The sequence below is a fragment of the Paenibacillus sp. AK002 genome (assembly GCF_053903045.1).
In genome coordinates this window covers 4,857,417-4,915,087 of sequence record NZ_CP096377.1, presented here as the reverse complement: position 1 = coordinate 4,915,087, position 57,671 = coordinate 4,857,417, and the positions used below count along the sequence as shown (strand labels likewise).

Annotated in this window: 54 protein-coding genes and 1 pseudogene (2 of these 55 cut by a window edge); 45 read left to right on the top strand and 10 right to left on the bottom strand. The window is 51.0% G+C overall.

All coding sequences use genetic code 11. The annotated features are described in order from the left end of the window. Both M1D70_RS21885 and M1D70_RS21880 read left to right on the top strand, forming a co-directional pair. On the top strand, window positions 1-1,568 hold the 3' portion of the coding sequence (locus tag M1D70_RS21885; protein WP_456287944.1) for an extracellular solute-binding protein. 49 nt of this gene lie to the left of the window's left edge; only the last 1,568 of its 1,617 coding nucleotides appear in the window; its start codon lies off the left edge, out of view; its stop codon occupies window positions 1,566-1,568. Window positions 1,569-1,631: 63 nt separating this feature from the next. After that, window positions 1,632-2,648: a glycoside hydrolase family 130 protein gene (locus M1D70_RS21880; RefSeq protein WP_456287943.1), complete on the top strand. Its 1,017-nt coding sequence runs from the start codon at window positions 1,632-1,634 to the stop codon at window positions 2,646-2,648. A gap of 55 nt (window positions 2,649-2,703) precedes the next feature. Here M1D70_RS21880 and M1D70_RS21875 read toward each other — a convergent pair whose 3' ends face one another. Next, the gene (locus M1D70_RS21875) at window positions 2,704-5,037 is read right to left on the bottom strand and encodes a helix-turn-helix domain-containing protein (protein ID WP_456287942.1); all 2,334 of its coding nucleotides are present in this window, start codon (window positions 5,035-5,037) and stop codon (window positions 2,704-2,706) included. Between the two features lie 271 nt (window positions 5,038-5,308). Here M1D70_RS21875 and M1D70_RS21870 point away from each other — a divergent pair, with 271 nt between their 5' ends. The 3 genes from M1D70_RS21870 to M1D70_RS21860 all read left to right on the top strand — a co-directional run bounded on the left by M1D70_RS21870 (window position 5,309) and on the right by M1D70_RS21860 (window position 7,220). After that, complete coding sequence (locus tag M1D70_RS21870) at window positions 5,309-6,103, top strand: hypothetical protein (protein WP_456287941.1); 795 nt, start codon at window positions 5,309-5,311, stop codon at window positions 6,101-6,103. A 64-nt stretch (window positions 6,104-6,167) separates the two neighbouring features. Beyond that, window positions 6,168-6,785 (top strand): SUKH-4 family immunity protein, encoded by a 618-nt coding sequence (locus M1D70_RS21865; RefSeq protein WP_009590018.1) that lies wholly within the window; start codon window positions 6,168-6,170, stop codon window positions 6,783-6,785. Between the two features lie 30 nt (window positions 6,786-6,815). Beyond that, window positions 6,816-7,220, top strand: coding sequence for an NUDIX hydrolase (locus M1D70_RS21860; RefSeq protein ID WP_009589775.1), 405 nt, complete (start codon window positions 6,816-6,818; stop codon window positions 7,218-7,220). 235 nt (window positions 7,221-7,455) lie between these two features. On the opposite strand, the gene M1D70_RS21855 is transcribed toward M1D70_RS21860, so the two are convergent. Beyond that, complete coding sequence (locus M1D70_RS21855; protein ID WP_009590031.1) at window positions 7,456-8,334, bottom strand: carbohydrate ABC transporter permease; 879 nt, start codon at window positions 8,332-8,334, stop codon at window positions 7,456-7,458. Between the two features lie 37 nt (window positions 8,335-8,371). Continuing rightward, a complete protein-coding gene (locus M1D70_RS21850) occupies window positions 8,372-9,298 on the bottom strand; it encodes an ABC transporter permease (RefSeq protein WP_009589944.1) in 927 nt (308 codons plus the stop codon). Between the two features lie 459 nt (window positions 9,299-9,757). On the opposite strand from M1D70_RS21850, the gene M1D70_RS21845 reads away from it, so the two are divergent. The 18 genes from M1D70_RS21845 (at window position 9,758) to M1D70_RS21760 (ending at window position 34,167) form a co-directional block, all read left to right on the top strand. Continuing rightward, window positions 9,758-12,037, top strand: a complete 2,280-nt coding sequence (locus M1D70_RS21845) for a helix-turn-helix domain-containing protein (protein WP_456287940.1) — start codon at window positions 9,758-9,760, stop codon at window positions 12,035-12,037. A gap of 125 nt (window positions 12,038-12,162) precedes the next feature. Further along, window positions 12,163-13,680: an extracellular solute-binding protein gene (locus M1D70_RS21840; RefSeq protein WP_009589842.1), complete on the top strand. Its 1,518-nt coding sequence runs from the start codon at window positions 12,163-12,165 to the stop codon at window positions 13,678-13,680. 362 nt (window positions 13,681-14,042) lie between these two features. After that, window positions 14,043-15,416, top strand: a complete 1,374-nt coding sequence (locus M1D70_RS21835) for an alpha-L-fucosidase (RefSeq protein ID WP_009589805.1) — start codon at window positions 14,043-14,045, stop codon at window positions 15,414-15,416. Window positions 15,417-15,420: 4 nt separating this feature from the next. Then, window positions 15,421-18,537, top strand: coding sequence for a glycoside hydrolase (locus M1D70_RS21830; protein WP_456287939.1), 3,117 nt, complete (start codon window positions 15,421-15,423; stop codon window positions 18,535-18,537). 213 nt (window positions 18,538-18,750) lie between these two features. Then, a complete protein-coding gene (locus M1D70_RS21825) occupies window positions 18,751-21,042 on the top strand; it encodes a glycoside hydrolase family 3 N-terminal domain-containing protein (protein WP_456287938.1) in 2,292 nt (763 codons plus the stop codon). A 110-nt stretch (window positions 21,043-21,152) separates the two neighbouring features. Further along, window positions 21,153-23,021, top strand: a complete 1,869-nt coding sequence (locus M1D70_RS21820; RefSeq protein ID WP_433940820.1) for a histidine kinase — start codon at window positions 21,153-21,155, stop codon at window positions 23,019-23,021. Beyond that, on the top strand, window positions 22,987-24,678 hold the full coding sequence (locus tag M1D70_RS21815; RefSeq protein ID WP_456287937.1) for a response regulator transcription factor: 1,692 nt from the start codon (window positions 22,987-22,989) through the stop codon (window positions 24,676-24,678). Before M1D70_RS21820 ends, M1D70_RS21815 begins: the two co-directional genes overlap by 35 nt. Window positions 24,679-24,772: 94 nt before the next feature. Continuing rightward, complete coding sequence (locus M1D70_RS21810) at window positions 24,773-26,455, top strand: extracellular solute-binding protein (RefSeq protein WP_456287935.1); 1,683 nt, start codon at window positions 24,773-24,775, stop codon at window positions 26,453-26,455. 112 nt (window positions 26,456-26,567) lie between these two features. Further along, the gene (locus M1D70_RS21805) at window positions 26,568-27,467 is read left to right on the top strand and encodes an ABC transporter permease (RefSeq protein ID WP_009589934.1); all 900 of its coding nucleotides are present in this window, start codon (window positions 26,568-26,570) and stop codon (window positions 27,465-27,467) included. A 17-nt stretch (window positions 27,468-27,484) separates the two neighbouring features. After that, complete coding sequence (locus M1D70_RS21800) at window positions 27,485-28,366, top strand: carbohydrate ABC transporter permease (RefSeq protein ID WP_009589917.1); 882 nt, start codon at window positions 27,485-27,487, stop codon at window positions 28,364-28,366. 146 nt (window positions 28,367-28,512) lie between these two features. Continuing rightward, window positions 28,513-28,989, top strand: coding sequence for a DinB family protein (locus M1D70_RS21795; RefSeq protein ID WP_456287934.1), 477 nt, complete (start codon window positions 28,513-28,515; stop codon window positions 28,987-28,989). A 340-nt stretch (window positions 28,990-29,329) separates the two neighbouring features. Then, window positions 29,330-30,253 (top strand): DUF7638 domain-containing protein, encoded by a 924-nt coding sequence (locus tag M1D70_RS21790; RefSeq protein ID WP_456287933.1) that lies wholly within the window; start codon window positions 29,330-29,332, stop codon window positions 30,251-30,253. Window positions 30,254-30,318: 65 nt separating this feature from the next. Further along, complete coding sequence (locus M1D70_RS21785) at window positions 30,319-31,086, top strand: class I SAM-dependent methyltransferase (RefSeq protein ID WP_009589977.1); 768 nt, start codon at window positions 30,319-30,321, stop codon at window positions 31,084-31,086. Window positions 31,087-31,165: 79 nt separating this feature from the next. After that, window positions 31,166-31,561: a DUF6508 domain-containing protein gene (locus M1D70_RS21780; RefSeq protein ID WP_456287932.1), complete on the top strand. Its 396-nt coding sequence runs from the start codon at window positions 31,166-31,168 to the stop codon at window positions 31,559-31,561. 244 nt (window positions 31,562-31,805) lie between these two features. Continuing rightward, window positions 31,806-32,282, top strand: a complete 477-nt coding sequence (locus M1D70_RS21775) for a GNAT family N-acetyltransferase (protein WP_456287931.1) — start codon at window positions 31,806-31,808, stop codon at window positions 32,280-32,282. 129 nt (window positions 32,283-32,411) lie between these two features. Beyond that, window positions 32,412-32,507: a competence inhibitor ComI gene (gene comI / locus M1D70_RS21770; protein ID WP_227793437.1), complete on the top strand. Its 96-nt coding sequence runs from the start codon at window positions 32,412-32,414 to the stop codon at window positions 32,505-32,507. A gap of 352 nt (window positions 32,508-32,859) precedes the next feature. Further along, window positions 32,860-33,282 carry a VOC family protein gene (locus M1D70_RS21765; RefSeq protein WP_009589923.1) on the top strand — a complete coding sequence of 141 codons (423 nt, stop codon included), beginning with the start codon at window positions 32,860-32,862 and terminating at the stop codon, window positions 33,280-33,282. Window positions 33,283-33,330: 48 nt separating this feature from the next. After that, complete coding sequence (locus M1D70_RS21760) at window positions 33,331-34,167, top strand: PIG-L deacetylase family protein (RefSeq protein WP_009589862.1); 837 nt, start codon at window positions 33,331-33,333, stop codon at window positions 34,165-34,167. A gap of 80 nt (window positions 34,168-34,247) precedes the next feature. On the opposite strand, the gene M1D70_RS21755 is transcribed toward M1D70_RS21760, so the two are convergent. After that, window positions 34,248-35,054 carry a lipase family protein gene (locus M1D70_RS21755; protein ID WP_456290479.1) on the bottom strand — a complete coding sequence of 269 codons (807 nt, stop codon included), beginning with the start codon at window positions 35,052-35,054 and terminating at the stop codon, window positions 34,248-34,250. A gap of 252 nt (window positions 35,055-35,306) precedes the next feature. Here M1D70_RS21755 and M1D70_RS21750 point away from each other — a divergent pair, with 252 nt between their 5' ends. From M1D70_RS21750 to M1D70_RS21695, 12 genes are all read left to right on the top strand, one after another. Continuing rightward, a complete protein-coding gene (locus M1D70_RS21750) occupies window positions 35,307-36,857 on the top strand; it encodes a tetratricopeptide repeat protein (protein WP_456287930.1) in 1,551 nt (516 codons plus the stop codon). A 239-nt stretch (window positions 36,858-37,096) separates the two neighbouring features. Beyond that, window positions 37,097-37,873, top strand: a complete 777-nt coding sequence (murI, locus tag M1D70_RS21745; protein WP_456287929.1) for a glutamate racemase — start codon at window positions 37,097-37,099, stop codon at window positions 37,871-37,873. Between the two features lie 454 nt (window positions 37,874-38,327). Next, on the top strand, window positions 38,328-38,483 hold the full coding sequence (locus M1D70_RS21740; RefSeq protein ID WP_433940807.1) for a hypothetical protein: 156 nt from the start codon (window positions 38,328-38,330) through the stop codon (window positions 38,481-38,483). Window positions 38,484-38,507: 24 nt separating this feature from the next. Further along, window positions 38,508-39,080: a hypothetical protein gene (locus M1D70_RS21735; RefSeq protein WP_456287928.1), complete on the top strand. Its 573-nt coding sequence runs from the start codon at window positions 38,508-38,510 to the stop codon at window positions 39,078-39,080. A gap of 76 nt (window positions 39,081-39,156) precedes the next feature. Continuing rightward, complete coding sequence (locus M1D70_RS21730) at window positions 39,157-39,639, top strand: NUDIX domain-containing protein (RefSeq protein ID WP_456287927.1); 483 nt, start codon at window positions 39,157-39,159, stop codon at window positions 39,637-39,639. A 42-nt stretch (window positions 39,640-39,681) separates the two neighbouring features. Next, the gene (locus M1D70_RS21725; RefSeq protein ID WP_456287926.1) at window positions 39,682-40,233 is read left to right on the top strand and encodes an NUDIX hydrolase; all 552 of its coding nucleotides are present in this window, start codon (window positions 39,682-39,684) and stop codon (window positions 40,231-40,233) included. Window positions 40,234-40,320: 87 nt separating this feature from the next. Next, the gene (locus M1D70_RS21720; protein ID WP_456287925.1) at window positions 40,321-40,764 is read left to right on the top strand and encodes a hypothetical protein; all 444 of its coding nucleotides are present in this window, start codon (window positions 40,321-40,323) and stop codon (window positions 40,762-40,764) included. Continuing rightward, entirely contained in the window at window positions 40,761-41,084 is a 324-nt protein-coding gene (locus M1D70_RS21715) for a hypothetical protein (RefSeq protein WP_456287924.1), read from the top strand. The genes M1D70_RS21720 and M1D70_RS21715 overlap by 4 nt, the downstream gene beginning before the upstream one ends. A gap of 47 nt (window positions 41,085-41,131) precedes the next feature. Then, window positions 41,132-41,896, top strand: a complete 765-nt coding sequence (locus M1D70_RS21710; protein WP_456287923.1) for a Nif3-like dinuclear metal center hexameric protein — start codon at window positions 41,132-41,134, stop codon at window positions 41,894-41,896. A 25-nt stretch (window positions 41,897-41,921) separates the two neighbouring features. Then, window positions 41,922-42,701 (top strand): class I SAM-dependent methyltransferase, encoded by a 780-nt coding sequence (locus tag M1D70_RS21705; protein WP_456287922.1) that lies wholly within the window; start codon window positions 41,922-41,924, stop codon window positions 42,699-42,701. A 54-nt stretch (window positions 42,702-42,755) separates the two neighbouring features. Then, the gene (locus tag M1D70_RS21700) at window positions 42,756-43,154 is read left to right on the top strand and encodes a DUF1801 domain-containing protein (RefSeq protein WP_456287921.1); all 399 of its coding nucleotides are present in this window, start codon (window positions 42,756-42,758) and stop codon (window positions 43,152-43,154) included. Between the two features lie 38 nt (window positions 43,155-43,192). Beyond that, entirely contained in the window at window positions 43,193-43,627 is a 435-nt protein-coding gene (locus tag M1D70_RS21695; RefSeq protein WP_456287920.1) for a GNAT family N-acetyltransferase, read from the top strand. Window positions 43,628-43,702: 75 nt separating this feature from the next. On the opposite strand, the gene M1D70_RS21690 is transcribed toward M1D70_RS21695, so the two are convergent. After that, window positions 43,703-44,206 carry a VOC family protein gene (locus M1D70_RS21690; RefSeq protein ID WP_009589777.1) on the bottom strand — a complete coding sequence of 168 codons (504 nt, stop codon included), beginning with the start codon at window positions 44,204-44,206 and terminating at the stop codon, window positions 43,703-43,705. Between the two features lie 303 nt (window positions 44,207-44,509). Between M1D70_RS21690 and M1D70_RS21685 the strand changes: the two genes are divergently transcribed. From M1D70_RS21685 to M1D70_RS21670, 4 genes are all read left to right on the top strand, one after another. After that, the gene (locus M1D70_RS21685; protein WP_456287919.1) at window positions 44,510-44,989 is read left to right on the top strand and encodes an NUDIX hydrolase; all 480 of its coding nucleotides are present in this window, start codon (window positions 44,510-44,512) and stop codon (window positions 44,987-44,989) included. Between the two features lie 58 nt (window positions 44,990-45,047). Next, the gene (locus M1D70_RS21680; RefSeq protein ID WP_009589887.1) at window positions 45,048-45,560 is read left to right on the top strand and encodes a DUF6886 family protein; all 513 of its coding nucleotides are present in this window, start codon (window positions 45,048-45,050) and stop codon (window positions 45,558-45,560) included. A gap of 137 nt (window positions 45,561-45,697) precedes the next feature. Beyond that, window positions 45,698-46,213 (top strand): GrpB family protein, encoded by a 516-nt coding sequence (locus tag M1D70_RS21675; RefSeq protein ID WP_456287918.1) that lies wholly within the window; start codon window positions 45,698-45,700, stop codon window positions 46,211-46,213. 29 nt (window positions 46,214-46,242) lie between these two features. After that, window positions 46,243-47,127: a class I SAM-dependent methyltransferase gene (locus M1D70_RS21670; RefSeq protein WP_456287917.1), complete on the top strand. Its 885-nt coding sequence runs from the start codon at window positions 46,243-46,245 to the stop codon at window positions 47,125-47,127. 41 nt (window positions 47,128-47,168) lie between these two features. Here the strand turns inward: M1D70_RS21670 and M1D70_RS21665 are convergent, their stop codons facing one another. The 5 genes from M1D70_RS21665 to M1D70_RS21645 are packed head-to-tail and all read right to left on the bottom strand — an operon-like array spanning window position 47,169 to window position 51,298. Next, complete coding sequence (locus M1D70_RS21665; RefSeq protein ID WP_456287916.1) at window positions 47,169-47,780, bottom strand: response regulator transcription factor; 612 nt, start codon at window positions 47,778-47,780, stop codon at window positions 47,169-47,171. Next, entirely contained in the window at window positions 47,777-48,883 is a 1,107-nt protein-coding gene (locus M1D70_RS21660) for a sensor histidine kinase (protein ID WP_009589837.1), read from the bottom strand. The genes M1D70_RS21665 and M1D70_RS21660 overlap by 4 nt, the downstream gene beginning before the upstream one ends. A 51-nt stretch (window positions 48,884-48,934) precedes the next feature. Beyond that, entirely contained in the window at window positions 48,935-49,621 is a 687-nt protein-coding gene (locus M1D70_RS21655; RefSeq protein WP_456287915.1) for an ABC transporter permease, read from the bottom strand. Continuing rightward, entirely contained in the window at window positions 49,618-50,352 is a 735-nt protein-coding gene (locus M1D70_RS21650) for an ABC transporter permease (RefSeq protein WP_009589867.1), read from the bottom strand. The genes M1D70_RS21655 and M1D70_RS21650 overlap by 4 nt, the downstream gene beginning before the upstream one ends. Before the next feature lies 1 nt (window position 50,353). Continuing rightward, window positions 50,354-51,298, bottom strand: a complete 945-nt coding sequence (locus M1D70_RS21645) for an ABC transporter ATP-binding protein (RefSeq protein ID WP_009590030.1) — start codon at window positions 51,296-51,298, stop codon at window positions 50,354-50,356. A gap of 175 nt (window positions 51,299-51,473) precedes the next feature. On the opposite strand from M1D70_RS21645, the gene M1D70_RS21640 reads away from it, so the two are divergent. The 6 genes and pseudogenes from M1D70_RS21640 to M1D70_RS21615 all read left to right on the top strand — a co-directional run. After that, the gene (locus M1D70_RS21640) at window positions 51,474-52,169 is read left to right on the top strand and encodes a response regulator transcription factor (protein ID WP_456287914.1); all 696 of its coding nucleotides are present in this window, start codon (window positions 51,474-51,476) and stop codon (window positions 52,167-52,169) included. Then, the gene (locus M1D70_RS21635; protein ID WP_456287913.1) at window positions 52,166-53,698 is read left to right on the top strand and encodes a sensor histidine kinase; all 1,533 of its coding nucleotides are present in this window, start codon (window positions 52,166-52,168) and stop codon (window positions 53,696-53,698) included. Before M1D70_RS21640 ends, M1D70_RS21635 begins: the two co-directional genes overlap by 4 nt. A gap of 175 nt (window positions 53,699-53,873) precedes the next feature. Then, the gene (locus M1D70_RS21630) at window positions 53,874-55,082 is read left to right on the top strand and encodes a WD40 repeat domain-containing protein (protein ID WP_456287912.1); all 1,209 of its coding nucleotides are present in this window, start codon (window positions 53,874-53,876) and stop codon (window positions 55,080-55,082) included. 69 nt (window positions 55,083-55,151) lie between these two features. Beyond that, window positions 55,152-55,832: a stalk domain-containing protein gene (locus M1D70_RS21625; RefSeq protein ID WP_456287911.1), complete on the top strand. Its 681-nt coding sequence runs from the start codon at window positions 55,152-55,154 to the stop codon at window positions 55,830-55,832. Window positions 55,833-56,133: 301 nt separating this feature from the next. Continuing rightward, window positions 56,134-56,565 (top strand): STAS/SEC14 domain-containing protein, encoded by a 432-nt coding sequence (locus tag M1D70_RS21620; protein ID WP_456290478.1) that lies wholly within the window; start codon window positions 56,134-56,136, stop codon window positions 56,563-56,565. A gap of 768 nt (window positions 56,566-57,333) precedes the next feature. After that, window positions 57,334-57,671 (top strand): annotated as a pseudogene (locus tag M1D70_RS21615) (GNAT family N-acetyltransferase) (its annotated part continues 112 nt past the right edge of the window); the annotation flags it as partial.

Genomic DNA, 57,671 nt, shown 5'->3' with positions numbered 1-57,671 from the left:
CCCTGTCCCTGCTCGCCGGATGCGGTTCGGCCGGCGATACGAAATCTGCCGGAACAAAGTCAACGGAAGCAGCCGCCGTGAATAAGGAAGGCTTCCCGATTATGAATGAACCGATTACGTTGACCATGATGGCACCTGATGTCGGCGTTCAGAACTGGAAGGATATGGCTGTGCTGCAGCAGATGGAGGAAAAGACGGGCATTTCATTCCGATACTTGAATGCACCGAAGGATAGCTTTGATACGAAGAAGAACCTCGTATTTGCCAGCGGCGATTACCCGGATGTTTTCTATGCTGCAGGTTTGACGGCGGCCGAACAGATGAACTATGGCGAGCAGGGTATTCTGATTCCGCTGGAGGAGCTCATCGAGGAATATGCTCCGAACTTCAAGGCGCTGATGGATGAAATTCCGGAGATCCGTAAATCCATTACGGCTCCGGATGGACATATTTACTCCTTGCCTGCGGTCGATTTAAGCCAGCACTGGTATCGGAACCCGATGTGGTACAACGGTGATTTCCTGGAGGCCCTGAATATCGACAAGCTTCCGGAGACGACCGAGGAGCTCTATACCTTCCTGAAGCGGGTAAAAGAAGAGGATCCGAACGGCAATGGAGTCGCCGATGAAATCCCGATCTCTTCCGTATCGACGGCGACGACCAATGCTCGGGATATTCGTACTTGGCTTCTTGGCGCTTTCGGCGTCTATGAAGACGAAATTTATGTAGACGATGAGGATGTTGTTCATTATACCCCGATAGAAGAGGGCTTCAGAGAGTATCTGGTCTATATGAACCGTCTATGGAAAGAGGATCTGCTCGACCACGAAAGCTATTCGCAAACCGCAGAACAGAAAAAGGCCAAGGCACAGAACAATCAGGTGGCCCTGTTCTCCGACTGGCATGCCTACATGACCAAAGGGGGAGAGCCGTCCACCAAGGATCCGATGTTCGCTCCGGTGAAAAGCGATTTGGTAGACAAGCCGGCCATCGCCAAGAACAGAGGGATTACGACAGGGGCTTTTGCCATCTCAGTGACCAATCCTGCCCCTGAAGCATCGATGCGTTGGGTGGACTACCTTTACTCTTATGAAGGGTCGCTTTTTTTCAACAAAGGACCGGAAGGCATGCTGTGGGAGTATACGGATGAAGCTAATCGCGTGAAACGCTATTTGTCTGTGCCGGACGGCATGGAAATGGAGGACTACCGTGCGACTTTGACGCCAAACTACGGCATTCCGGCTCCTACCATCAACACGGACGATATCAATAAAGGATTGAAGACCGACTTTGACCAGTGGGTTGAAAAGGAGACGAAGGAAAAGCTGCTGGATCGCGGAGCCAGACCTCCGTTCCCTGCCTTGTTCCTTACCGTTGAAGAGCAAACCGAGATTAACAGCCTGAACTCGGATTTGAGCACATATGTACAACAGATGGAGGCGAAGTTCGTGACCGGAGCAGAACCATTGTCCAATTGGGATAACTACCTGAACACGATGAAGAAAATGGGTGCCGACCGGGTCGTCGAAATCTATCAAGGCGCATATGATCGCTGGAAGTCGAGCTAAACATAAAATGATAGAGGGCCTGATAAATCTCCTGAATATCATACAAATGTGGAGGCACAGCCTATGAAAATTACGAGACATCCGAACAATCCGATCGTCGTTCCGGGAACGTACGAATGGCGTAAAGTCACCGTATTCAATCCTGCGGTTATTATAGACAACGGCAAGTTTTATATGATTGAGCGTACCGCAGGCTCGCTAACGCCCTGCAAGAATGTTTTGGGACTGCTGGAGAGTGAAGACGGGGTGAATTTTACGCACGTGAAGGACGAGCCGATCGTGACGCCTGACATGCTGGGCTTTCCATATGGAAGCGTCCAGGACCCGCGGATTGTCAAAATTGACGGCACGTACTATCTAAACTATGCCCTTAGGCCATGCGCCATGAGTTACTATCCGACAGGAGCGGGGATACCGGAGCGGTCGATTCCCAAATATCCGGACGGCTGGGGGGAGGAGGAGGGCCACTGGCTCACTCGCTCTTCGATTCTAAAGTCGGACAATCTGATCGACTGGGAATTCGTTGCCGATACGACACCGCTCGATATCAATGACCGCGACAACATTTTGTTCCCTGAGAAGATTAACGGAAAGTATGCATTGCTGCGCCGTCCGGAGGAATACGTGGGTGCAGCTTACGGAACCGACAGCGCGGCGATATGGATTACGTACTCCGAGGATCTGGTTCATTGGGAAGAGCCGAAGCTTCTGGCCAAAGCCGAGAATCCGGCATGGGAATCCAGGAAAATCGGCGGAGCCACGCCGCCTGTGCGAACCGATAAAGGCTGGCTGGTCCTTTACCACGGCGTTGATGATCAGGTCGTTTACCGTGTTGGGGCGATGCTTCTTGACCTGAACAACCCTGAGAAGGTCATAGCAAGAACGAAAAATTACATTATGGAACCGGAAGCCTATTATGAGAAATTCGGTTATCAAATTCCGAATGTGGTGTTCCCGACAGGAAACGTGGTCAAAGACGGTCTGCTCTATATCTATTATGGTGTGACCGACACTGCAATTGCACTGGCTACCGTGCCGGTCGATGAGCTGGTAGAGCATATCTTGAACGAACCGCAGTGAGTGAGGTAAAAGCATCGGGGCCCTTTCGAGACAAGTTCTCCTAAGGGCCCTTCTATTATATATCCAGCCTATTCGAGCGATGTTGTTTGCGGTACTGACCGGGCGTAAGCCCGGTTTCTTTCTTGAATTTGCGGATGAAATTGGGTGCATCCAGGTAGCCCACCTGCTCGATGATTTCCTTCAGGGGAGCGCTTGTCGTCACAAGCAGCCGAATGACTTCCTCCGTACGCCTCTTCCAGATATACTGCGAGAAACTGATCCCGGTCTTCTCTTTGAAGCTGCGGCTTAAGTAAGAGGTAGAGACGGAAAATTTAAGGGCAACATGCTCCAGGCTGAGCGTATAGTCGGCAAACTGCTGATTTACATAATGTACGATATCATCGATCAGTTTAGGTGCTGCCCGCTCATGGTTACGCTCAACCTTCTCGCAAATCTCTGTCGTGAGCGACAACAGCTTGTCCTCAAATTCCTCCAGCGTCTCAAACGACGTATAATCCGAGATGCTGCTGAATACTTCGTTCATTCCAACCTCAGAGGCGGACCGAAGCAGCGCGTTCAGCAGATCGAAGCAAATGCAGCGCAGCAGATGAATTTGCAGCGGTTCGCTCCGGATGGTCTCCATCATCTCGGCGATCATCTGCACAGCCACCGACTCGTTGCCCTGCTTTAGGCTTTGCTCCAGCTTGAGCAGCGACTTTCTTGGAAGCCATACACCTTTGGCGACAGGATGATTCTGCTCTGCCAACTGGTCGAAATAGGTGATTCGGCTGCTGCCGACCATTCGGTGCTCGAGTGCGGTTGCGGCTTCGATGAAGGATTGGTTCAGCTGCCCCAAATCCCGGTAGGGCGTACCTACGCCCATGCTCGGATCGAGCCGAGTGTTCTCGGAGATCAATCCCTGGACCGCGCGAATGATCTGCTCCATCCGGAGCTTCAGCGAATCTTGGCCAGGGTCAGGAAGCGATACGATCAGCGCATATTGATTATCGGCTGAGAATTCAACGCCATAGATATTCGCTTGAAGTCCTGAAGGTTCAACATGGCTGAGAATTTCATGCACCTGCTGACGATCCTTCTGGACGACTTCCTCGGCCGCATCGTTTTCTTCCCAGGACAGAATCACACAGAAATAAATGACTTGTTCTTGGGGAGATTCCAATCCGGCTCCGGCGATCATTCGCTCGATTTCGGGATCATCCGGCTTGCCGTGCTTCAGCAGAAGCAGCATGCATTGGTTGCGCACGAAGGGCTCCTGCATATCGATCCGGGTGCTGTAATCGTGAAGGGTCTGACGAATCCATTCCCATTCATTGCGCGTTTTGGGCTCTGGGGTATCGCTAACTCTGAGCTTGGCGAATTCCATCAAATCCTTAATCGGGTGATATTGGCGTCTAGCCAGCACAAAAGCGGCAAGCACTCCGGTTATGACGGCGATGCCAAACACCAGCAGTATGAGCGTCTGTACATGAGCGACCCGGCTGAAGAACTGGTAGCTTGGCATGATGGTCATGTAGTTCCATCCATTCTCCCCGGATTTGACGGATACGACGGAATACTTGTCATTATTCAGGGAGAGATTGTGTATGCCGGCATCGAGCGCAGCCAATGTCCCGAGATGCTCTTGAGACAGGGTTACACCGTGATTGCTCGCAGTAAGCACTTCATCATCTTGATTGAGAATGTAGCTGCTCCCGGTGAAATCGCTAAGAATGGAATCCATGACCCCGGTAAGATTGGACTCTTTTACCATATATACAACGCTCCCGTACGGATAGGGGGCATTGGGCTTGATCGGTACGATGATGGTCAGCATCGTCTCCTGCCTGGAGCTGTTGATCGTAACATTCTCGGCCGGCCGTATTACCATCTGATTCGTTTCGTTCAGCGCAAGGGTGACATCTTCCAGACTCCAGTTCTCATAACGATAGAAGGAATCGAACGCAACGTTAACATTCGTCAGGCCACGGTAAGAGTAGATAATCGGGTCGTTATGATAGTATAAGAAGATGTCTTCAATGATGCTGCTGTTTGCCTTATAGTTGGCCAAAGCTTGTATGGCTTCCACTCTGTAATAATCATCACGGACCATATAAGGGGTTAAGCGTCTGTCGTAAGCGATTCGGCCGGAAAGCTCCCGAAGCTCCGCAATACGGGAGTCGATGGTCATTTTCACCTGGTTCAATTGATTGATGTTGGATTGTTCAATCTCGGTACGAAGTCCGCTGACAGCGCTATCATAAACAAACATCGTTACTCCCGTCAGGGGAATCAGGAAGATCAGAATATAAGACAGAACGTATCTTAAGAGCAGCTTCGACTTAAAGTGATTCCAATTTGCTCGGAATGTGAAAGTGGATACGATGAATGATTTGAGGTTGTGAATGGTCATTTTGGGTGCATCCTCCATTGCATTCTTTTCATGTCATGCGAAAATCCGATTTCATCAACAAGGATAGGGTTGTTTGAAACATTATATCATTATAATGATTATTCGGAGAAATATTAAGAATAAATTCATCATCATTATTCATTACATGACATAACTCGTAGTTTTCATAGTTTCACGGCTTCAATCCAACTTAGCCAGATATCGATCGTCTTCGCTTTATAGGAAGATTTTGTTATGATAGGGACAAGAAAAAAATGGGAAGTGGGAAGCTGTGGACAAAAAGGCGAAAAAGGTTTTACTTCAAACGTTCTGGTCATCCAGCGGCTGGAAAAGCAGTCCTTTGCCTTTCGTTGGGGAGGACTTTGATTACGCGAAGAGCATGAGGCTGATGTTCGACCCCATCACCATCGGGCATGATGAGCTGATCCAGCGGCTTCATAGCTTACATAAGACGGTTACTAAAGAAAGGGTTGCTGCCGCATTTCTGCACAGTCTGTCCACGAGACAAGTGCATCTGCGAAGCGCGCTTTCCAGTTGGGCGCTTACTTCGCGCCTGCCTCTTCATCAGTACGAAGAACAACGCTCGGCCATGCCGAATTACAGCAGCTGCGGAGACTGTAACCATGCCGGGCTCCAGTCCGACCGGGATTACGTGAATGCCGACCTGAACGTGCTGAATTTCGAACGGGTCAAATGGGGAGGCATCCGCTTGAATCAGCTGCTCTACTGCTGGCTCGATCTGGAGCTGTTGAGCCATGAGGAGGACCTAACGGTGAACGAGGAGGATATCGCCATTCTGAGGAAGCTGATGACAGCCGTCGACGGATGCGGCGAAACAGATAGCCCGCGTCATCTTGAGAAGCGCTTGAAGGATGTTCTGCCTTCAAGCAAGCATGAACGAGACGTGCTGATGGAAGTTTGGGGATATGCCGGCGTGCTGGTTCCGAAGGATACGCCCCGCACGCGTCCGAGAAGGGACGACGATTTCTTCTCGATGTCGGAGTGGCAGGGAAGCGACGGATATTCCACTGAAGCGCTGCAGTTTTATTTCGGCGAGTATCTGTAGACCGCGCTGCATCATCATAGGTTACAGAATACGTACCGGTTTAGGGGTTTAAGGGAGGGTTCGGATGGAGCCGCAATATCATACGCTGTATGATCACGGAGTGCTGTCTTATATGAGGGGAAGCTTGGACGGCCTGGGAATGCCCGATAAGACGGTGGAAACGCTTGTGCATCGGGGAATGCCGGTCTTTGATCCGCTGGAGCCACCGCTGGGTCTTCTGTTTCATGAAGCGTTACCGCTACAGGATATTCACGGAGCCTATATCGCGATCGGAAGGGAGATCTGGAGCGAAGGGCTGCATGTCGCGATCCACAAGGATACAGGGGGAGTGTGGGCAGTAACGGAGGGCGGTACAAAGAAACCGACCTACATAAACGCCTCCATCGACAGCCTGCTCGCCTTTATGGACCGTGTGCTTCGATTCAAGCAGCAAACGGAGCGCTTGCAGCCCGATCCACCTCCCACGATTTTGACGGCAGAACAATTTCGCGAGAAACTTGAGAAGTTCAGAAGAGGGGAGATCAAGCCGGGAACCCGTCTGGACGCTTTACAGGCTGAGCGCGAGTGGAAGTCAGCCTTCGAACAAATGAAGCGGGAGCTGAAAGACATGGATCCTAATGCCGTTCGTTCCTCTTCATGGTGGGGAATTGTGCTGGAGGAAATGAAGGATCGTTTGAGGTAGCATTTTATTGACGGGATGGGAGGATGAACGTTGGGCTTTCATGACACGTACAGATTTGGTGTGCATGCCATCATATTGAACGCTGACGGCAAGCTGCTCTTATTAAAACGGACCTATGGGAATAAGGGATGGAGTTTGCCCGGGGGCGGGGTGGATTCCGGCGAAACGATCCATGAAGCGATTTTTCGCGAATGCCGCGAAGAACTGGGCCTTACCCTGCAAGATGCGGTCTTGACCGGATTTTATTATCACAGTCATATCAACGCGCAGGTCGGCATATTCCGCTGTTCGATCCCGCTTCACGAGGAAATTGTGCTCAGCTCCGAGCATTCGGAATATAAATGGGCCGAGTTGTCGGAGCTGAGCGAGGTTCAGCGGTTAAGGGCCCAGGATGCATTGGCTTATCAAGGAGAAGTCAAAAGCCGGGCGTTTTAGCATTCATCCTGTTCTTTTAAAAAACCGGATTACCGTTACTGACCCGATGCATAACATCAGGGTTACGCTTACGAACTCCATTGACGATGTTCCATTCGAAGCGGCAGAGGTTGCATCCATAAAGACATCCAGCATATAAAAAAGAGGCTAACCGTGAGAGCGGTTAGCCTCTTTGATTTCAGTAAAACCTGGTTACCTGCTTATGCCCTGAGATCATGGCATGTAGATAAAACCTTTACTCCTTCAAAGAGCCAATCAGCAGCCCTTTTATGAAATACCGCTGCAGGAACGGATAGAACAGCACCACCGGCCCGATCGTCAGAATGGCGGTGGCCATCTTCACCGATTCTTGTGGCAGCGTCTGGCTGCCGAGGATGGCTCCGCTGCTCTGCATCTGTTGGATCATGCTGATCTCGGAGTTCAGCTTAAACAGCAGGTATTGAAGGGGATACAACTTCTCGTTGTCCACCAGCATGATGGCATTGAACCAGTTGTTCCAGTAGGCAATGCCGTAGAACAGCGTAATCGTGGCCAGGACGGGCATGCAGAGCGGGAAGTAGATCCGGAACGCGATATAGAAGTCGCTCGCGCCGTCGATCTTGGCCGCCTCCGTCAGGGAAGGCGGAATTTGGGACATGTAGTTGCGTACAAGAAACAGGTTGAACGGGTTGAACACCAAGGACGGTATGATCAGGGCCCAGATGGTGTTGTTCATGCCGAGATTCAGGTTGATCAGATACCAAGGCACCAGGCCCGTGTTAAAAACCATCGTAATGAAAAAGAACAATCCGAGCCCGTTGCGGTAACGGATATGCTTGGCGGCCAGCGTATATCCGGCCATGGACGTGATGGTGACCGCAAGGATCGTGCCGACGACCGTCACGATGATCGAGATCATGTAACTCCGGTACAGCGGCGTGCTGCCGAACAGGAGCAGCTTGTAGGCATCCAGCGACAGCTCGCTCGGGAACAGCTGGTAGCCGAATTGCTTAATGCTGGCTTCGTCGGTAAAGGACACCATGAGCACAAGCAGCATCGGCAGGATGCAGAGAATGGAGATGATGCCGATCAGCGCGGCATTCACGGCGTCGAAAAATTTAGGTCTGGACGTCATCTAGATTTCGCTCCCTTCCGAATGATTCCGGCTTGCTTTAGAACAAGGCATGGTCCGGATTCACCTTCTTCACGATTTTGTTGCTGCCCCATACGAGAATAAAGCCGACCACGGATTGATACAGTCCGACGGCCATGGCCTGTGCCGGATTCCCGATGGTGCGGAGGGAACGGAATACATACGTATCGATGACGTCAACCGTCGGATACAGCAGCCCGTTGTCCTTGACGATGGCATAGATCATGTCGAAGCTGCCGTACATGATTTTGCCAAGAGCCAGCAGGGTTAAGATGGATATGGTCGGCAGCATGAGCGGAATGGTGATGTGGCGGATGAGCTGCCAACGGGTAGCGCCGTCGATCCGGCCGGCTTCGTAATAACTGTCGTCAATTCCCGTGATAGCCGCCAGATAGATGACGAGGTTCATCCCGAGGTCCTTCCAGACCGCCGCGGTCGTAAGAATCCACGTCCAGTATTGCGGAGAGGCGTACCAGTTGACGGGGTCGATGTGGAAGAACGCCAGGATCCGGTTCAGGATACCGTAGTCGGTCGACAGCAAGCTGTAGATGATGTAGCTCACGATTACCCAGGACAAGAAATGCGGGAACAGAATCGTGGATTGGGTCACCCTCGAGAACCAGCGGCTGCGGAGCTCGTTGAACAGTATGGCCAACGCCATGGCTGCGAGCGTGCCAACGATAATAAATAGAAAATTGAGTTTCAAGGTGTTGAAGGTGACCTCCCAAGCCCGGGGTGACGAGAAGAAGAACTTGAAATTGTCAAACCCGACCCAGGCGGAATTGAAGAGTCCCGTCTTGAAGTTGAATTTCTGAAACGCAATGAGCATGTACGGAAGCGTGAAATAACCGAAGACCAGCGTATAGATGGCAGCCGGTACGACGAGCAGGTAGGCGGATCCGTTCGAGCGGATTTCGCGCAGGAAGCCGAAGCGGCTTTTTTTCATGAGTAGGCACGTCCTTTCGTAAGTGATGGGGGCTGCAAGCGTAGCAGTTCTGTTTCGAGTGTAAAGAGAGTTGCCGCGTGCAGTAAACTATGAAAATGGAGTTTGAGCGGATTGAAAGGGGGAACGCCTGCTTTAAAAAACGGCAAAAACTTCGAATTTGAGTATTTCGCATAGTGTCGCCAGAATTGAATAATCACAGGAAAAGCTTGGTTTTATAAGGGGTTTAGCCGATGAAGTCTATGAAGGGAAGTTTGGGGAGGAAAATAAAGAATGCGTTTTCATATTGATGTATGCCCTGAGCAAATGTAAGATGAGAATAAAATATCAATCCGTTCCAAGCGATCGGATGGCAAAGCGACCCCATTAAATTGACATGTATATTACATATAATGTTAGTAATATTCATGAATGATGAGATCTCAGTTTACTATTCAGACCGAATGATAAAGGAGGGAGAATATGATCCGGCAGCGATTATTCCGTTATGCAGTGTATCGAAATATGTTTCTCAGCTTTGTTTTGCTCACGGCAGCCATGATTGCCCTCGTAACCGTCGTCCTGTACATGATGTTCTCCTGGAGCACCGCGAAGGAGGTAGGGAAAATATCCGAGTCGATGCTGAAGCAGAACAGCGCCGTATCCAGCGTCATCCGTGACCAGGTGTATAACGTGGGCAACCTTCTGCTCAGCGACAAGGAGATCGTGAACGCCCTATTGGACAAAGAGGCCGATCCGGTGAAACAGTATGGCGTGTTCGGCACCCTTAACCGGGTCCAGTCCACCTATCCGTTCATCCATTCGATCGGGATCTATAACGGTTCGAATAACACGTACCTGAATACGAAGGGGATTACCAAGGAGCAGGAGAAGGCGCTGCTGGAGGAGATCAACAGCAAGAATACATCTTATTTTCATCTGTTCCCGCGCAAGATCTCTTCCGCCACTTCGGCGAAGCGGAGCGAAGACGTCCTGACTTTCGTTCTCCTTCCGAGCTATTATTCGCCGCTAAGTTCCAAGGGCGCGATCGTAATCAACATGAGCACCGACACCATCCAGGATCTGATCGGAGGCTACCGCAACGAAGCGGTGGATTCGCTGCACATCATTGACGACAAGGGAACCATCATCACCCATTCGGATCGGTCCCGGTTTATGGAGGATATATCGCAGGAGTCCTATGTCCAGTCCATTCTGGAATCGGACGCGGAAAGCGGTTACTTCACCCGCTCCATCGACGGCCGCAAAAGCCTCGTAACCTACGTCAAATCCAAGGATATGAACTGGACGTATATCAGCGTAAGCCAGTATCAAAATCTGTTGTTCAACATGCAGGCCCTCCGAACGTCGGCGCTGGTTCTCGCATTGGCCTGCTTCGTCGTCAGCATGTTCTTGTCGATCTGGCTGACGCATCATGCGTACAACCCGATCCGCCACCTGCTGGAGAAAATGAGCGCCATACCGAAAATGAAGGAAAACCGTCGGCAAATCAACGAATTTGCCATATTGGATAACACTTACGCCGAAATGACGGAGAAAATGAAGTCGATGGAGTCCGAGGCTTCCGTCGCCCGGCAGGCGCATGTGCTGCAGCTGCTGAAAGGCGGCGACGAGACGGCATTCCGCCGTTTGGCCCGCGAAGGCAAGGGCCCCTATTTCTTGGCGGCCGTCCTTCTGCTCGACAGCTTAGACGGCTCGCCCGGGGGCGAGGACGAGGAGCTGCAGTCCTATACCTGCGCGGCGGTCGCCCAGGCGGCCCAGCAGATGCTGGAGCCGGAGGGAGCCAGCGTGGCAACGGTGGGGGACGGAACCGTTGCAATCATTCTCCCCATGAAGCAGAGTCGGCTTCCGCTCCATGTATTGGGCATGCTGGAGGAGCTGCAGGGCGAGATGCTCCGCACGCTCCGCGTGTCCGTCACCGTCGGTATCGGAACGGCCGCGCAGACGTACGAGGAGCTGCGCGAATCGTTCGATTGCGCGCAGTCCTGCTTCCAGCAGCGCTTTTTCGCGGGAAAGGGCAGGATGTTCCATGGCGATCCGGTCATGACCGCGGAGTCGGAGCATTCCGAGGCGCAGTATCCGGACAAGCGGGAGAAGCGCATCATCGAGGCCATCAAGCTGCAGCAGCGGGATAAATTGGAGAAGGAAATCGATCAGTGGATCAAGGAAATTCGCGATTACAACTACCATGAAGTCATGTTTTTCATCAACCAGTTCATCGGCGGCCTGTACAAGCAGCTCAATGTCCATACGGTGAAAAACCGGGAAAGCGCGGATCTCTTCCTCGACTTTACGCGACGGATTACCCGCTTTCAGACGCTGCAGGAAACCGCGGATGCTCTGAAGGATCTTATCCTTAGGCTCTGCAGCCTGTCCGAGGAATCGGGAGCGGTCCGGCATGCGGAGGTGGTGGATTTTATCCAGATGTACGTACGCAAGCATTATGCAAGGCCGGATATGTCGCTCGAGCAGGTCGCGGGCGAGGTGAAGCTGTCCCGCAGCTATGTCGGCAAGCTGTTCAAGGCGCATTGCGAGCTGTCGTTCAACGATTACCTGAATGCCGTTCGTCTGGAGAAGGCGCGGGAGCTTCTCGCAAGCACCGAGGAGTCGGTTCAATCGATCAGCGAGCGGGTGGGCATCCTGAATACGACCTATTTCTACACGCTGTTTAAAAAGCACTACCAGATCTCGCCGGCCCAGTTCCGCAGCCAGCATGCGATCGAGACGAAAAAGGCGCAGTGACGGGCAGATTCAGCGTTTTAAAATGGCGAAAACCATCATTTTGAAGTATACGTTTTCCCTAATGTCTCCTTAAGATAGGAATCGTACCGCATGACTAAACCAAATGAAGACAGGGGGACACATGCATGAAAAAAAGGAAAGCGCTAGCACTATGGTTAGCCGCGATATTCATGGTTTCCGTGATCGCGGGCTGCTCCGGCGGCGGCGACGCCGGCAGTGAGAATGGATCGGCGAGCGGGGAGAACGGCGGAGGGGACAAGCTGCCGGTACGGTATTTGCTTCCGGGCTCTGCGCCGCAGGATTTGGATGCGGCGGTCCAAGCGATCAACGAGAAGCTGGAGGCCGACGGTCTGAACCTTACCTACGAACCGACGTACATCGCGTGGGACGTATGGGATCAGAAGACCAACCTCATGATGTCGACGGGCGAGGAATTCGAGCTGATTGCCATCATGCACGATACCAAAGGACCGACGGTGCTTGCGGGCAGCGGCGGTATCATTCCGATCGACGATCTGCTGGACCAGTATGGCACCGAGCTGAAAGCTTCCATGCCGGACTGGATCTGGGAGTCGTCGAAAATCAACGGCAAGATCACGTACGTGCCGAACTTCTGGGCGGATACCGCTTATAACGATGGCATGTTCACGATCCGTACCGATCTGCTCGAGAAAAATGGCCTGAAGCCGCCGACATCGCCGGAAGAGCTGCTCAATGCAGCCGAGACGCTGCAGAAGAACTGGCCGCAGGACAACAAGAACGTATATATCAAAATGCTGGAGGAGCCAGCCTACTTCCTGCATACGACCTACGACACCTATCCGTTCACCGTGGCCGACAACATGATTTACATCGACCAGCAGGGGAACGTGAAGTCCTGGTTCGAAACCGAGGAGTTCAAAAAAGACGTGAAGTTCATGAACGAGGCTTACAAACGCGGTCTGATCATGAGCGATCTGCTTACGACGCCAACGGAGGTTATTAACCAGGAGGAGCTGGCAGGACGTTATCTCTACCGTCCGGGCGATGTCGGCTTGAGCGACGCCATTCTTCAGACGTTCCCGGATGCGAAGCTGGATATTTATTATTTGGCCGACCAGCCGAAATTCAGATCCTACGCGATCCGGAATTCCAACGGGATCTCGGCCACGTCTCCGCACCCGGAGGCCGGCGTTCAATTCTTGAACTGGGTATACAGCAGCCAGGAGAACATGGATCTCGTCCAAAGCGGCGTGAAGGATGTGCATTGGAAGGATACCGGCAAGAATACCAAGGACTATCTGGCCAAGAACGAGAACGGGTCCCCGGCCTATGAGCTTCCATACTGGCTGCTCGGCCACGTTGAAATGAACCGTTATCCGACGAATACGGACCCAGCGCGTCTGGAGCGCCGCACAACGGTATCGGAGGACGCCGTGAACAGCATCACGATCGGCTTCACCTTCGATCCGACCAACGTTGCTTCGCAGTACGCCAACTGCATCGCCGAGCTGAAGACCAGCGTTTATCCGGTCATGCACGGGGTCGTGAAATACGAGGACGCCTATGATAAAATGCTGGCCGCAATGAAGTCCGCCGGTCTCGATGAGGTCGTTGACGAATACAAACGGCAATTCGATGAGTGGAGAGCCGGTCAGTCGTAAGTTCAGGCACACGAACACTAGAAATCAAGGAACAGGGCAATCCTTTACCCGGTTTTATAACCGGGGAGGGGTTGCTTTTTTTCGTGCGTCGTCATGGAGCGCTCCGCGAGGAGTACAGAGCGAACTTCAGGGAGATTCCAAGGGGATTCGAAAGTGATCCACGTTACCGTTTAGGACTTCAATTCTCCGATATTGGCCAAAATCAAAGTTTTCTCTCAAAAGTAAAGTGTTCAAGACAGGGATTCCCGGGCTAGAGTAAAGGTCATAAGACGCCTTGAGACTGTTCAAAGAGTTAGGAGCGAAAGTCTTTATTAAGGCTGGCCGCACGGCAAGAGCCGTGCAGAATAAGGAGGACGTAGTTCATGACCAAGCAAACACAAGCCATCCGGGAAGGCTGGCAATGGTTTACGGAAAGCCGGTACGGCATGTTTATTCATTTCGGGCCTTATGCCCAATACGGGCGCGGCGAGCAGGTTCTGTTCCGGGAGCATTTGGACCAGGCCGAATACGCGCGGAAGGCCTGCGAGTGGAATCCGGAGTTCTTTGACGCCGAGCTTTGGGCGTACACCGCGCGCAAGGCGGGGATGAGATATGCCTGCTTAACGACGCGGCATCATGACGGGTATTGCCTGTGGGATACGGCCACGACGGATTATTCCAGCGCGAAGCAGGCGCCCGGCCGGGATCTGGTGCGCGAATTTACCGATGCGTTCCGAGCCCAGGGGCTTCGGGTCGGCTTATATTATTCCTGGATCGATTGGCGGATCCCGGCTTACTTCGACGGACCGGAGAAGGATCCCGAGGGCTGGGAGACGATGAAGCAGTATTTGCATGCCCAAGTGGAAGAGCTGGTCACGAAATACGGGCGCATCGATCATTTCTTTTTTGACGGGGTATGGCCGCGAACCGCGGAGGACCTGGACAGCATCAAGCTGGTGGAACGGATGAAGTCGATTCAGCCGGACATCCTGGTCAACAACCGCCTTGGGCTGTCCGAGGAAGAGAAGCTGCATGCGGACGGCGGCGGCGGCTCGGGCGATTCCGAGGTGCTGGGCGACTTCGGCTCGCCGGAGCATGTCATCGTCCCGGATCAGAAGCGGCTGTGGGAATCCAGCCAGGTCACCACGTGGAGGCTGTGGGGGTACACGAACGGCGAACGATGGCGTCCGGCCGACGTTCTGCTCGACATGCTGTGCGAGTGCGCGGAAAAAGGGGGGACCGTGGGCGGCAATCTGCTGCTTAACGTCGGACCGCAGCCCGACGGACAGCTTCCGCCGGCCTTCGTGGAGCGGGCGCTGAAGATCGGGGAGTGGCTGGACGTTCACGGCGAGGCCATCTACGGATCTGACGGCGGGAACCTCACGGAGTTCATCACCTACGGGCGGCAGACGATGAAAGACAACAAGCTGTATCTCATCATCCGCTTCTGGGATGGGAGGCCGGTGCTGAGGCTGGCGGATCTGGTGACGCCGGTATCGCGGGTGACGCTGCTGACAACGGGGCAGGAGCTGTCGTTCCGACAGGAAGGCGACGTACTGTGGATCGAAGGGCTGCCGCGGGAACGTCCGACCGAGCTGTTCCCGGTCATCCGCATCGAATGCGAGGAGCGGCCGCAGACCAATGAATGGGGAGTGAACCGCCTCTGGACCGGCGACCCTTCCCGGATCGCCGACTGGGCGCGAACGCGCGGAACATCCGTATACGTCGACGGCCAGCCGCGGATGAGAAAGGAGTAAGTCGATGAGAACGCTGGTATTTTACGACGAGCATTTTCCTTACGAAGGCGAACGTCCGTCTGCAGAGGCATTGGAGGGATTGCGGGAATGGGCGGTGGTCGCTGGTTCCGCGGACGTGGCTGAGCGGCTGACGGAAGGCGGCTGGGACGCGCTGGTTCATCTGCACGGACCGTACTTTCCGAAAGCGGCTTGGGCGGCCATCGAAGCCCACCTGACGGCCGGCGGCGGTCTGGTTCATGCCGGGGGCGTGCCTTTCCGCAGGCCGGTTCGAGAGCTGAACGGAAGCTGGCATGCCGAACGCGAGCAGCTGGCTTATCATCAGCGAATGGATATCCATGATGCGCTGGCGGTGGACGTATCGCGCGTCCGGGAGCTGAAGGCCTCCGCCGAATACCCGATCCTGCAGGGGCGAGAGGAGCTGTTCGGCATGGAGCCGACCTGGGGCTTGACGCTGCACCCGACCAAAGCGAGCGACATCCCGGCCGAGATGGGGGCATGCGGTCCGATGGACGCCGTCATCTCGCCGCTGCTGATCGGCGTGGACCGTGATCGACGCGAGCGGTCCGCTCCGGTCGTCATGCTGGAGCAGCATAAGGGCGATTACGCCGGGGGCCGCTGGATTCTGATCAACCAGCAGCTGAGGGCATCGTTCTGGGAGACGAAAGGGATGGACGTCCTGAAGGATCTGGCCGAATACGCGGGAACAGGCGTGACGGAGCTGTGGCTGAAGCCGAACTATGCCTCCTACGAGCCGGACGAGCAGATGCGGTTGACGATCCAGCTGCAGTCGTTGTCCCGGACGTCCGCCCCGGCGCAGACCTGGCATTTTGATGTGAGTCTTATCAAGGAAGACGACGGCGAGACCGTCTGGACCGGACACGAGAAGTCGGAAGCCGGCATGGAACAGCGGGATCTGCAGCAGCTTCGCTTGTCCGTACCCGTACGGCTGGAAGCAGGCTTGTACCGGATCGTTTGCGAAGCCGAGTCCGATTCCGGGGAGCGCCGCACCCTGACCCAGGCGGTATGGGGCGTCGACCGTCCGCTGCTGCAGGCAGGAGAGCGGCTGGAATGCGGGCGCGATTACTTCCGCCGCGGCGGGCGGACAGTTCCGATCGTTGGCATGACGTACATGACCTCCGACGTCGCGCGCAAATTCCTCCATCTGCCGAACGTGCAGCGTTGGGATGCGGATATGGCGGAGATGAAGCGGGCGGGGATCAACCTGATCCGGACGGGCATATGGACAGGATACCGGATGATCATGTTTGCCGACGGCCATGCGGCCGAGGACGTCATGCGGGCGATCGATGCCTTTGTCCTGACGGCCAAGCGGCATGAGCTGGAAGTGACGTTCACCTTCTTCTCGTTTGCGCCCGAAGCCTGGGAAGGCGTGAACCCCTATCTGGACCCGAGATCGGTGGAGGCGCAAAAGCGCTTCGTCGCCTCCATCGTCGGACGTCACAGGGGCACAACCAACGTGCATTGGGACCTGATCAACGAGCCTTCGCTGTTCGATCCGAAGCGAATCTTCGAGGGGCCGGTATCGATAGGGGACCGGTTCGAGCGGCAGGCCTGGTCGGAGTGGCTGCGGCAGCGCCACGGGGATGATCTGGCGCTTCTTCAGGAGCGCTGGAACATGACGCCGGGCGAGCTGCCTTCATTCGAGTCGGCGCCTGCGCCGAGTCCGGACGACAAGCTGTTCAACAGCGTTCTGCAGCCGAAGAAGTGGGGACCGTGGATCGATTTCACGCTGTTCACCATGGACATGCATAATCGGTGGGCGTCCGAGCTCATCGGCACCATTCGCCGCTCCGATCCCCGCCAGCTGGTAACGGTCGGGCAGGATGAGGGCATCTGCTCCCAGCGTCCGTCGCCTTCGTTCTATGGCCCCGCGGTCGATTACACGACGGTCCACTCCTGGTGGCAGAACGATCACCTGGCCTGGGACGGCATATTTACGAAAACGCCGGACAAGCCGAATCTGATCCAGGAGACCGGCATCATGCACGTGCAGCGTCCGGACGGCATCGCCAAGCGGACGGAGGAAGAGCTTCGCAGCATCCTGGAGCGGAAGTACGCGTATTCGTTTTCGACCGGGGGCGCGGGTGCCGTGCAGTGGATTTGGAATATTAACTACTTCATGGATAATGCCAACGAATCCAACATCGGGGCGCTTCGGGCGGATGGAACGCAGAAGCCCGAGGCCGATGTGTCCTATGACTTCGGCCGCTTCATGAAGGAAGCAGCCGGCCTCTTCGACGATGAACGGCAGCTGGAGGATATCGCCGTCGTTTACCCGTATTCGAATGATTTTTCCAGCCGCAAGCTGGCTTACGAAGCGACGACGAGGGCCATGCGCGCGTTGACGTTCGGCATGAACGTCCATCCGCGGGGCATCGGCGAATATCAGCTGGGGGACCTGAAGCGCTATCCGGCTAAGCTGATCATCGTACCGAGCGCGCATAATTTCGACGATGGCGCGTTTGCTCAGCTCCTCGACTTGGCAAGGGAAGGGAGCACGGTCTTGTGGACCGGCCCGCTTCGCACCGATGCGTATTGGGGACCGGCACCGCATCGTCTGCGGCAGGAGATCGGCGAAACCGTCCATGCCAACGTTCTTCGGGAAGAAACGCTGGAGCTGGCGGGAGAGCATTTCGCCGTTTCGTTCGGCGAGCGGAAGATTAACGCGCTGGCGGTAGATCGTCCGGCGGGCCGGTTGGATGGGACGCTGGCACCCGTCACGGTGACCTTGGGCTCGGGACGGTTCATCTGGTGCCCGCTCCCGGTCGAGATGAACGAGCGCTGGGAGCCGATCCAGGCGCTGTACGCGGAAGCTATCCGCTCCGCAGCCGTTTCGCCTGAGCTGGAATGGCCGAAGGGAGGCGAGCTCCCGGGTATTTACGGCCGCAAGCTGACGTTCGGGCAAGGAAGCTTGTACGTCTTCGTCTCCGAGCATGGGGCAAGCGCAGAGGTCGAGGTAAAGGACCCGGCAACCGGAAAGGTCTACGCCTTCGAATTGGAACGGGAGCGGACCGTGATGTTCACGACCGATGCCGGGGGACAAGTGCAGACGGTTTACCGGCCGGAGGAGGTTCGCATCCGGCAGAGCCAACCATCTTGAGGCGTGCTCGCCCATGAAAAGGTTGGGAGAGGGTTCTAGCCGTTGATCTGGTTTGTCCAGATGCGGTGCAGCCATTCTGCAGGATACGCATAGTTGGAGGTTCTTCGGCCGATCGGATCGTGCCGGAGAGCCTTTTTCTTCCACCGGGAATTTCGGCAGGGCTGCTGTGATCAATAAGATCGAATTTAACAGGAAAAAGAAGGGGTGTGCGCCATGGACTACAAGGACGCTGCATGGCCGGTTTCGCGGCGGGTCGAGGACTTGCTGAAGCGGATGACGGTCGAGGAGAAAATCGGGCAGCTGATCCAGCCGTTCGGCTGGAAAACTTACATAAGGAACGACGACGGCACGATCAAGCTAACCGAGGAGTTCAAGTCGCAGCTTGCGGAGGGAGGAATCGGTTCCTTGTATGGCACGCTGCGGGCCGATCCCTGGACCGGGGTGACGCTCGCTAACGGATTGTCCCCGCGGGAAGGTGCGGAAGCGGTCAATGCGATTCAGCGTTATGCGATGGAGCACTCGAGGCTGGGTATTCCGATTCTGTTCGGGGAAGAATGCTCCCATGGACATATGGCGATCGGGGCGACGGTGTTCCCCGTACCGCTCACGATCGGCAGCACCTGGAACACGGAGCTGTTCCGCAGCATAAGCCGCGCCGTTGCCGCCGAGACAAGAGCTCAGGGGGGAGCGGCCACCTATTCGCCGGTGCTGGACGTGGTACGGGATCCCCGCTGGGGGCGTACCGAAGAAACCTTCGGCGAGGACCCCCATTTGGTGGCCGAATTCGCGGTTGCCGCCGTGCAGGGACTGCAAGGCGAGCGCCTGGATTCGCATACCAGCCTGCTGGCCACGCTGAAGCATTTCGCAGGCTACGGCGCTTCCGAAGGAGGACGCAATGGGGCACCCGTTCATATGGGCCTTCGGGAGCTTCACGAGGTCGATCTGCTCCCGTTCCGCAAGGCCGTTGAAGCGGGTGCCTTGTCGATCATGACGGCCTATAATGAAATCGACGGAGTCCCTTGCACGTCCAGCCGGTACCTGCTGCAAGACGTTCTTCGCGAGGCGTGGGGCTTTGGCGGCTTCGTCATTACCGATTGCGGCGCGATCCATATGTTGGCATGCGGTCACAATACGGCCGGATCGGGCGTGGAGGCGGCAGCCCAGTCGCTGAAGGCCGGTGTCGACATGGAGATGTCCGGGACCATGTTCCGGGCCCATCTTCACCAAGCGCTGGAGCAAGGGCTGATCACTGAAGAGGATCTGAATAGGGCAGCCGGACGCGTGTTGGAGCTGAAGTTTCGCCTGGGACTCTTTGATCGGCCTTATGTGGATCCAGCCTGGGCAGAGCAGGTCATAGGCTGCAAGGAGCATATCGCTCTGGCCTACCAGGCTGCGGCTGAAGGCATCGTGCTCCTGAAAAACGAAGGGGACCTGCTGCCTCTGGATTCGAGCAGCGGAACCATTGCGGTCATTGGCCCCAACGCCCATGCGCCGTACCATCAGCTTGGCGATTATACGTCCCCCCAGCCGCCGGGGCAGATCGTAACGGTGCTGGACGGCATCCGCCGACGGCTGGGAGACAGCCGCGTGCTGTATGCGCCGGGCTGCCGCATACAAGGCGACTCAAGGGAGGGGTTTGCTCGGGCGCTGGCATGCGCCGAGCAAGCCGACGTCATCGTGATGGTGCTTGGCGGCTCCAGCGCACGGGATTTCGGGGAGGGCACCATCGATCTGAGAACCGGTGCCTCGGTCGTAACCGGGGATGCAAAGAGCGATATGGAATGCGGGGAAGGGATTGACCGCTCGACCCTGACGCTGATGGGCGTGCAGCTGGAGCTGCTGCAGGAGCTCCAGAAGCTCGGCAAGCCGGTGATCGTCGTTTATATCAATGGACGGCCGATTACGGAGCCGTGGATCGACGAGTTTATTCCGGCGATCATCGAAGCTTGGTATCCCGGTCAGGAGGGAGGCGGTGCCATTGCGGACATGCTGTTTGGCGATATCAACCCGTCCGGTCGTCTGCCGCTGTCCATTCCGAAGGAGGTTGGCCAGCTGCCGATTTCTTACAATGCCAGAAGGACACGGGGCAAGCGTTACCTGGAGACGGATCTTGCGCCGCGGTATCCGTTCGGCTTCGGCTTAAGCTATACGGAATTCCGTTACGGCCGTCTGACGGTCGAGCCGACCGTTGTTCCCATAGGCGGCGAAGCCAGGGTCCGGATCGACGTGACCAACGCGGGAGCACGGGACGGCGCGGAAGTGGTTCAGCTGTACGTATCGGATCTGGCCGCCTCCGTTACCCGTCCCGAGAAGGCCTTGAAAGGGTTCCGAAAGGTGTTTCTGAAGGCCGGGGAAACGCAAGAAATAACGTTCACCATCGGCAGCGAGCAGTTGGAATTGATCGGCCTTGACCTGAAGGCGGTGGTGGAGCCCGGCGAGTTCCGCATTCAGGTCGGTCCCGACTCGACGAGAGGAGAGATCGCAAGCTTGATGGTGGAAGGCTGACCGGTCCTTCCCTCCAAACATAAAGAATCTTTAACGATACTGGTTCAACCCGGCGAAAGCGGATATCCCGAAGTTGTCGGACGTCCTTGCTTTAGCCGGGCTAACCGGTCGTGAACAATCGTGTAAACGTTAAGGTCCGTTTTTATTCTGTTCATCGGTTAGGCGAAGCGATCATGGTAACGAAGTGGAGGCAAGCGATGAAGCTGCTGTGGTTCAAATCGATTTATCCCAAAATCGTGGCCGGCTTTTTGTTGGCCATTATGCCGGTTTACGCCGCTGCCCTGTATATGAACGAGTCCGGGCTTGCGAGCGTTGAGCAGGAAATTACCCAATCTTTGAATGCGAGGACTAATTTTTTCATGCGTACGCTGGAACAGGAGCTGCGATCGACGGTGCTGCTGATGAACGATTTGTCGCAGGACTCCGACCTGCAAAAGCTAAGCACCATCGCGCCCGCCATGAGCCGTTCCGAATATTTTCAGGCGATCAACCGCCTCCAGGGCAAAATGCGGCTGCTGCAAAGCTCCAATCAATACGTTCAGGAGGCCAAAACTTATATTCCGTTGATTGAGAAAACGATTGAGCAGGTGTCGTACGAAGGAGCCATGCCGCCAGAGCAGATGAAGGCGCTTGAGGAGCATCCCGATCGGGTCATTTTCGAATGGAAGAACAAGCTTCTGCTGGGTATGGTATACCCGGAACGATTGCGAAACGGCAATCCGCCTAATTTTGCGATTGCGGCGGAGCTGTCGGTTCCGAAAATGCAAACGGCGCTCCTGCAGCTGGCAACGGGCGACGGGGGCGCCGTTCTCATCGGCGTCGACAACAGCTGGGTCCTGACTCAGGAGGACGGAGGCGGCATCGGTCCCCGGTTGGCCGAACGCATCGACTTGGAAGCGCTAACAAGTACCGAGTTTTCAAAGCTTCCCTACAACACGAAGGTAAAGGCGGATGGGGCCAACTATTGGGTTAGCGTGGAGCGCTCCGCCTTTTTGAATGCCGACCTGGTGGTGTACGTCCCCGAAGCCGAATTTCTGGGTCCGCTCGGGAAATACCGCATGATCTTTTTCGGGCTGTCGGGCTTCTCCCTGCTGGTGGTTATTCTGTTCTCGGGCTGGATCTACAGCCGAATTCATCAGCCGCTTCAGCGGATGGTGAGGGCATTCCGCAACATCGATTTCGACAGTCCCCGGGTGGAGCTGCGCCATAAGCATCATGACGAGTTCCACTATCTGTACGAGCAGTTTAACCATATGGTGAAGCGCCTGCAGGTACTGATCCACGAAGTGTTTGAGCAGAAAATCCGCTCGCAGCGCTCCGAGCTGAAGCAGCTCCAATCCCAGATCAACCCCCATTTTTTATATAACAGCTTCTTTACGCTTCATCAGATGGGAGAGATGCAGGATTACGAAAATATCGTTCGTTTTACGAGGCATTTGGGGGAATATTTCAGGTTCATCACCCGCAACGCTGCCGACGAAGTTTCGTTGAAGGCGGAAGTGGGGCATGCCAAGGCTTACGTGGACATTCAGTCCATCCGTTTCCATAACCGGATATCGGCTTATTGGGATGACATCCCCGGTGATTGGGAGCGACAGGACGTTCCGCTGCTCATCCTGCAGCCTTTAATCGAAAATGCATACGAGCACGGACTTGAGGAGAAGGAGGCGGACGGGCAAATCCGGGTTGCCATGGCCGCTGAGCGGCATGTCCTGCATATCATCGTGGAGGATAACGGGGAGACGTTGACGGACGAAAAGCTGCGGAACCTGCAATCCATGACCGCGAATTCGGACGTGAAAGGAGAGATCACCGGTTTATCCAACGTGCACCGACGCCTTCGATTAAAATTCGGGCCTGCTGGCGGATTGACCTTTTCGAGAAGCCGGTTGGGCGGTTTGAGAATCGATATGACACTGCCAAAGCAAGAAAGGAGCGAGATGGATGAAGAGCAGGTACAGAATACTGATCGTGGATGACGAACCTTTTATCGTGAACGGGCTTGCGGAATTATGCCTTGGCGCGGAATTTCTCGAGCTGGAGGTGTATAAGGCTTATTCCTCTTCGGAAGCCTTGGGCTGGCTTAAACGGGCGAAAATGGACATCGTTTTGTCGGATATCAAAATGCCGGGGTTAAACGGCCTTGCCCTGCAAAAGGAAATATCCAGGCAGTGGCCCCATTGCAAAGTGATTTTTTTGACCGGATACGACGACTTTTCTTATATCCAGGAGGCCACCCGGCAAGGAAGCGTGGATTATGTTCTCAAGGCCGAGGGAAACGATGCCGTGCTGAGCGCGATCGAGAAGACCGTAGAGCTGCTTGACCAGGAGATAGAAGCGGACATTCTGCTTGCCAAAGCGAGGGACAATATGCGCATGGCGCTGCCGTTTTTACAGCAGCAGTACGTTCTGGAGCTGATGCAAAAAGCACCTGGTCCTATTCGGCGGGAGGAACTGGAGCAGCGCTTTGCGGAGCTGGAGATGAAGCTGGATCCCGGCAAGCCTTGCCTGCTGCTGTTATGCAGGCTGGACGGCTGGCAAAGGCAAGAAAGTCCATCGGCCCAATCGCTGATGCTGTACGCGGTCCAGAATATCATCGGCGAGCTGCTCGGACCGATGACCGACGGCATGGCCGTGGAGTTCGGCAGGGCCAAGATGATCTGGATTTTGCAGCACAAAGAGGAGGGGGAGGAGCATCCGGAGGAGGTTCGAGGTCCGGCGGCGGAACGGGTCCAGCGTTTTGTCCACGGGATGCTGGAACAAATTCAGGACGTTTGCAAAACGCTTCTGAAATTGAAGACTTCGTTTGCCATGGCTGGCGAGTGGGTCGATTGGGAACGGCTGCCGGACAAATTCGAAGGACTGAAGCAGCTGCTGGACAGCGGCCTCGGGATCGGCCACGAATCTTTGTTGACCGAAGCCGGTGAGCGCAACCGCCCGGATCGTATGGGGCATTTTCTGGGGCGCTCTCGCTCGCATCTGAAGCGGATGGAGCTGCTGCGCGGCTGTCTAGACAATGGGGACCGGGAGGAATTCATGCAGCTGCTCCATGAGGTGACCGATACCTCTTCCTTCCCGCCGGAGGTTGATTATTTGCTGAAAATGGAGGTATATTACGGCCTGGTGTCCGTGATGATGCCGTCCCTGGTGGATATGGAAGCTCTCTGCCGGAACGTGGAAGGGGAAGGGGCGGTGGATTATATCACATTGACTCATTTGGAGGAGCATGATTCGTGGACGGAGGCGGCCGAATATTTCGAAAGGCTGGCGGACATCATCTTCAACCGGAAAGAGCAGGGGAAGCAGGATCAGCAGCATGAGGTGATTGCCAAAGTTCAACGGTATATCGAGGATCACTTAAGCGGCGACCTGTCCTTGACGCAAATCGGGGAGGCCGTGGGACACAACCCTTCGTATTTGTCCAGATTGTACAAACAAGTGACCGGCGAGGGCCTGTCCGAGTCGATTAATGCGGCACGGCTGGCCAAAGCGAAGCAGCTGCTGAAGGAGACGACGGACAAAATCCATGTCATCGCCGCTGCGGTGGGTTTCAGTTCTCCGCCGTATTTTTACCGCTTTTTCAAAAAAACGACCCATTTGACGCCGCAGGAATACAGAGAACTGCACAACATGTAAAGAGAAGATATCAAAGTAAAGAGCTTGGAGTAGATAGCTCTTTTTTTGTTCCCTTATACTCTAAACAAACATCGAATTCAAGGAGGTCGCAAACATGAAGAGAAATAAGATCTTGTCCGTATTGTGTATCAGTATGCTGGCTTTCGTGTTTATTTTAAGCGCTTGCAGCAAAGGGGAAGAAGGCGGAGGCAGCGCGGCGGGTTCATCCACCGATAGCGAAGCCTCGGCCTTGGAGCCGGGCGATCCGTTCGGCAAGTATGATCCCCCCATTCAGCTGGATGCCGTCCGGTTTGTGGGAGAAGAAGTGAAGTTCCCGTCCGGACAGGATATTAAGAACAACGTGTGGACCGACCTTTATAAGGAAATGGGCATCAACCTCAACTATAAATGGGTGGTGACGGGTCAGGAGCAGTATGAATCCAAAATGAATATCGCGATTGCTTCCAATGACCTCCCGGATATCATGCAGGTGACGCCGGAGCAGCTGCGCCAGCTTGCGGACGCCGGGCAATTGGCGGACTTGGCGCCCGCTTTCGAGAATTACGCCAGCGATGACCTGAAGAAGGTCATGGAGATCGAGAAAAACGCGCTCCCTTCCGCGACGTTTGACGGCAAGCTGTTGGCGATCCCGTCCACTCAGCCGGTCATCGGCGGCTCGGCTCCGCTGCTGTGGGTCCGGGAGGATTGGATGGAGAAGCTGAATCTGCCTGAACCGAACACGATGGATGACCTTGTAGCCATTGCGGAGGCGTTTGCCAAGCAGGATCCGGACGGTAACGGCAAGGCGGATACCTACGGACTTGCGCTGACCAAGGATATCGGATTGAACAGCTCTTCGGTAGGTTTCTTTAACGGCTTCGGCGGTTTCCCGCAAATTTGGATCGAAGACGCTGAGGGGCAATTGCAGTTCGGCAGCATTCAGCCGGAGATGAAGGAAGCGCTGGCCAAGCTGCAGGACATGTTCAAGAACAAGCTGATTGACCCGGAATTCGGCGTGAAGGATACCGTCAAGGTCTTTGAATCCGTGACCACCCACAAAATCGGCATGCTGATCGGACCAAGCTGGTATCCGGCATGGCCTTTCTGGGACATGGTGAAAGAGGATGAATCGGTGAAATGGAAGTCCTACCCGATCCCGTCTTTGGAGGGCGGTCCGGCGACGGTGCAGATGCCTTTTGCCGTCTCTCAATATTACGTGGTCAAAAAGGGGTACGAGCATCCCGAGGTCATCGTCAAGCTGGCTAACCAGTACTATGAGAAGCTGTACAGCGACAATGCGGAATTCGACAAGTACGGCCAAATCATTGAAGACGGCGTATCCATAGGGGTCAACAAATATTCGCTGGTTGAGGTCGTCAATCCGAACAAAGACCTGATCCGGCAGGAGGAGCTGGCCAAGGCGCTGGAATCCGAAAGCGACGCGGACATCACCAGCGCCGAAACGAAGATCATGTTCAAGGAGTTCCAGGAATATCTCGCAGGCAACAATCCGATGGGCTGGTCCGGCTATGCCGCCAACGGTCCGGAAGGCTCCATGAAACAGCTTCGCGATTTGAACGATGCGGGCAAAGTCATCTCGAACGGTTATGTAGGCGCGCCGACCGAGACCATGGCCGACAAAAAAGCGACGCTCGACCGGCTGGAGCAGGAAACGTTCATCAAAATCATTTTGGGCGAGGCAAGCATCGACGCCTTTGATGAGTTCGTGGCCAATTGGAAGAAGCTCGGCGGCGACAAGATTACCGAAGAAGTTAATGCATGGAAGGCCGCCAGATAAGGAGTTCGGCTAACGGGAACAGGGGAGGGAGGTTTCTGACACCCGCCCCTGTTCTCTTTTCACCACCTGCTGAAGGCGAATGGGATATACATTGACAGACAGGAGGATCGCCATGTTAAGCAAAAAGTTTCGGCGGCAGTGGCCGCTTCATCTGATGATCTTGCCCGGCATCGTCATCGTGCTGATCTACAGCTATTGGCCGATGATCGGCATTGCCATGGCCTTTCAGAAATTCGTTCCGTTCAAAGGCCTTTTCGGCTCGGATTGGATCGGGCTGGACAATTTCCGTTATGTGTTCGATCTGCCGGAAACCGGCCAAATCATTTGGAATACGGTGTTTATCGCCTTCATGAAAATCATCGGGGGATTGGTCGTGCCGATCCTGGTTTCGCTGCTGCTGAATGAGCTGAGGAACGAGCTGATCAAACGCGGCGTGCAGACGCTCGTCTATTTGCCGCATTTTTTATCGTGGGTCATCCTCGGCGGAATCTTTATCGATATTTTGTCGCCGACGAACGGGATCGCGAACCAAATTTTGGGCTGGTTTGGCATCGAGCCGATTTTTTTCCTGGGCAGCAACCAATGGTTTCCTTATACCCTCGTCATAACGGACATCTGGAAGGAATTCGGCTTTAGCACCATCGTCTATTTGGCTGCATTAACCTCCATCAATCCTTCCCTGTATGAGGCGGCTACGGTCGATGGCGCAAACCGCTGGAAACAGACCTGGCACATCACGCTTCCCGGCATGATGCCGATCATCATTTTGCTGGCGACCCTCTCGCTCGGGAATGTGCTGAATGCCGGTTTTGACCAGGTGTTCAACTTGTACAGCCCGCAGGTGTATGAGAGCGGGGACATTCTGGATACGTTTATTTACCGGATCGGCATGCAGGGTGCCCAGTATGGAGTGGCCACGGCGATCGGCCTGTTCAAATCCTTGATCTCGTTCGTCTTTATCGTGACGTCCTACGCCCTGGCATCCAAGTTCGCCAATTACAGAATATTTTAGGAAGGAAGGTGTCCCGTATGCATAAACCGTCACTCAGCCGCAAATTTTTTCTTGGCTTCAACTACGCTTTTCTGATCGGTCTGGGGCTGCTCTGCTTTCTTCCCATCGTTCATATTCTGGCGGTTTCTCTCAGCTCCAAAGGCGCGGCGACGGCAGGGATCGTGAAGCTGTGGCCCGTCGATTTTACGCTCAGCTCCTATCAGTACGTATTGAACAAGCCGCAATTTATGGTAGCGATGTGGGTCACCGTGCAGCGCGTCGTTCTCGGGACCGGGATCAGCATGCTGCTGACCCTGCTCATTGCTTATCCACTGTCGAAGGAACCGCGGGATTTTAAATTTCGCACGCAGTATGCCTGGTTCTTCGTGTTCACGACCCTGTTCTCCGGAGGGTTGATACCAAGGTATATGACGATAAGGGATACAGGGCTGATCGATACGATTTGGGCATTGGTCATCCCGGGTGCGGTAGCAGTGTTCAACGTGATTTTGCTGCTCAATTTTTTTCGCGGCCTGCCCAAAGAGCTGGAGGAATCCTGCTTCATTGACGGCGGGAGCTACATCACCAGCCTGTGGAAAATATACGCGCCGCTGTCGCTGCCGGCCATGGCCACCGTTACGCTGTTTACGATCGTCGGCCAATGGAACGAATGGTTTGACGGACTGTTACTCATGAATTCGCCGGAAAAATACCCGTTGTCGAGTTATTTACAGACTGTTATCGTACAGACCAACCTGACGTCGATCAATGCAGACGATGCCGCGGCCCTTTCCGAAGTGTCCAACCGAACGTTTAAAGCTGCGCAAATATTCATCGGCTCCCTGCCGATTCTGCTGCTGTATCCCTTCCTCCAGCGTTTCTTCGTAAAAGGCATCGTGCTGGGCAGCGTGAAAGAGTAGTCCCGAATATGCTTTATATTTTGTTTGATCCCCGTGCCTGCTTTTTCGTTATATATGGTATAATTTTCTAGTCAGGTGGTAGGTGTTAGGTGCTAGCATCGTAGACTAGACTTACCGATAAAGCGAACAAGAGAGGAGAGAGCAGAATGAACGAAGCGTATCTTCAATTGTACGATTATCACATGTGGGCGAACGAAAGAGTATGGAACCATTTGCAATCCTTGCCGGAAGGCGTGTTTCTCCAGGAAGTGAGTCTGGGCTTCAACTCCATCGCGGAAGTCTTCGGTCACCTTGCAGCTGCGGAGGAAGTTTGGTTTGCCCGGATCAAGGAGGAAAGTCCTCCGTCGCTTGCCGCGAGACCGTTCGCGAATATGGAAGCAGCTTATCAATACATGAGCCAGCTCCAAACCGAGCACCATGAATGTTTAGCGTCGATTGGCGATATGGGGAAGGTTGTGACTTATCACAACACTGCGGGTGAGGCATTTCAGAATTCGATTTCGGAGATTCTCCAGCAGGTCGTAAATCATGGAACCTACCATAGAGGCAATATCACGACCATGCTTCGGCATTTGGGACACAAAGGAATCATAACGGATTATATTGCTTTTTTAAGAGTGTAGCTTAAACGAAACCACACATAGGGGACTTCCTGCTGTCATGATCTCATGAGCCGGGGAGTCCTTTTGCTATTTTTACCAAACGGAAATGAGGATGTAAAATAGAATAAGAATGCCAGGTTAACAAGAAGGATGATCGGGATTCGTTTTTGGTAGAGAATATTTATAAATATCGTTGGTATAGAGCTTCCTGCGGCTCTCTTATATGATGTAAGGAATGCCCTCATAGTTATAGAAATAGAAATTCATAGGATCCATAGAGCGACGCGGGTGAAGCGCTGACACATTCGAGGAAAACCAAAACACGAAGCCATATACTACCTATAATCAGAAGGTGATTCATATGAAAAAGATTCGGAGAACCAAAATCGTTGAAGGTACTTCCATACCGGGAATAATCCGTAACGGAGGTCAGTACTTTTATATTGGCGTAGATATCTATGAAGACGGCATGATCAATTGCTGGGAGCTGGTTGACCTCGCAGGGCTAAAAAACAAGATCGATTCGAACTGGCTGACGCCTGTCGTTCCGCTTGGCGAAAATCTGTCGATCCATGGACTGGGTGCGTTCCAGGTCCAGGAAGCGAACTGGAGATTCCATCCAGAGAGCTATTATGAACATATCAAGCAGACCATTCGTGTGATGAATCCGGAATTCGTGAATATCTATGAAGTTTCAGAGCGTGAGCAGAAGCAATGGGAGACCAGAAGAGTGGCCCACTCCCCTCGTCCCATCGATTTTTATGTGAAGGATGAAATGTTCTATCAAACGGTGGAGGGCGACGGTTTCCACATGTTTATGAAATATGAGGGTGCGAATTATTTGGTTTATTTGAATGTGTATCAGGACGGTCAAGTCTTGGTCCACGACCTCCCCCTGGACGTCCGTTGCCATCTTAATGAGCTAAACGAATGGTTTCAGGACGGGACGCTATTCACGACATTCGATGGCGCGCTGCCTCTTAGCATAGCGGGACTTGGCGAGGTTACGCTGTCCGAACCGTTGTATGCGGCGGACACGGAGGAGAAGTTCAAGGAGCTTATCGACATTCACAGGAAATTGAACGGGGAGAAATCCGCGCATGAAGAATGCAGGGACGCTTATTATTTATATCTAGAAAATCCCACCGAGTTTTACAGGGAACATTTAAGAGAGAAGTATGAACGGGTGCCCGAGCATGAGCGGATATACTTGGGTGATATGGATTCTAAAGATTGGGACTACCAAAGAATCCTCTATCGGCCGGATGAGAAGCGGGAAGTGTAAGAGATATATCCTATTTGCTAGGTTGATGGGAAATAAAATACTTTTGATAAAGTGAGGTCATTCCAATGTATAGTTCGTATGGAGCGCTGTGTACGGAAGTGTATGATCTGAGCAAACCGTTAGGTTTCTCGTTTGGCGACGTGGAATATTATGCGGAGCGCCTGAAAGACGTTAAGGGCAAGGTGCTGGAAGTTGGATGTGGATCGGGCCGGGTATTAATCCCGCTGCTCCAAGCAGGCATCAACATCGAAGGCGTGGATAATTCGGCTGCGATGCTGGATTCCTGCAAAAGAAGATTAGCGGAATTGAGCCTTGAGGCTAAGCTGTTTGAAGACGAGATGCATAACTTTTCGTTGGCGGATGCCTATGACGCCATTATCATTCCAGCAGGATCCTTTCAGTTAGTGGAGGGACGCGAGCAGGCTGAATCGGCTCTGAAACACTTTGCTTCCCATTTGACGCCTGGGGGCAGGTTGATCGTGGATTTGTATATTCCTACGGATTTAGACGCGAATCACACCTCGACTAGAAGCTGGGAAACTTCCGATAATGAAGTCATCGTTCTGGAGGAAAGACGTACGGAATGCAATCTGCTTGACCAGCGCATCGTGTCGATCCTGAAATATGAAAAATGGAAGGAAGGCCATCTGGTTCAGACCGAGCTGCAACGGTTTCCTCTAAGCTGGTATGGGATGCATGAGTTTGAACTCATGCTGGAGAAGCAAGGATACGAAGAGATTACGAAGTCGGCTGACTATCGCTGGATGAATCAACCTGTTCAGGCGGGTCAGATGATTACATACGAGGCTAGGAAGGCTTCAAGGGGGCGGTAACAGGCTTCAGGGCGTTTATTTATATGAGGTTCCTTGGGTACCTTGCGCGGTGACGAATCCAAATCAATGAGGTGATGGTATGCCGTATGACTCAGACTTAACTGCTTCGGATGTGGAGCGGTTGCTCCCATACCTCGAATATTTCCAAAACCCCGGGTCCGTTTTTTACCATGACGTTAATGGATATCGATGTGAAAGCAAGGAAATCGGAAGTTTTCGTAAAGCGTTGGATGATGTCGGCTTCCTCATGGTATTTAACTGGAGCGAATGGTTAGCGGAGAACGAGGTTTATCGAGATTTAGATAACCCTGCGGGGAGCAGCATTCGCAGCGCCGATCTGGTAACCCTTAGAAAATTGATGACCAGTTATGTTCGCGGTGACCGATTCAATGAAGGGTTATTCCTCAACGTATGCATGAAAGGACATGTTGCGGAAATTTTATTGCGGCTGAGAGAGTTGAAGGGCTCGCTATGATGAACTATTGACATTGAAATTTCAATTCAAATGGTGAAAATAATCGCTCATAAACTTGTCGTCTTTAGGCAAGTTAGAGTTTGGGGGGGACGGCAATGACTACCAATGCGATTTTTCTTGATTTGCCGGATCATATACAACCTGATCACATCATAAAGAAGCTAACGGAATTAGAAGGGATTATGTAGATATTTCAAAGGTGGAGAATGATTAATGCTATAGGGAGAACATTATGCATATAAACTTGGTACCCGTTGATCTAGGAAAAAAAGATATCCTGTTTAATTTGTATCAATTGTATTATTACGATTTTAGTGAGTATACGAATCAAGATTTAAATAAAGATGGAAAGTATGATTTGGATATTAATCTGTTTTGGGAGGGAGATCGAAGGTGGCATCCCTTTTTTATAGAAGTCTCGGGAATATTAGTTGGTTTTACAGTCATCCTACATGAAAATATGGATACGGACCCCGATCCGACACATGTTATTTATGATTTTATGATTATTAAGAAATTTAGAAGAAGAGGAATTGGGCATCAAGCAGCAATCAAAGCACTTAATATGTATAAAGCAAATTGGAAGATTGCCCAGATGCAAGTTAACACGCCTGCAATATCGTTTTGGAGAAAGGTAGTAAAACAATATACAAAAGACAATTATACTGAAGTAGTAAGAGAAGATTCAAAGAAATATGTTCAAACATTCTGTACGAAATAATAACAAACTGTGGTGGTTTATTTAGAAATGTTAAAATAGGAACGCTTGTACGTAGATGTGATAAGAGGTAAAATATAACTACAATTGAATCTTGGGTGGGCATGGTTTCCCTTCGAAAGGAGTGAAGCCGTGGAGGTAAAGGATGCATTAACGATTATGTTTCTATTTGGATCGTTCATTCTTGCTCTTTTAACATACATTAACAATAACAACAAGAAAAAATAAAAACCCACCCAAAGGTTACGCGCCGAAGGTGGGTTTTTCATTCCTAATGACTTAGAAGGGAATAGACCATCCAAGCCAATTGTACTGACCAAGTGTTGCTGCACTTGGTCTTAATTACATTTATAATACCATAAAATAAATTATGTATCAAAGCTCTAGAAAAATCTGATGAAACGTAGATAATGAGATGTATGCGTCACGGGAAAGTTCTCTCATCTCATATCCCAATTAAATCTTATCATACTTTTTTAGCGGAACCGTTGTTATTGTATAAGGATGTCGTTACAACAGGATTAGTAGAAACAAATATTGAAGACTAGCTGCATACTCAACCTTAAGGAGCTGGAAGGACATGATACAATCCATTGTTCATATCGCGTTAGTCGTGAAGGACTATGACGAGGCCATTGCATTTTATACCGAGAAGCTGAATTTTACTTTGATCGAAGATACATATCAGCCCGAACAAGACAAACGCTGGGTGGTTGTTGCTCCTCCCGGGTCGGTTGGCACGACGATATTGCTTGCCAAAGCATCCAAGCCGGAACAAGAGCCGTTTATAGGCAACCAATCGGGCGGCCGAGTGTTTCTATTCCTGAATACCGATGACTTCTGGAGAGATTATCGCGAAATGGTGTCGCGGGGAATCGAGTTTGTAAGAGAGCCGAAAGAGCAGGATTACGGCATGGTAGCGGTATTCAAGGATTTGTACGGGAACCTGTGGGATTTGCTGGAGCTGAAAGAAGATCATCCATTAATGAAACGTTTGAAGTAATCGATACATCGATCGTTTATTGAAGAAACTATAAGGAGGAGGCAACAGATGTCCACTATTCTCAATGTGATTGTCATTGCAGCGCATCCAGATGAACCCGAAATCTATGCAGGAGCGATCTCCGCAGCCTACGCAGAGATGGGCCATCGGGTGAAGTTCGTTACGTTAACCGATGGATGCTGCGGTCATCATGAAATGAGCGGGCAGGACCTGGTCGACCGTCGTATACGGGAAGCCCATGAGGCTGCCCGGCATCTTGGGGTTCTGGAATATGTCGTTCTGCCCATACCCGATGGCGAATTGATGCCGACACCGGAAGTACGCAAGGAAGTGATCCGTCAAATCCGCGGCTGGGAGGCGGATATCGTCATCACGTTCCATCCGGAGGGTCCCGGCCATGTGGATAACCGAAATGCCGGGAAGGTCGTGCGGGATGCCGCAGATTTTGTGGCGAATGTACCTAATGCCGTGCCCGAAGTACCGTCATTAAAAAAATCCCCGATATACCTGCTGATGCCGGATTATGCGGCACGGGCGTCATATCAACCGGATATTGTCATCGATGCCGGAGACGTCATCGAGAAGAAATTGCTTGCCTGCGATGCCCATGCTTCCCAGTTTTACGAGTTTGCCCCATGGCAGGGTGGTTTCTTGCATGACGTACCGGATACGTGGGAAGAGAAGCGGGATTTTATTCTGAAGTTTTGGAATCGGTTTCTGCGCGTGTCGGACGAAATGCTGCCTACGCTTGCCAAGCTGTATGGTCAAGAGTATGCAGCCGGCGTACAATATGCCGAGCCTTTCGAAATTGCGGATTATGGCCGAAGACCGAATGACGCTGAAATGAAGGTATTGTTCCCGATGCTAACAGGTACTCGCGTGTAATCGATTCTCGGTTAAGCAATAAAAGAGCGGATTTCCTCTTCAGGGAAATCCGCTTTCTTTTATGACCCCTCCAAATAGGCTTACACCTTCTCTATTGGTAATTCTGTGACGGGACAGAACCCGGGATTCGTCGAATTTAAAAGCTCGGCAAATGGCGGCTGGAGCTTGGCAAGCTCCGCATAATAGCTGCTGATTACATGATTGCCGCTAACCGACCCATTCTGGAAGGTCAATGGCCAGTGAGTATGGACGTGACTGTAATAGTATTTCTTTTCCCGTTTCGGCAGTTTGTAGATACTGGGCGGTGCATGAGTGACGACATCGAACAGGTTGGCTATACGAAAGCTGCTTCGAACATATTTGGCAAAGGCCTTGGCAAAATCGGGATCCCCTACGCGCGGTGATCCATAAGTGAAAACATGGGGGGATTGGTGCGCCGTGTTCGCAGCAACATCCACGGCGCACAAGGTGGCAAGTGCCCCTCCGAGACTGTGGCCTGTAATGAACAAGGTCTTATCGACAGGCAATCTTTTAAGCGCCGACATGATCTGCCCGCGGGCGGAAGCGTAGATGCTGGTGAAGCCGCGGTGCGTGAGGGCGGGATCTTTGATGTATTTGAAGTTCTTTTGGGAGGCTATGGCATCCGTGATCCAATCCGTGGAAGACATGGTACCCCGAAAGGCGATGATAATCTCCTCCGGCGATTCAAGGATAAACCCGAAGCGTTCCGACACGCGGATTAAGGAATTCGCTTCAATGGTGTCGAACAGCGAAAAGTTTAGCGGAAGGACAAATGAGCCGTCCGTGTTGGTGAATTGTGTATAGGTTTGTCCGCAGATCGCCGCCAGGAAAATGGCCCATTGTTCTTGCTCCGTGCTCGCAACCATGTACATCCCGCCCTTCTGTTCTCCTACACTATATTAGGGAGAGGAAGGAAAGGTGCCTATTGCCCGTTGGTTTGTCAAACGGTTATCAAGCGAAGAGAGTCCGCGGGATTTCCTGACTTCGAAGGTTTGGGAAGAACCAAGTTATATGGTACCATTCTATAGACATGGATTGGTCTTTGGTCTAACCGTGTAAAAGCATTCGAGGTTTCAGATTGTACTTATACGATACATAGAGAGCAGGGTTAAATAGAAATGACGGATAATAATCAACAACGCTTCCGTTTCAGTGAAGCACCCATCTGGGAACTACAGCGGACATATTATGAAGAACTGGGGATGAAGGCGTGGAATAATGACCAGGTCCCGCAGTATATTACGAGCAACCCCATGATTGCTACGGCTTACGCCGAAATGATATTCGGATTCCTTCGAGATCGCGCGGATCGGGGCGATATCATCGAACCCGTGACGATTCTGGAATTGGGCGCCGGAGCCGGGCGCCTCGGCTACCATGTGCTGCACAAGCTGTGCGAGCTGAGAGATGATACGGGGATAGCGCTGCCTCCTTTCCGCTATGTCATGACGGATTTGCCGATGAAAAATGTGACGGCATGGCAACAGCATCCTGCCATGCAATCGTATATTGAGCAGGGACTGCTGGATTTCGGGAGGTTCGATGCCGTGCATGATACGGAATTGAACTTGGTAGTGTCGAAGACCACGATTCGTCCCGGAGACTTGAAGCAGCCGCTGCTGATCGTCGCCAATTATTTTTTTGACGGCATTCCGCAAGAATTGATCTACGTCGGGGAAGGCAAGATTTATGAGAGTGATGTGGTCATCGAATTTCCGGAGCAGCACCATAAGCTCAAGCCCGCTGAAGCGCTGGAACGAATGAAGCTGGCTTACGAGCACCGCCGGGCACCAAGATACGAAGAAGATACTTACCCTTATCGCGATGTGATTGCTCATTACCAGCAAGAGCTGGAGGATTCGCATATCCTGTTTCCGGAGGTGGGCTTAACCTGTTTGGAACGCCTAAATCGGTTATCTACCTCAGGTTTCATGCTCCTCACGGCGGATAAAGGAGATCATCGCATCGATAATTGGAAATTCGCCGAACCGCCGCAATTAATTTACCATGGCAGCTTTTCGCTGACGGCTAATTATCACGCGCTGCAGCATGTGTTCGAACAGAGAGGCGCAGTGGCCATGTTCCCTGCGCAGCATTATAAGAATATTAACGTCGGCTGCATTCTCATGCTGGAAGCACCGGCAAGTTATGCCAATACCCGGCTCGCTTACCGTCAATTCATCGAACGCTTCGGACCGGATGAATTCTTCAGTATGAAGGAATGGGTCGACCGGAATATTGAAAGCATGGGCTTGCAGCAAATTTTGTCCTTCTGGCGATTGGGCGGGTATGACGCTGAGTTCTTCATTCAGAGCGCGAAGCGCATCTCGAATCTGCTGCCGGAGGCCAATGACGAAGAAATGCTGGATATCCGTGCAGGCATATTCAAGATGTGGTCATCGTATTATGTGATGGAGCAGCGTTATGATCTGGCTCTGGATGCGGGACTCGTGCTGTTTGAGATGGATATGTACGAGGAGGCCAAGTTCTTCCTGAAGGAATCCGTGGACACGGATGAAGACGAGCCGGTGCCAACGGTTTTATACTGTTTGGCGATCTGTTGTTACGAGCTTGGCCTGGACGAGGAGGCTATGGAATATACGCGCGAGGCGCTCGTTCTGGAGCCCGATCATGAAGAGGCTTTGGCTTTGCTGAAATGCTTTGAGTAAATGGATTGCGTTTTTTTCATGATCATGAAGGAAGTTAATCCTTCTTCCATATGCAAAAGAACAACACATCAGACCCGGCCTCCCGAGATTCTTACTTGGCCGGGTCTGTTTATTTTGAAACGCTTGATTACCCATTCGTTCAGATGGCTCTGCGCGTTTACGGCTAGTGGAGTATAATGTATAAGGACATCGATTGCAATGATACGGACAGACCAACATATAACGACAGGTGAAAAACAATGAGAATAGCTTTTTTTGATTCAGGTTTAGGCGGTTTAACCGTGTTAACGGCGGCTATGAAAAAGCTGCCCCATGAAGATTTTTTATTTTTGGCGGACACTCTCCATGTGCCCTATGGTACCAAAGCTAAGGAAGACGTGAAAGCTTACATACATCAAGCGATGGGAATCATCATGCAGGAAGAGGTTAAAGCCATCGTCGTTGCGTGCAACACGGCTACAAGCATGGCGATCTCCGATTTAAGGAAGGCTTATCCGATCCCGGTTATCGGGATGGAGCCTGCCGTAAAACCGGCTGTTGAAATTAACCGCGCCAGCGGGAAGCGCATCCTGGTGCTTGCCACGCCGCTGACCCTAAAGGAGTCGAAGTATAAGGATCTGGTCCGGCGAGTCGATAGCATGCATATCGTGGATTCCCTGCCTTTACCGGAGCTGGTCGAGCACTGTGAGGCTTTGAATTTCGACCCCGAGATCATGAACGCTTACTTCACGAAGAAGTTTGAAGCCTTTGATCTGAATGAGTATGGAACGATCGTTTTGGGCTGTACGCACTATCCTTTTTACAAAAGGATTTTGTCGGATCTGCTGCCGGATCATATCCGAATTATCGATGGCAGCGAAGGTACCGTGAACAGACTCATCCAAGTATTAAGCGACCAAGATTTGCTCAGCTCCAACGGGAGTCAGGATGTTAAGCTGCTAAATTCAAGTCAATCCGCGGAGTATACTCAGAAGATGGAGAAAGCGCTCAGCATATACAGGGAGATTGAGGGATAGGGAAACTGGAGCATCGCCCAAGGAGGATGGGATCATGAATCGCTATCTTTCCATTGATCATGAATCGGGTCGGCCGACCGTTGAGTATAAGAAAAGATAAGCAGCGGAGGTGTTATAGTGACGGCGATACCGGAAGACTTCACCTACTTAGAGCCCTGGGAAGACGAGACTTCGGATCGATTCGCGGATGAGTTATATAAGGAAGTTTCGAGCGAGCATATATTGTTCGGAGTACAAGTGAAGACACTAGCAAGAAGATGCGATCGGGATGATTTTTTGTTTTCTCTAATAGAACAACCGGGTACGTATGCGCAGGTGCATTTAACCTGGAAGCATGAAGAGTCGGATGATTGGCCGAAGACCTTGTTGTTCAGCAGCTTCGAAGACTGGGTGAATACATCGATGTTACCCGATAACAGGGACAATCATAAAATGGAAAGGATGGACGCTATCTATGATCAGTTTCATTGTGATTATCTTGATTATCGGCTTGGCCGGGATTATCAGCAATCAATATTCTGCCCTGAGAAGAATGGAGCGCATGCAGCGTTCTCTGGATGAGCTTAATATGAGAATACATGAAATGAAGAATGATGAATCCAAGCGATAACCTATCAAACGGCAGGTGTATGATATGAACCCTTTTAATCAATCAAAAAAAGAAATCAGAACAACGTTTGAGATCGACTTGCTGCACTTTGCCCAAGCGAAAGAACCTACAAAACCGCCTCACCCCTGGACGGCTGAGGTCATCATTCCGGCTTCCGGATGCATTGCTTGCGGTTGGGATGCCGATGAGAATCTGGTTCTGATCAGCAGCTCCGGTTACAGCATGACGCAGGCCATAACCGGAACCGTCATTCACAGAGACCGGGACTCTGACCTAACGGAAAACCATATGAGCGGAGACTACTTAAGTTTTTGTATTCCGCTCAGCGGACAGGACATTTCGATTTTTGGATTTGAGTCGGGGGATGGCATTCACGTAACAAACGATGGCTGGATGCTGGAAGTCATTCACCCTTGGTGGCCAAGGGCTTCCGTTATATTGGACCAGGTGTTCGTCCCTAATTATGAGTATCTGAAGCAAGCCACGATGATTGATTTGAACCGGCTGGACGGAAACATAAAATGTGGTTTTTCACCGTCGGGTAAACATTTCGTTATTTTGGGGTCTGGCGGTGCGCTTTTGTATTCGAGGGAGTAATTGAGATCCATTACCTGACGTTCTTGTATCCAATTTACATAGTGACGGATTGCTGATCCGCTCAAGGAGAAATGAAATGACAAAGCCGCAAATAACCTATGGCATGTATACAATGTGTATGATTCGGAATGACGACAAGGTTTTGCTTATTAATCGTCCGGACCAGCTCGGGTTTCCCGGTTACCTTGGGCCTGGAGGAAAAGTGGAGTTTCCGGAGAGCCTATCGGAAGGTGCAATTCGAGAGGTTTATGAAGAAACCGGGCTGATTGTCAGAAACCTGGAGTATAAAGGCATAGATGAGTATGTGGTTCCCCAGACGAATTATCGTTACATGGTATTTAACTATTTGACAGATTCTTACGAAGGTGAACTCTTAGCGAATCCGCCAGAAGGGGAGCTCGTTTGGGTACCGATTCAAGAAGCGATGGATTTACCTATGCAGCCCTGGTTCAAACGAAGGTTTCCCCTTTACTTTGAAGAGGGGACTTTTGAAATCTCCATTGTCTGGGATGAAGATGGACAGAAGCCGATCGAAGAGAAAATCAGAAATTTACGATGATATGATGGATTGCGGTGTAACCAGAATGGGAGAAAACAATCGATGCTGAAATACAATATTTGTTTCGTTCGGCGCGGTGATGAGATTTTATTATTAAACCGTGATAGAGCACCATGGATGGGATGTTGGAATGGAGTGGGGGGCAAGCTTGAATATAACGAGGCGCCCAGAGACTCCATAATACGTGAGCTGTATGAGGAGACGAACATTCGGGATAAGGATTGCCGATTAACCTTCAAAGGCCTTGTCACTTGGACATCGGAAGGCAAGAATCTGGGAGGAATGTACCTTTATCTTGCAGAAGTACCTGAGGACTACATTTATGAGACCCCGATGAAGACGGAAGAGGGTATTTTGGATTGGAAATCCACGCAATGGATTCTGACAGCAGGAAATGCCGGAATCGCAGCCAATATCCCTAAGTCGCTGGAGCTGATATTGAATGATCCGAATTGCTACGAACATCATTGTACGTATAAGAACGGTAAACTACTGCAGCATACATCGGTTGAGATAAGTTCTATGGTTGAAACGAACGAGGAGATAAGAGGCGAATTATTTAAGAAATATCTAGAAGAACAGGTTAGGTATTAACCTGGCATAAAATCTACCAGACCACATGACCCGACCTCAGATTGGAATGATCTTAGGCGGGTTTTGTTGTTATATGCGGGAGGAATCATGCGAATTAAACATATGTTTTTACTCGTTTTACTGCTTCTGGCTGCATGCTCTCCGGTCGAAGAATCCGTCTCGGCTAAAGCTCCAACACCCACAAACGAACAAGCGGACGCTGAAGACCTTCAGGCTAAGATATTAAAAGTATCAACAGATTTGCCATATGATTCGAATTGGTGGGTTGTATCAAGGGATACCAATACGATGACCATCCATGTTGAGGCAGAAAATATAGAGTCGGTCCTGTTCTGGGTAGCGCCTACGGGGACCGAAACTTGGGAGGAAAGGGAGCTTATCGGATATGACATCGACGGATCGGATGGGTGGTCGTTATCCTGGGAGTTTGGCAATCGGAAATTCCACGATCATATCGCTGTTCAAGCTTTAGGTATGGACGGGCGTACGTTGGCTAACGAGAGCATCAATGTACATACACTCGAAGAATGAAAAAAATGTTGAAGGTGCTGTATGATTTGAAAAAAGGGATCGTTCCAACCATTGTTGTTTTCTCTATTTTTTTGATTTTGTCTTATAAGTGGTATACACATCCCAGAGAAATTGTTCAGAACATAGAAGCTGTAGAGTTTCATTTAGGAAAGAACGCGGATCAGGCGATCATGCCGGTTCGTATCGAAATCGACGGTCATCTGACACGGTCCATCACTGGAGAGAAGCATTTTGAAGGCTCAATCCAATTATTTAGCGATGACAAACGACTTACAGACGAGAAAAGTTATACCCAAATCGTATTTAATCTATCACATTAGATTGAGGTTTACCAGGTGAATCCAGCTTACCGAGGGAGGAATAAAAGATGGATGCGATACAATTCAAATCCTATATCCATGAGCTTTTCGGCTCGTTATTGAATGATTTTGAGGAAGACGACGAGTATGGCTATCATCTTTTTTCATCGAATCGCTATCAACGAATAGGCTACGCCACCAATTTGATGCCGGAGGTTGTCCAACAAGCGGCTGTCAAAAAGGTCGATCTGATTATCACGCACCATGATGCATGGAGCTTCGTGTACGGGATGAAGGAGCGGTGTTTAGAGTTGCTGCAGGAGCATGACATCGCTCATTTCTATATCCATCTTCCCTTGGATTATGCCGAGTTCGGAACCTGCAATTCGTTGCTGCGTGAGGTGGGGGTGGAACATATTGTCCAATCATCCCGGCATATGGATGGGAATAGTTCGATAGGTATCGGAGAACTGGAGTCTCCTGTCTCGATGGAAGAGCTTGTAGAAACCATGTCCTCTGCTTTGGGCGAACACGTATTTTATCAGCAGAATAGCAATAAACCCATTCAAAGGATCGGCATGATAACCGGAGCAGGTAACGGCACGAATCAATTGAAAGAGGCCTTGGACCATGGCTGCGATGTTTACATTACCGGGGAAAAAACGCTCTATACGGTTCAATATGCCAGGTTTGTCGGATTGAATCTCATCGTTGGCAGTCATACGTTTACCGAAATTTTCGGCGTTCGATCGCTCGCCCAGAAGCTGCAGGAGAGGTTTCCAGATGTGGAAGCTATCCAATTGTACGAGGAGCATATGGAAGTAGTGAACTAAAAACACGTCATTGGAGGGATAACGGTTGAAGGATTCCAGCTTTGATTTTTACGAAAATCTTGCGGATACGTATCATTTGATTTTTGAGGATTGGCATGAAGCGGTAAGATGGCAGGGGGAATTCTTCAATCGGTTTATTCGTTCGTTATATGACGAGAACCCTGAGGCTCGGTTCCATCTCCTGGACGCATCATGCGGAATAGGGACGCAGGCTTTGGGATTGGCACGGCATGATTTTGTCGTAACGGCTACGGATTTGAGTCCCAAGTCGGTGGAGCGGGCCAAAAAGGAAGCCGAGAAGCTGGGGATTCCCATTGATTTTGGAATCGCCGATTTTCGGTCTCTAGAGCAAGATATCGCTGGGCAATTCGATGTCGTATTGTCTGCTGACAATGCGATCCCTCATTTATTGTCTGATGAGGAGCTGAGACAGGCATGCCGAAATCTGTATGCCAAACTCCGTAACGAGGGTCTGCTTGTCGTGTCCATTCGGGACTATGACGCTATTATTCAGAACCGCCAGCGTGCAACGGCTCCACGAATCTTGGATGAAGGAAAACGTATGGTTTTTCAAGTTTGGGACTGGGCAGCAGGTGGATATCACTATGTGACGAACCAATTTATAATGAGAGAGATCGACGGAGGATGGCATACCCAAGTCAACAGCACATCCTATAGAGCATTGATGCGATCAGAATTAAGCAGTTTGCTGGCGGAAGCGGGATTCATCGATATCCAGTGGCACATGCCTTCAGATTCGGGCTTTTATCAGCCGATCGTTACAGCAAGGAAGCCAGGAGTTTAGACATAGACCAATAAGGCAGGATGAGTTAATCCAGTATAAAAGGAGGAGTTAAGGATGGCACTATTACGGGGTCAAGAACAAGTCGAGGAGTATCTTAATCAACTTGAGCATCCCTTGAAAAAAGAAATCGAGGAGGTCCGAAGTTTCATCCTGAGTGTTGATGATCGAATCACGGAGCATATCAAATGGAATGCACCCAGCTTTTGCGTTCAGGGTGAAGACCGGATCACCTTGAATTTGCAGGGGAAGGGTTTCATTCGCTTGATTTTTCATTGTGGAGCCAAGGTAAAGGACCATGATATAAAGGGAACGCTGACTGAGGATGCGGCGGGGTTATTGGAGTGGGCGTCGCATGATCGGGCCATCGTGAAAATCGTTGATATACACGATTTGGAGCAAAAAAAGGAACAGTTAAAAGCCGTTATTGCTAGATGGATTGAAGTGACGAGTTGATGACTAGAGAGTTTCAGAGATGAGGGGGATTGAACAACATGATCATTCATGAAGTTACCGATCTCGGTGCCGTAGATCTTACCGAGCTCTTGACTGAAAGCCAGGAAGAAGGATTCCGGAATATCCATCGATTAGTGCATGAGTATCATAACGGTATCAATACCTTTCATCATGAGAATGAAGCCTTGTTTGAATGTCGAGTTGGCCATAGAGTCATCGGCATCTGCGGGTTAAATCGGGATCCGTATGCGAACGGAAGCATAGGCAGGATCCGCAGATTATATGTACTAAAGGAATTCCGGAATCAAGGAGTCGGGAGAAGGCTGGTTGAAGCTGTAATTCGTAAGGCGAGCAGCCATTATACTAAACTCGTATTAAAAACAGACAATCCCAAGGCGTCTGCATTTTATAAGAAACTAGGTTTTCGGCAAATTGCAGATGGTGGATTGGTCACGCATGAACTTGTGCTATGATGTAATCATGGATGCCCCGCCTCAAATGGATAGAACATTCGAGCATAAAAAAGGCTGCCATGAAGGCAGCCTTCCCTATCCCTCATAGGCTCGCTGTAGCGTTTGCATATCGATTTTAGATTTCGTCTGGAGTAAAGCCTTCATGACGCGTTCCGATTTTGCCGGATCGGGATCGGTTATCATTTCGTTTAAGTTAGCCGGGACGATCTGCCAAGATACGCCGAACTTGTCCTTCAGCCAACCACATACTTGCGCTTTTTCGTCACCGCCTTCGGCTAGTTTCTCCCAATAGTAGTCCATTTCTTCTTGCGACTCGCAATGCACAATAAACGAAATAGCTTCGTTGAATTTGAAATGCGGACCGCCGTTGAGTGCAACAAAATGTTGCCCCTCTAATTGCAATTCCACCGTCATGATTGCACCCTCGGCGAATGGAGAGCTGTCGTTTCGTTCTGCGCCGTATCGCGTAAATCGTTCGATCCGCGAGTTTTTGAAAATCGAAACGTAATGCTGCGCTGCTTCTTCGGCTTGGTGATCAAACCACAAGTTAGGGGATATCTTTTGGACTCTATTCTTCATCGTCCCAACTCCTTCATCACAGATAATAGAATGTAATGTCATTGTATCAAATCACTCGGATCATGATTTCTTACCGATTGCGATCTATTCCTGCTGTTCATGAATTTCGGATAACAACGGTCTGATTTCCGTTCAGGGGAAAATAGGCCTTTTCCATTTGGAGGAAGATAAAGGTAAAGCTCATGCCTGTGGTGAAGAAGTAGAAGAATATATTAATGAAGCGATCTTTCTAGGATACGCTAACGAATTCTAACGGGACTTGTCATAGTTTGTGGTATATCTTATCTATCGGAGGCTGTTGTCATGATGATGCCAACGCATATTGTTGCCGTAGGCGGCGTGGTTGAGAATGAACATGGAGAAATTTTATTGGTGAAGGATCGTAACGGATGGGTGTTTCCGGGAGGACAGGTGGAGGCCGGAGAGAATCTCATGGATGCGCTGATTAGGGAGATCAAAGAAGAGAGCGGGATCGAGACCATCGTTTCTCATCTGATCGGTGTCTATTCCAATACTTCAACCTATCCGGGTCACAGCGGAGTTGCTGTGGTTCCAACGAAAGTGATGATGGATTATGTGTGTAAGCCTACGGGCGGCGAGCTGAGGACTTCGGAAGAAACGACGGACTGCCGTTGGATCCATAAGGATGAAGTGCTTCAATACATTACGGCCCCGGCCATTCGTACGCGTTTCCAGGCTTATTTGGATTTTAACCGAGCCATCGTCTATATGGAATATATCACGAAACCGGAGTTTGAAATTAAGCTGAGACGGAATATATAGGCATTCGAGCTGGCCATTGGGAGTATAGCTCAGTCCATATACGGGAGGCAATCTGAGCGTGTTGTATCATTTTAGCGAGGAACCGGACATTCCAATATTTGAACCGAGGATCCTATACAATCAGAATAATGAACCGGCTAAGGTATGGGCCATCGATGCGCATCATGCACCGCATTATTATTTTCCAAGAGAGTGTCCGAGAGTTTGCGTGGAAGCTGCGGAGAGTACAACTAAAGCGGATATGGAAACTTTCTTTGGCATGTCGTACGCGCGTAGGATGATTGCGATCGAAGCGGCGTGGTATGAGCGGGTGAGAACAGGATGCGTCTACCGGTATAGTTTTGATCCGACTGATTTTGAGCTTTTTGATGCGAATGCGGGATATTACATTGCTACGAAAACCGTTGTCCCGGTCCGTATAGAACGAATGGATGATCTGGTCGCGTCGATCCTGCAGGAAGGCATTGAATTAAGAATCACCCCCTCTCTGATGCCGTTAAAAGAACGAATTCCAGCTTCATCGGTGAATTTTTCCATGATTCGGATGAGGAATGCTAGATCAGAGGCATAGTCGAAGAAAAGGCGGCGTTAAAATGAATGATTTTACTGTGATAAAAGCAGGTACAGAGCATTTAACAATGTCAGATTGAGGTCAAATAATATAACAAGTATTTTTGTTATAATTCTGCTAGCGAAAGGAAATGTCCCATGGAAGAAGTGATTGTCACACCATACAACCCGGACTGGAAAGAGGAGTATAACCGGGAAAAAGCGAAAATTGAGTCGGCACTGAAAGGCCTCGACGTTCACATGGAACATATCGGGAGCACGTCCGTTTTGGGTTTAGGGTCCAAACCGACCATCGATATGATGGCTGGCGTTCTTAGTCTAGAGGAAGTCGATGAGTATTACATTGAGAATCTGGCTGGGATCGGCTACGAATATGTTGTTAAACCGGAGTTTCCGGAGCGGCTGTTCTTTCGAAGAGGGCAATGGCGGGCAGGGACGCATCATCTGCATATTTACAGGTACCAGGGCCAACAGTGGAATGACCAGATTTTATTTAGAGAGTATTTAAAGAAACATCCGGAAATAAAGGATCGATATTATGCTTTGAAAAAAGCACTCGAAAATCAATATAAGCACGACCGCGTAGCCTATACGAACGGCAAGGCTGATTTCATTCGTGAAGTGATCCGTAAGGCAAGGCTGGAACAGAGTTAGAATCCTGACGCAGAGAGGACGTAAAGAGGATGTCCGAATATTACTGGGATTCCAAAATCGAATACCTGAGGAATACCAGATGGTTATATTACAATGACGACTACCTGGAGTTTTTGGTTAAGAACGTCTGGAAAATGAATACGCCCATTAACATGGTGGATTACGGTTGTGGTTATGGGTATCTAGCATTAAAGCTTCTCCCGCTTTTACCCGATGGGTCTACCTACACAGGTATAGACAAAGGTGAAGATTTGATCAAGGAAGCAAGGGAAATCTTTGACAAGCTGCCATATTCCGTTGAATTGATTCAAGGAGATATCGAAGAAATCCAGGTGCATCGTCAGTATGACATTGCGCTCTGTCACGCGTTTCTATTACATATGAAGCATCCCCGAGATATCCTTCAGAAAATGATCGACAGTGTGCGGAACGGCGGCCGGGTCATTTGTTTTGAGCCCCATTGGATCGCCAATGCGGCGAATTTTGGCTTCGATGATGGATTGTTGCATTCCGAAGTGGTCCGTCTAGGCATATTGCAGAAGCTGTACGAGGTGGACGCCAGCCGCAGCGGCAAAGACGGGAACATCGGCATGAAGCTCCCTATTCTTCTAAGTCAGCTGGGATTACGGAATGTAGAATGCCGAGTAAGCGATAAAGTGAATTTTTTGAATCAGAGTATGGATGCAGCCAGCAAAGAACGGCTATATCAATCCCTAAGAGAAGAGGGGATCGGCCAAGAGCCCGATGAACCTTCAATGACAATGGAGCAGCTGGTACAGAGAGGTCTAACAGTGGAGGAAGCACAAGCCCAATATGCCGCTGAACTCAAGCTGTTCCAGAAGTTTGATAGCGATTCGTGGTTGACTTACGCGCCGAATATGAAGATTTCTTTTGGCACGGTTAGCCGAGAATAAACGTACGTAAGGAGCCCTATGAAAATGGACTGGGTAAGGCATCACAACAACGACTGCCTCCAATAATAGATCGCCAATTGGGTTCTGTCCCGGAGCTCCAGCTTATCCAGAATGATCGAGAGGGTATTGCGCACGGTGCCTTCGCTGATAAACAATTGCTCGGCAATTTCCCGATTCGAGCAGCCTAAGGCAATAAGCTCGAGAATATCGTTTTCCCGCGGGGTAAGGTCGGCACGGTTCTCTTTTTCGGGCAGCATCAAGGTTTTCAGCACATTGGCATCCACAACGGAACTGCCGGAAGCCAATGCACGCAGCTGTTGTGCCATACTGGAGACCTGCGTCGATTTCAGCATATACCCTTCGGCTCCGGCTAGCAGCGCCAGGCGGATACTATGCTCATCTTGGAACGTGGTAAGCATCATAATCTGCACTTGGGGCCATTTTTGCTTGATGTGCCTTGCTGCTTGGATTCCGTCCATGCCAGGCATCCGAATATCCATGAGGACGATGTCCGGCAGGACCTCTTCGCAGCATTGAATGGCTGCAGCGCCGTCATTCGCAGTGGCCGTTACTTCCATATCCGCTTCTCTGGATAGAAGCAGCCGGAGACTCTGACATACCAATGGATCATCGTCCACAATGAGAATGTTCATCGAATGCCCTCCTTTCCCATAGGTAATACGCAGACCAATTGAAATCCGCTGGATGTATTGGTGGAGATGCTCCCGCCTGCCGCCTGGGCTCTTTGCCTTAGGTTGCGGAGTCCGGTTCCAGGCAGCGAGGAGGAATCCAAAACGCCGTCATTTTGAACGCTTAACCGCACGATATGTTCACTGACGTCCAACGATACTTCAACGTGTTTGGCTTTGGAATGACGTACCGCATTGGTTAAGGCTTCCTTGAGACAAGCATTCAGGATGACCCACAGATGGGCAGCTATACGGGATGTATCTCCATAAATTTGCAGCTGTACAGGCATCGCTTTGAAATTGCGGCAGATCTCCTCCAGGCTCCGAATGCCGGTCGCTTGGACAGGCTGCATATTATGGACCGTTTCCCGCAGCTCCAGGGCGCTGCTCGACAAACGCATCTGGGCTTGAGCAAACATGTCTTCCGCTTGCGGGTCATTCTCCCTCCATAATGTTTCAAAAGCTTGAAAGGCTAACATCGCGGCTGTTAATTCATGGCCGACCTCATCGTGCAGCTTCTGGGAGATTCGATGACGCTCTCTCAGCTCTGCAAGCTGAGCCGTTTGCACATTGGCCATGAGCAGCTCACCCTTCAATAATTCCAGTTCGTAGCGATCGCGACGCTCCTGATCAGCCTCCAATCGATACTGATGGATTTGCTTGGACCAACATAAAACGATCCATCCCGCAAATGCAGCTTGAGCGAGCATGAAAAGAAGCCGGAGGTCCGGATCGACATACCCGATGACAAGTGCTGCCAGAATGGGCAGGGAAAACAGCGGTTTACCGGCAAGCATGGTTTCAAATAGCGGCAGAGCCAGTCCGAAGCCGGCCTCCGGCCAGAATGGTATGATGGACATGCATAGAATCTGGTCGACCAGTGTTGTCCATGAAGGAAGGGAAAACCGCCACCGGGCTAATGCCAGGATCGCTAAAGCGAAGATTAGGATGAACCCTTCGGTCCCGGCATCTCCCATAAACCAAAGAGCGGCCAGAAGCAGCAGGGCAGACATTCTCCAAATCACGACCGCTATGCTTGGGGACCACGAATCGGTATAGCTTTTCATGAAAACCTCCCATGGCATACGTTCTCTTTTCCCCATATCGTAACATATTTTTCAAGCCAGTTTCCTTCGGCTGCCAATCAGCATAAAAGCGATCGCAAACAACAGCAGGATCCCGAGCGGTGTGAGTTGCTCCGCAAACAAGCCTCCGTTCTTAGCAAGCATGATTCCCTCATGAAACCAATAGGTAGGGGATAACATAGCGATTTTCTGCAGGGATGCAGGCATAGCCTGAATGGGAAATAAGGTTCCTCCGAGCACCGCCATGATCAAGATGATTCCCAGCATAACGGCTGTAGAAGATTCAGGCTGGCGGAACATGGAGCACCAAGCGAGAGAGAAGCTAATCGCGGTGACCGAGAACACGCTGAACATGCTGAAGAGTTGAATCAGACTGCCAAAAACATCGGTATGCAGCAACCAGGCGCTGCACGTGACAACGGCGCTTTGTCCTACGAGCAGCAGAGCAAAAGCAAACAGATTCTGCGATAAATACTTGAAGTGGGTCACAGGTGCAACGCCGATTCGGGTCATAATTTTATTCTTCCGATCCTCCATGATCATATGAACGAGTTTGGAGGCTGTGAATAACAGCAGGATTCCATAGAAGTGATACCCCAGCGGTAAGCCGTGCCAACCGCCCACAGGGAGGACAACGACGGCTGCGGGAAGGCCTAACAGCAAGATAAGATTGGGCAAGCTGCGTACGCTCCGGATGAGCGCGAAGTTAAATATCGTCAAGCGAGCTTCCTCCTCCCAAGCCATGCGCTGATCATCATGCATATCATGGTTAAGGCTAACAGCAATAGTATGCTTAGGTACGCTTTACCTTGCCCGCCATCGACAAGCATCTCCAGGACGGCCATCTTTCCGAGGGATACCGGATTCCCATAAGACGACATGAACTCAAAGAAACGATGATCCGGGAGAGGAAACATTAATCCGGTTAAGATGATGAAGCCGATTCCGAGGACTTCAGATACCCTTTCGGCCAATTTTATGTTATGGATGGATAATGTCAGCAGCAGATGTACGGACTGCGCAAAGAAGGAATAAATAATAAATACCAGCAAGACCCAGCCGAGCGATCCCCACGCGATCCCGAACACCCAGGTTGTGAATAGCACCAAGACCAACCCTTGCAAAGTGCTGAAGAGCGTGCAGGCAAGAATGAGAGAGCTTGAATAAACCGCTACGTTAATAGGGAGCGAATAGATTCTCCATTTCCGGGTTTTAAGTAAATCGATATCCAAATAACTCATCAAATACGTGCCGCCAAAAAACTGAACGCCCATAATGGTCGTAACGGCCATCAAGTCCAGCGGAGGAACCCCCTTCATGCCTTCATAGGGTCCAATAACGACACCCAGCACGGTAATGACGACCAGTGGCAGACCCAGCAGAAGCAGCTGCCCGATGGGTTCGCGTATCAGGCGCAGCAAGGAGAAGTACGTCATTCTGAACACAAGCATGTTAAGTTCCCTCCGTGTCACGTAGTTGCTTGCCGGTAAGCGTAAGGAATACGTCTTCAAGCGTAGGTTTCTCCGCATGGATGGATAGGACGCCGCCCGCGCTTTTGGCCAACGACAGGATGCGATCCAGATTTCCTGCTCCTGCCCGTGATATGATCTGAATTTGCGTTCCATTCAAAACCACGTGCTTGACTCCATCCAGCTGTTTGATGTTATCGATCAGATCCTTCGTCAGCTCCACGACTTCCAGCTTGATCTTCTCTTCATGGTGGATGTTCTTTACCAACTCATCGATCGTCCCCTGCGCGATGACGTGGCCTTGATCCATAATCACGACGCGGGATGCGAGGGACTGCACTTCTTCCATGTAATGGGTAGTATAGAGAATGGTCGTCCCCCTTTTTTGCAGCTCGCGGACCGATTCCAGGATGTGATTTCTGGATTGGGGGTCGATTCCAACCGTAGGTTCGTCCATGATCAGGAGCCTGGGTCTGTGAATAATAGAGCAGGCGATATTCAGTCTCCGCTTCATTCCTCCGGAAAATTTGGAAGGACGTTTATGGGCTTGATCCGTTAGTCCGACGAACTGAAGCGTTTCCGTGATTTGTCTTTTCAATTCCGTGCCTCTTAACCCATAGATTCCGCCAAAAAAGGCGAGATTCTCGTGAGCGGTTAAATCCTCAAAAACGGTGATATCCTGCGTAACCAGTCCAATTTTTCGTTTGACTTCCAGCATAGGGCCGCTTGGCCGTTCACCAAACAGCTCGATGCTTCCGGAATCGATGCCAATTAAGCCGGATAACGCATGGATCAATGTGGTTTTGCCTGCACCATTCGGCCCGAGAAGACCGAGTATTTCGCCTTGCCTGATTTCTAAATGGACATGGTCCAGGACAAGCTGATGTCCATAGCGCTTAATGATATGGTTCATGGTAGCGATTGTCATCCGAATCCTCCTCTGCTTGAGTGCTTAGCTTTATTATGGCAACCGGACGAAAGCGTTCATAGTTACAATTGTAATGAAATCGGCAGGGGGCGGTATGTTGAAATATGATGCCGGATACGTTACCATCATGGAATTAGCAAATGTGTAATCGGCCAGTAAAGGAGTCGTAACTGCGATGACCAAGGTACTTGTTGTAGATGATGAGATCAGTATCTCAAGCGCAGTCGCTTACGCGCTGCGAAGGGAAGGATATACGGTGGAGACCGCCGGAGACGGGCAGGAAGCGCTGGAACGCGTGGAATCGTTTGATCCCGACGTGATGCTGCTTGATGTCATGATGCCGAAGCTTAGCGGGTACGATGTTTGTCGCAAGCTCGAGGATCGGCAGCGCCCTGCCATTCTGCTGTTGACGGTGAAGGACGATATTGTGGACAAGGTGCTCGGGCTGGAGCTTGGTGCCGATGATTATATGACAAAGCCCTTTGACATGCGGGAGATCATCGCCAGGGTAAAGGCATTGTCCCGAAGAAGCCGTACTCCCGAGGCAGCCGGGAAGCAAGCCCCCGAACAGCATGTGATCCGGATAGCGGGACTTACCATTAACCTGTTAAATCGCACCATTCATGCCGAAGGCAAGCCCCTTGAACTGACGCCGAAGGAGTTTGACCTTATGGCTCTCCTGGCCCGGAATCCGGAGCGGGTATATTCGCGAGAGGCCTTGCTAGAACAGGTATGGGACATGGATTTTGCCGGCGGCACGCGTACGGTAGATATTCACGTCCAGCGATTGCGCAAGAAGCTGGGAAACCAGCATGAAGTGATCCAGACCGTGTATGGCATCGGATACAAAAGCACGGAGATTCCATCATGAACAAAGGAAAAGTGCGTTTCGGCTTAAAGTGGAAGGTCGCACTGCTTCTCGCTTTGCTGCTGATCGCCGTTGTGGTTGTTCTAAGCTCGTTGGTTCTTGCCGGAATACGGGAGGATCAGCGGGTGCGCCTGGAGCAATCCTTCGCCCAGGAAGCAGAAGCAGCCAATCTCAGGATTCATCAGGAATTACTGACGAATCCTCAAACGCAGCCGGATGATTTCATGGAAAATGTCGGCCAACGGCTGGCCGTCGATCTCGGAACCCAGAGCGGCATGCCAGTGACCCTGTATAAGATAGATGGTACATTCACGGGGACTTCCCTTCCGTTCCAGCCAAAGATGGATGTACAGGATGCGCTTGCTCACACGGCGCAAGGGCGTTCTGCCTATATTACCGAGGGCGACCAGCTGTTATATCTTGCCCCGCTTCGGAATATGGAGCAGCCGATCGGAACGATTCAATTCCACGCTTCCCTGGCCGAGCAGCACGCGTTCTATGACCGGATCCAGAACCTGTTTATCGTGACGGGTCTTGCGGTGCTGGCCGCCGGCTTCCTGATCGGTTTTCTGTACGTGTGGCGGCAGGTGCATGTCATCAGCAGACTGAACCAGGCTGCGCAGAGGATCGGCGAAGGCGTCTATCTTCGAGAGCCAACGGTGAAGCGAAACGATGAGCTCGGCGAGCTGGCGCAAGGGATATATGAAATGAGCGGGCGAATTTCCTTGTCGGTGAACCAGCTAACGGAAGAGAAACAGAAGCTGCTGGATGCCATTGATCGGCTGCGGGAGCTGGAGCAGCAGCAGAAGCAGTTTATCGGAAATATCAGCCATGAGTTAAAGACGCCGCTGACCTCCATACTGGCCTACGCAGACCTGCTTGAGATGTATCGCGACGATCCCGCGCTGCTCGAGGAAGCCAGAGGACAGATCAGCAAGGAAGCACAACGTCTATACCGCCTGGTAGAGAAGGCGCTTCAGTTATCGTCCATGGATATTTATGAATTCGAAACCCATGCAGAACACATAGACCTCATGCCGATTCTGCAAGAAGCGGCAGCCCGGCTGGAGGCCAAAGCAGAGCAATCGGGCATAACGCTGCAATCCTCTTTATCCGAAGGCAAGGTATGGGCCGATCCGGAAAATCTGATGCATATGATTTTGAATCTGCTGGATAACGCCATTAAATATAACAGGCCCGGTGGGACCGTTACGCTATCGAATGAAGCGGACCGAGACCAACAAGGCAATGATCGTATGGTCATTAAGGTAAGCGATACCGGAATCGGAATTCCGGATGATGCCCGGAAACGCATCTTTGATCCGTTTTATACGGTGAGCAGCGACCGCTCCCGGGTACATGGCGGTACCGGCTTAGGGTTATCCCTGGTCCGCAATTTGGCGGAGAAGCAGCACGGTTCCGTCGAAGTTGCGGAATCCAGCCCCAACGGTTCTACGTTTGTGGTCACCTTGCCGATGGAACGGCCGCAATCCCAGGAGGTTCATTCCGTGGAAAGCTCAGACTTGGAATAGGTCTGGGCTCTTTTTAAAATGTACATCTTTGTTTACAAGTTCGTTACAAGCTCGATATCGTATCGAGATATTCGCATTCTATACTGAGTTCAACAGGGAAAGAGGCGGCATGACAAGTCACATGAGTTGCAGCTGCCGAAGCTCCTTGGGGGAGAAGCATAGGAGGAAACCTGTTATGAAACATAGATTTGGGAAGCATGGGATCAAGTTGCTGTCTTTCGCTGCTGTGGTTGCAGTCCTTGCGGCCTGCCAGTCCCAGGATCGGTTGACGATCGTGGAACCGGGGAACAGTCAAACCAGCCAGCCGCCTGTATCGAATGCCGGAGGCAAGACACCGGGAGAACGCAAGCTCACGGTCGTTGACGGGGCGAGCGGGCAGGCCGGACGGGAAGTGGTCGTGAATCAGACGCACCGGATTGCCTCGTCCAACATCGAGACGTGGATTTCGGAGGATAAGGTCAGGGTCACTACAACCAAAATGGTAAAGGAAGCAACCGCTACGGAAGAACCGAAATATGCGTACGCCACCGAAGAGGTGAACGTAAGCACAGGCGAGCGTCGTGAGCTCACGAATCATGAAGCGTCGCATCCAGACCAACATCTGGTCAAGGAAGAGGTCTCGCCGGACGGTAAATATAGCTTTATACAGAAATGGAGGGATAAGTACACGGCAGACAATTTCATGAAGGATCTTAGTACCGGCAAGAGCATACCGGTAAAAGGGGACAACTACATGGAGATTGGCGGTTGGCTCGATGCGGACACCTATGTACTTGCGGCAGGCTCCATGAGCGGCAAGGGGGAGATTCGTCTCATATCTACGGACGGTACTTACACCACCACCGCCATTGAGGATGAGGACGTTGAAGTTTACAACCAATTCGGAGCGAGTAAAGGCCGGATCTATTATATCGACGTGAATCAGGTGCTTAAGGTGGTTGAACCAGGGCAGTCGAAGCCGGTACATCTCATTGAAAATGTTTGGAGCTTCACCATCTCGCCGGATGGAGAGTACATTGCCGTCTCCACAGCAACCAACACGGAAGGGAACTCGGGCAGCAATTTACTGATCTATGACGCCGCAGGCAGCTTGCAAGGATCGCTTATCGGTAAAGGTAATCTGATTTCTTACCCGTCCTGGTCGCCGGATTCTGCCAGATTAGCCTTTGATGTGTACTCGGAGAACGAAAGCGGGATGAACGGCGTGTATGTGTTTGATACGGCTTCCGGGAAAGTAAGCTGGATGGCGCCCTATTATTCAGCGGTGCATCCTGCGGCCCATCCGGTCTACCCGCTGACCTGGAGTCCATCTGGAAAAAGACTGGGAATTACAATTGACGATAAAGATGCTTTAATAGCGACGCATGTCATTGATTTTCAATAAAGTTATCGCGATTCATACTATGACTCATCGACTTGGAAGGTTGATGAGACTACGAAGGGAATGGATGAAATGAAACAGTTGAAAAAATCTATCGCGACGGTTGCCGTGCTGGGAATGACGTTAACGGGAGCGGCTGGCGTCTATGCTGGCGCCAACCTGGAGAAAATCTCGGCTTACCTGAACCACAGCATCGGTATCCAAGTGGATGGTACCGTTTATAACACCGGCAAAACATTGACTCCGATTACGTACAAGAACACAACGTACCTGCCGGTTCGCGCGATTGCGGATGTGCTTGAAGTTCCTGTGCGATACGATGCGAAGAATAACCAGGTGCTGATTGGAGGAAACGGTCAGACGATCGAGCTGACCAACGTTAAATATAGCGATGCCGAGCGGAAAGAGATCAAGAGCGCATTCGCCAAATTTGATGGTTTCCAAACGCCGTATGCTCCAAGTCAGATGGTAAAAGGCGATGTCTATCAAAAAACGGGTGCATCGGAAGATGGCGTTAACATGTTATTCAAACACATGACGGTATATATCTCCCCAAGAGACTACTCTCATGGATATGACAGCAAACCGGTAACTTTGTCCAACGGAACCAAAGCAAAATGGTATACACCGGATGACATGGACATGCTGGGATTTCAGATCAATGACCGTTTCGTGACGATCAGCTCCCCGGATCATTCCTTAAGCAAAACGCAGCTGGAGAAGGTCGCAGTCAGCGTTGCCCAATTGAAATAAATAGAGAGAATTCTAAGGTGATAGAGATATATTTCAGATATGAAAAAGGAAATAGCGGTTCTTACGAGGAAGCTTGCAGGAGGATAGGAATGCCCTGCGGGCTTTCGTTATGAGAGACTAACGAGGGAGTATTTCCTGGGCAATCGATCTGGAAATCAATGGGATTTTGTGAAATGAATGGAGAGTTCCTGAGCTGTAAATGTATGGGTATAGAGGCTGGTAATGTGTATCGAAACTCGTAAATAAAATAGACTCATTTCGTAAATAGTGTTGCTTCAGTGGCAGAGTAGTTTTTGTTTACATTGATTTTATAGCAAGTTTACGCATAATAGATACTAAGGGAGATGATTCCACTTTGATCGATAAGAATATTAGCACTACAGTTGCAGGAGATTTGATTGTTACTCGTCTGATAGGGAAGATAAACACTGATGACGTTATTGAATGGTTTAATGGTTTTGAAAAGTCATGTCAGCAGTTTATTGGTGAGGGTCTGAAATACAAATTATTGGTAGATAGAAAAGGATATACCCCAAACCACTTCTCCGTTCAAAAAGCATGGAAAGATAAGTTCTTCAATGAAGCCATTCTGAATCATAGCAAAGCAATTGCGTTTCTTCTTGAAGAAGGGGAGATCATGAATTACTTACAGCAATCCAACACAAAAGAATCCGTTAAATTTTTTGATAATTATGAACAAGCATTCAAGTGGTTAAAGAACTATCCAAGATAAGAACTTTACTGAACCAGTTGCTCTCAACAACTGGTTTTCTTATGACCGCAGCTTTACTGTTGTTGTGAAATTGACATACTTGCAAGCTTCTATTATCTTGTTTGCAACAATATTAATGAAAAGAGCTAAAAAAAGAAGCAGCATGATCGCTGCTCCTTCCCAAATCTATTAATTACGCTGCAATAATAGGTATCCGCTAATGTTGGATGTTCTTTGGCGGAATACGATTTTGAAACCTACATCATGATCCAGTAAGCAGGCTAAGGCGGTTCTTAACAGTGCATTCGGCGTCAAATCAGCTCGGCAGGGAGAAGCATTGCCAATGACACGGGCAGCAACGATTCTACGCGCGGAGCCCGTAACAAGAGGGTTTCTTGACCAGCTGATCAATACTAAATCCGGTTGAGGAACAGCAGTGACACGACCCATTCGATTCACCTCTTTTATTATAGTAGAGCCAGTATATTAAATGATAAGCTGATGAGAAGTGTGCAAAGCAAAGGGCGGAGTTTTACAAAATCATGGTTGCTACCCAAACTGATGAAAGGAGATATGTAATGTGAATCCTATGAAAATGAAGGACTTTTCCTATCGTTGTCAGACTATCGTTGGTTATTCGTTTGAAGATGGTGGCTGTGGTAGAGGATTACAGTTGATAGGGCTGGATGTATTTTGGAAGAGTTTATCTAAAGTCGTTTATATCCGGGCATATCCCAACTCCATATGGTATTATTTGGTTTAGTGTATTCTCGCTAGGGGGGCCATGATATGGACATGGAGTTGAAGCCGGTTAACCGAAAGAACTGGGAAGAAGCATTGGCAATGCAGGTTTCGGTCCAACAGCAGGGGTTTGTACCGGCGGTAGCCGTATCTCTCGCCAAGATCTACATCAAACCGGACGGTGATGAAGTCGAATACCTTCCCTTTGCGATATACGTCGGGAACCGAATGGTTGGATTTATCATGCATGCCTATGAGATGAATTCATCCGATATGTATTGGATTAACGGCTTTTTAATAGATGCGGGAGAACAAGGTAAGGGATATGGCAAAGCAGCTTTACTCCAGATGATTACATGGATCCAAAGCCAATTTCCGCCATGCGA

Bases quoted from the DNA above. Each gene is read 5' to 3' on its own strand.
- M1D70_RS21880 (WP_456287943.1), top strand. From the start codon at position 1,632: ATGAAAATTACGAGACATCCGAACAATCCGATCGTCGTTCCGGGAACG.
- M1D70_RS21875 (WP_456287942.1), bottom strand. From the start codon at position 5,037: ATGACCATTCACAACCTCAAATCATTCATCGTATCCACTTTCACATTC.
- M1D70_RS21865 (WP_009590018.1), top strand. From the start codon at position 6,168: ATGGAGCCGCAATATCATACGCTGTATGATCACGGAGTGCTGTCTTAT.
- M1D70_RS21855 (WP_009590031.1), bottom strand. From the start codon at position 8,334: ATGACGTCCAGACCTAAATTTTTCGACGCCGTGAATGCCGCGCTGATC.
- M1D70_RS21850 (WP_009589944.1), bottom strand. From the start codon at position 9,298: ATGAAAAAAAGCCGCTTCGGCTTCCTGCGCGAAATCCGCTCGAACGGA.
- M1D70_RS21845 (WP_456287940.1), top strand. From the start codon at position 9,758: ATGATCCGGCAGCGATTATTCCGTTATGCAGTGTATCGAAATATGTTT.
- M1D70_RS21840 (WP_009589842.1), top strand. From the start codon at position 12,163: ATGAAAAAAAGGAAAGCGCTAGCACTATGGTTAGCCGCGATATTCATG.
- M1D70_RS21835 (WP_009589805.1), top strand. From the start codon at position 14,043: ATGACCAAGCAAACACAAGCCATCCGGGAAGGCTGGCAATGGTTTACG.
- M1D70_RS21830 (WP_456287939.1), top strand. From the start codon at position 15,421: ATGAGAACGCTGGTATTTTACGACGAGCATTTTCCTTACGAAGGCGAA.
- M1D70_RS21825 (WP_456287938.1), top strand. From the start codon at position 18,751: ATGGACTACAAGGACGCTGCATGGCCGGTTTCGCGGCGGGTCGAGGAC.
- M1D70_RS21815 (WP_456287937.1), top strand. From the start codon at position 22,987: ATGAAGAGCAGGTACAGAATACTGATCGTGGATGACGAACCTTTTATC.
- M1D70_RS21810 (WP_456287935.1), top strand. From the start codon at position 24,773: ATGAAGAGAAATAAGATCTTGTCCGTATTGTGTATCAGTATGCTGGCT.
- M1D70_RS21805 (WP_009589934.1), top strand. From the start codon at position 26,568: ATGTTAAGCAAAAAGTTTCGGCGGCAGTGGCCGCTTCATCTGATGATC.
- M1D70_RS21800 (WP_009589917.1), top strand. From the start codon at position 27,485: ATGCATAAACCGTCACTCAGCCGCAAATTTTTTCTTGGCTTCAACTAC.
- M1D70_RS21795 (WP_456287934.1), top strand. From the start codon at position 28,513: ATGAACGAAGCGTATCTTCAATTGTACGATTATCACATGTGGGCGAAC.
- M1D70_RS21790 (WP_456287933.1), top strand. From the start codon at position 29,330: ATGAAAAAGATTCGGAGAACCAAAATCGTTGAAGGTACTTCCATACCG.
- M1D70_RS21785 (WP_009589977.1), top strand. From the start codon at position 30,319: ATGTATAGTTCGTATGGAGCGCTGTGTACGGAAGTGTATGATCTGAGC.
- M1D70_RS21780 (WP_456287932.1), top strand. From the start codon at position 31,166: ATGCCGTATGACTCAGACTTAACTGCTTCGGATGTGGAGCGGTTGCTC.
- M1D70_RS21765 (WP_009589923.1), top strand. From the start codon at position 32,860: ATGATACAATCCATTGTTCATATCGCGTTAGTCGTGAAGGACTATGAC.
- M1D70_RS21760 (WP_009589862.1), top strand. From the start codon at position 33,331: ATGTCCACTATTCTCAATGTGATTGTCATTGCAGCGCATCCAGATGAA.
- M1D70_RS21755 (WP_456290479.1), bottom strand. From the start codon at position 35,054: ATGGTTGCGAGCACGGAGCAAGAACAATGGGCCATTTTCCTGGCGGCG.
- M1D70_RS21750 (WP_456287930.1), top strand. From the start codon at position 35,307: ATGACGGATAATAATCAACAACGCTTCCGTTTCAGTGAAGCACCCATC.
- murI (WP_456287929.1), top strand. From the start codon at position 37,097: ATGAGAATAGCTTTTTTTGATTCAGGTTTAGGCGGTTTAACCGTGTTA.
- M1D70_RS21740 (WP_433940807.1), top strand. From the start codon at position 38,328: ATGATCAGTTTCATTGTGATTATCTTGATTATCGGCTTGGCCGGGATT.
- M1D70_RS21735 (WP_456287928.1), top strand. From the start codon at position 38,508: ATGAACCCTTTTAATCAATCAAAAAAAGAAATCAGAACAACGTTTGAG.
- M1D70_RS21730 (WP_456287927.1), top strand. From the start codon at position 39,157: ATGACAAAGCCGCAAATAACCTATGGCATGTATACAATGTGTATGATT.
- M1D70_RS21725 (WP_456287926.1), top strand. From the start codon at position 39,682: ATGCTGAAATACAATATTTGTTTCGTTCGGCGCGGTGATGAGATTTTA.
- M1D70_RS21720 (WP_456287925.1), top strand. From the start codon at position 40,321: ATGCGAATTAAACATATGTTTTTACTCGTTTTACTGCTTCTGGCTGCA.
- M1D70_RS21715 (WP_456287924.1), top strand. From the start codon at position 40,761: ATGAAAAAAATGTTGAAGGTGCTGTATGATTTGAAAAAAGGGATCGTT.
- M1D70_RS21710 (WP_456287923.1), top strand. From the start codon at position 41,132: ATGGATGCGATACAATTCAAATCCTATATCCATGAGCTTTTCGGCTCG.
- M1D70_RS21700 (WP_456287921.1), top strand. From the start codon at position 42,756: ATGGCACTATTACGGGGTCAAGAACAAGTCGAGGAGTATCTTAATCAA.
- M1D70_RS21695 (WP_456287920.1), top strand. From the start codon at position 43,193: ATGATCATTCATGAAGTTACCGATCTCGGTGCCGTAGATCTTACCGAG.
- M1D70_RS21690 (WP_009589777.1), bottom strand. From the start codon at position 44,206: ATGAAGAATAGAGTCCAAAAGATATCCCCTAACTTGTGGTTTGATCAC.
- M1D70_RS21685 (WP_456287919.1), top strand. From the start codon at position 44,510: ATGATGATGCCAACGCATATTGTTGCCGTAGGCGGCGTGGTTGAGAAT.
- M1D70_RS21675 (WP_456287918.1), top strand. From the start codon at position 45,698: ATGGAAGAAGTGATTGTCACACCATACAACCCGGACTGGAAAGAGGAG.
- M1D70_RS21670 (WP_456287917.1), top strand. From the start codon at position 46,243: ATGTCCGAATATTACTGGGATTCCAAAATCGAATACCTGAGGAATACC.
- M1D70_RS21665 (WP_456287916.1), bottom strand. From the start codon at position 47,780: ATGAACATTCTCATTGTGGACGATGATCCATTGGTATGTCAGAGTCTC.
- M1D70_RS21660 (WP_009589837.1), bottom strand. From the start codon at position 48,883: ATGAAAAGCTATACCGATTCGTGGTCCCCAAGCATAGCGGTCGTGATT.
- M1D70_RS21650 (WP_009589867.1), bottom strand. From the start codon at position 50,352: ATGCTTGTGTTCAGAATGACGTACTTCTCCTTGCTGCGCCTGATACGC.
- M1D70_RS21645 (WP_009590030.1), bottom strand. From the start codon at position 51,298: ATGACAATCGCTACCATGAACCATATCATTAAGCGCTATGGACATCAG.
- M1D70_RS21640 (WP_456287914.1), top strand. From the start codon at position 51,474: ATGACCAAGGTACTTGTTGTAGATGATGAGATCAGTATCTCAAGCGCA.
- M1D70_RS21635 (WP_456287913.1), top strand. From the start codon at position 52,166: ATGAACAAAGGAAAAGTGCGTTTCGGCTTAAAGTGGAAGGTCGCACTG.
- M1D70_RS21630 (WP_456287912.1), top strand. From the start codon at position 53,874: ATGAAACATAGATTTGGGAAGCATGGGATCAAGTTGCTGTCTTTCGCT.
- M1D70_RS21625 (WP_456287911.1), top strand. From the start codon at position 55,152: ATGAAACAGTTGAAAAAATCTATCGCGACGGTTGCCGTGCTGGGAATG.